32 protein-coding genes and 1 pseudogene (2 of these 33 cut by a window edge) are annotated in these 57,671 nt (G+C 70.4%); 26 read left to right on the top strand and 7 right to left on the bottom strand.

Features of this window, described 5'->3' with window-relative positions; translation table 11 throughout:
- Positions 1-911, top strand: partial view of an RICIN domain-containing protein gene (locus OQ02_RS46325; protein WP_081916174.1) — the final stretch only. 1,474 nt of this gene lie to the left of the window's left edge; 911 of the gene's 2,385 nt are visible here — the last part of the coding sequence; its start codon lies beyond the left edge, outside the window; it ends in the stop codon at positions 909-911.
- 148 nt (positions 912-1,059) lie between these two features.
- Entirely contained in the window at positions 1,060-2,496 is a 1,437-nt protein-coding gene (locus OQ02_RS35640; RefSeq protein ID WP_081916183.1) for an arabinofuranosidase catalytic domain-containing protein, read from the top strand.
- A gap of 97 nt (positions 2,497-2,593) precedes the next feature.
- On the opposite strand, the gene OQ02_RS35645 is transcribed toward OQ02_RS35640, so the two are convergent.
- A complete protein-coding gene (locus tag OQ02_RS35645) occupies positions 2,594-3,778 on the bottom strand; it encodes an endo-1,4-beta-xylanase (protein ID WP_442973727.1) in 1,185 nt (394 codons plus the stop codon).
- Positions 3,779-4,665: 887 nt separating this feature from the next.
- Between OQ02_RS35645 and OQ02_RS35650 the strand changes: the two genes are divergently transcribed.
- The 3 genes from OQ02_RS35650 (at position 4,666) to OQ02_RS35660 (ending at position 11,151) form a co-directional block, all read left to right on the top strand.
- The gene (locus tag OQ02_RS35650) at positions 4,666-6,444 is read left to right on the top strand and encodes a glycoside hydrolase family 6 protein (RefSeq protein ID WP_033443070.1); all 1,779 of its coding nucleotides are present in this window, start codon (positions 4,666-4,668) and stop codon (positions 6,442-6,444) included.
- 14 nt (positions 6,445-6,458) lie between these two features.
- On the top strand, positions 6,459-7,796 hold the full coding sequence (locus tag OQ02_RS35655) for a glycoside hydrolase family 6 protein (protein ID WP_033443071.1): 1,338 nt from the start codon (positions 6,459-6,461) through the stop codon (positions 7,794-7,796).
- A 661-nt stretch (positions 7,797-8,457) separates the two neighbouring features.
- Positions 8,458-11,151: an RICIN domain-containing protein gene (locus tag OQ02_RS35660; protein ID WP_033443072.1), complete on the top strand. Its 2,694-nt coding sequence runs from the start codon at positions 8,458-8,460 to the stop codon at positions 11,149-11,151.
- 248 nt (positions 11,152-11,399) lie between these two features.
- Here OQ02_RS35660 and OQ02_RS35665 read toward each other — a convergent pair whose 3' ends face one another.
- The 3 genes from OQ02_RS35665 to OQ02_RS35675 all read right to left on the bottom strand — a co-directional run bounded on the left by OQ02_RS35665 (position 11,400) and on the right by OQ02_RS35675 (position 13,871).
- Complete coding sequence (locus tag OQ02_RS35665) at positions 11,400-12,740, bottom strand: extracellular catalytic domain type 1 short-chain-length polyhydroxyalkanoate depolymerase (protein WP_033443073.1); 1,341 nt, start codon at positions 12,738-12,740, stop codon at positions 11,400-11,402.
- 98 nt (positions 12,741-12,838) lie between these two features.
- The gene (locus OQ02_RS35670) at positions 12,839-13,402 is read right to left on the bottom strand and encodes a DJ-1/PfpI family protein (RefSeq protein WP_033443074.1); all 564 of its coding nucleotides are present in this window, start codon (positions 13,400-13,402) and stop codon (positions 12,839-12,841) included.
- 226 nt (positions 13,403-13,628) lie between these two features.
- Positions 13,629-13,871 carry a helix-turn-helix domain-containing protein gene (locus tag OQ02_RS35675; RefSeq protein ID WP_033443075.1) on the bottom strand — a complete coding sequence of 81 codons (243 nt, stop codon included), beginning with the start codon at positions 13,869-13,871 and terminating at the stop codon, positions 13,629-13,631.
- Positions 13,872-14,851: 980 nt separating this feature from the next.
- On the opposite strand from OQ02_RS35675, the gene OQ02_RS42025 reads away from it, so the two are divergent.
- The 7 genes from OQ02_RS42025 to OQ02_RS35710 all read left to right on the top strand — a co-directional run bounded on the left by OQ02_RS42025 (position 14,852) and on the right by OQ02_RS35710 (position 27,471).
- On the top strand, positions 14,852-20,284 hold the full coding sequence (locus tag OQ02_RS42025) for a ThuA domain-containing protein (protein ID WP_197043645.1): 5,433 nt from the start codon (positions 14,852-14,854) through the stop codon (positions 20,282-20,284).
- 101 nt (positions 20,285-20,385) lie between these two features.
- On the top strand, positions 20,386-21,672 hold the full coding sequence (locus tag OQ02_RS35685) for an ROK family transcriptional regulator (protein ID WP_033443076.1): 1,287 nt from the start codon (positions 20,386-20,388) through the stop codon (positions 21,670-21,672).
- On the top strand, positions 21,669-23,183 hold the full coding sequence (locus OQ02_RS35690; RefSeq protein ID WP_033443077.1) for a sugar ABC transporter ATP-binding protein: 1,515 nt from the start codon (positions 21,669-21,671) through the stop codon (positions 23,181-23,183). The genes OQ02_RS35685 and OQ02_RS35690 overlap by 4 nt, the downstream gene beginning before the upstream one ends.
- The gene (locus OQ02_RS35695; protein WP_033443078.1) at positions 23,180-24,199 is read left to right on the top strand and encodes an ABC transporter permease; all 1,020 of its coding nucleotides are present in this window, start codon (positions 23,180-23,182) and stop codon (positions 24,197-24,199) included. The genes OQ02_RS35690 and OQ02_RS35695 overlap by 4 nt, the downstream gene beginning before the upstream one ends.
- 38 nt (positions 24,200-24,237) lie before the next feature.
- Positions 24,238-25,272 carry a substrate-binding domain-containing protein gene (locus tag OQ02_RS35700; RefSeq protein ID WP_033443079.1) on the top strand — a complete coding sequence of 345 codons (1,035 nt, stop codon included), beginning with the start codon at positions 24,238-24,240 and terminating at the stop codon, positions 25,270-25,272.
- Between the two features lie 39 nt (positions 25,273-25,311).
- Positions 25,312-26,451 carry a Gfo/Idh/MocA family protein gene (locus tag OQ02_RS35705; protein ID WP_033443123.1) on the top strand — a complete coding sequence of 380 codons (1,140 nt, stop codon included), beginning with the start codon at positions 25,312-25,314 and terminating at the stop codon, positions 26,449-26,451.
- Positions 26,452-26,463: 12 nt separating this feature from the next.
- The gene (locus OQ02_RS35710) at positions 26,464-27,471 is read left to right on the top strand and encodes a sugar phosphate isomerase/epimerase family protein (protein WP_033443080.1); all 1,008 of its coding nucleotides are present in this window, start codon (positions 26,464-26,466) and stop codon (positions 27,469-27,471) included.
- Between the two features lie 284 nt (positions 27,472-27,755).
- Here the strand turns inward: OQ02_RS35710 and OQ02_RS35715 are convergent, their stop codons facing one another.
- Positions 27,756-28,766 carry a LacI family DNA-binding transcriptional regulator gene (locus OQ02_RS35715; RefSeq protein WP_033443081.1) on the bottom strand — a complete coding sequence of 337 codons (1,011 nt, stop codon included), beginning with the start codon at positions 28,764-28,766 and terminating at the stop codon, positions 27,756-27,758.
- Between the two features lie 161 nt (positions 28,767-28,927).
- On the opposite strand from OQ02_RS35715, the gene OQ02_RS35720 reads away from it, so the two are divergent.
- The 6 genes from OQ02_RS35720 to OQ02_RS35745 all read left to right on the top strand — a co-directional run bounded on the left by OQ02_RS35720 (position 28,928) and on the right by OQ02_RS35745 (position 38,697).
- Positions 28,928-30,166, top strand: coding sequence for a sugar ABC transporter substrate-binding protein (locus tag OQ02_RS35720; protein ID WP_033443082.1), 1,239 nt, complete (start codon positions 28,928-28,930; stop codon positions 30,164-30,166).
- Between the two features lie 4 nt (positions 30,167-30,170).
- Positions 30,171-31,052, top strand: coding sequence for a carbohydrate ABC transporter permease (locus OQ02_RS35725; RefSeq protein ID WP_051773200.1), 882 nt, complete (start codon positions 30,171-30,173; stop codon positions 31,050-31,052).
- Positions 31,053-31,099: 47 nt separating this feature from the next.
- A complete protein-coding gene (locus OQ02_RS35730; RefSeq protein WP_051773214.1) occupies positions 31,100-31,861 on the top strand; it encodes a carbohydrate ABC transporter permease in 762 nt (253 codons plus the stop codon).
- 13 nt (positions 31,862-31,874) lie between these two features.
- Positions 31,875-33,620, top strand: a complete 1,746-nt coding sequence (locus OQ02_RS35735; protein ID WP_051773201.1) for an amylo-alpha-1,6-glucosidase — start codon at positions 31,875-31,877, stop codon at positions 33,618-33,620.
- 62 nt (positions 33,621-33,682) lie between these two features.
- Positions 33,683-35,515 (top strand): RICIN domain-containing protein, encoded by a 1,833-nt coding sequence (locus OQ02_RS35740; protein WP_033443084.1) that lies wholly within the window; start codon positions 33,683-33,685, stop codon positions 35,513-35,515.
- 446 nt (positions 35,516-35,961) lie between these two features.
- The gene (locus OQ02_RS35745) at positions 35,962-38,697 is read left to right on the top strand and encodes a beta-L-arabinofuranosidase domain-containing protein (protein ID WP_033443085.1); all 2,736 of its coding nucleotides are present in this window, start codon (positions 35,962-35,964) and stop codon (positions 38,695-38,697) included.
- Here OQ02_RS35745 and OQ02_RS35750 read toward each other — a convergent pair.
- Complete coding sequence (locus OQ02_RS35750) at positions 38,690-39,262, bottom strand: winged helix-turn-helix transcriptional regulator (protein WP_081916176.1); 573 nt, start codon at positions 39,260-39,262, stop codon at positions 38,690-38,692. The two genes, OQ02_RS35745 and OQ02_RS35750, sit on opposite strands and share 8 nt — an antisense overlap.
- 150 nt (positions 39,263-39,412) lie before the next feature.
- Here OQ02_RS35750 and OQ02_RS35755 point away from each other — a divergent pair, with 150 nt between their 5' ends.
- Positions 39,413-40,624, top strand: coding sequence for an MFS transporter (locus OQ02_RS35755; RefSeq protein ID WP_033443086.1), 1,212 nt, complete (start codon positions 39,413-39,415; stop codon positions 40,622-40,624).
- A 34-nt stretch (positions 40,625-40,658) separates the two neighbouring features.
- Here the strand turns inward: OQ02_RS35755 and OQ02_RS35760 are convergent, their stop codons facing one another.
- The gene (locus OQ02_RS35760) at positions 40,659-41,798 is read right to left on the bottom strand and encodes a Vgb family protein (RefSeq protein WP_033443087.1); all 1,140 of its coding nucleotides are present in this window, start codon (positions 41,796-41,798) and stop codon (positions 40,659-40,661) included.
- Between the two features lie 392 nt (positions 41,799-42,190).
- Between OQ02_RS35760 and OQ02_RS41660 the strand changes: the two genes are divergently transcribed.
- From OQ02_RS41660 to OQ02_RS35785, 7 genes and pseudogenes are all read left to right on the top strand, one after another.
- Complete coding sequence (locus tag OQ02_RS41660) at positions 42,191-43,657, top strand: ribonuclease domain-containing protein (protein WP_051773202.1); 1,467 nt, start codon at positions 42,191-42,193, stop codon at positions 43,655-43,657.
- Positions 43,654-44,130, top strand: a complete 477-nt coding sequence (locus OQ02_RS41665; RefSeq protein ID WP_051773203.1) for a barstar family protein — start codon at positions 43,654-43,656, stop codon at positions 44,128-44,130. Before OQ02_RS41660 ends, OQ02_RS41665 begins: the two co-directional genes overlap by 4 nt.
- Positions 44,131-44,807: 677 nt before the next feature.
- Entirely contained in the window at positions 44,808-50,150 is a 5,343-nt protein-coding gene (locus OQ02_RS40430) for an RHS repeat-associated core domain-containing protein (protein WP_442973728.1), read from the top strand.
- A pseudogene (locus OQ02_RS47320) lies at positions 50,045-50,311 on the top strand (Hint domain-containing protein); the annotation flags it as partial. The gene OQ02_RS40430 and the pseudogene OQ02_RS47320, both read left to right, overlap by 106 nt.
- A 51-nt stretch (positions 50,312-50,362) precedes the next feature.
- Positions 50,363-50,752, top strand: a complete 390-nt coding sequence (locus OQ02_RS47325) for a hypothetical protein (protein WP_442973729.1) — start codon at positions 50,363-50,365, stop codon at positions 50,750-50,752.
- Between the two features lie 81 nt (positions 50,753-50,833).
- Positions 50,834-51,595 carry a tetratricopeptide repeat protein gene (locus tag OQ02_RS35780; RefSeq protein ID WP_081916178.1) on the top strand — a complete coding sequence of 254 codons (762 nt, stop codon included), beginning with the start codon at positions 50,834-50,836 and terminating at the stop codon, positions 51,593-51,595.
- Positions 51,596-51,781: 186 nt separating this feature from the next.
- On the top strand, positions 51,782-57,671 hold the 5' portion of the coding sequence (locus OQ02_RS35785) for a SpvB/TcaC N-terminal domain-containing protein (RefSeq protein ID WP_081916179.1). It continues 3,035 nt past the right edge of the window; 5,890 of the gene's 8,925 nt are visible here — the first part of the coding sequence; its start codon is at positions 51,782-51,784; the stop codon falls past the right edge of the window.

Consider the following 57,671-nt stretch of genomic DNA (forward strand, 5'->3'; position numbering starts at 1 on the left):
TGTCGATCGGGTACGGCTGGGGCGCCAACGACGCCGGCGGCAACACCAACTACGCCAACCGCGGCCTGTACAACTACCAGCCGCGCTACACGACGCCCACCACCGCGTCCAACAACCGGCTCCTCAACAACTACGTCCACGACGTCATGCAGCAGATGAACGACGGCGGGTGCATCTACACGCTGTCGTGGAACCCGAACTCGTCGATCAGCGGCAACCACTGCCTGCGGACCAACGGCTACTTCGGCGTCTACTTCGACGAGGGTTCGAAGTACTACTCGGTCACGGGCAACGTCTTCTCCAACACCGGCACGTGGGCCACCGCGAACTACTGGGGTGGCGAGAACATGGGCAACTGGACCGTCACCAACAACTGGTCGACCAACGGCAGCACCAACGTCACCAACGGCGACCGGGGCAACGTGGTGTCCGGCAACACGGTCGTCACCAACGGCAACTGGCCGGCCGGCGCCCAGGCCGTGATGGCCAACGCCGGGCCTGGCGGCGGCGGCACCACCGGGCCGCAGAACGCCATGCTCGTCGGAACACAGTCGGGACGTTGCGCCGAGGTCGCCAACGGGAGCGCCAACGGCGCACAGGCCCGGCTCTGGGACTGCACGGGCGGCGCCAACCAGCGGTGGACCCACACCTCCGGCAAGCAGCTGGTGGTGAACGGCAACAAGTGCCTGGACGCCAGCGGCGCCGGGACCGCGAACGGCACCGCGGCGATCATCTGGGACTGCCACGGCGGCACGAACCAGCAGTGGAACGTGAACGCCAACGGCACCATCACCGGGGTGCAGTCCGGGCTGTGCCTGGACGCCAGCGGGAACGGGACCGCGAACGGCACCCTGCTCCACCTCTGGGCGTGCCACGGCGGCACGAACCAGCAGTGGAGCGTGCGCAACTGAACGCGGGTGGCGGCCAGGGTTCACCGCCCTGGCCGCCACCGATCAGTCCGTCCTCCTAGGAGCGAAGATGCAGCCCTTACCCAATTCCCCGAAAGGCTCAGCGAAGCGTTGGTGGCGCACGCGGACGGCGGTGCGCGCGCGTGCCGTGATGGCACTGGCCCTGTTGCCCGCGGCGTTGACGACGTGGTCCGCACCGGTGACCGCGTTGGCGGCCGGCACGGGGCCGTGTGACATCTACGCCTCGGGCGGCACGCCCTGCGTGGCCGCGCACAGCACGACGCGGGCGCTCTACGGCGCGTACGCCGGAAACCTCTACCAGGTCAGGCGTTCTTCGGACAACACGACGAGGGACGTCGGCCTGCTCGCCGCGGGCGGCACCGCGAACGCGGCGACCCAGGACTCGTTCTGCGCCGGCACCACCTGCGTCGTCACCGTGGTCTACGACCAGTCCGGTCGGGGCAACGACCTGTGGTACCAGGGATCGGACGTCGTCCCCGGGTCACCCCAGAGCAGGCCCGCGCTCGCCACGTCCGAGTCGCTGGCGGTCGGCGGCAGCAAGGCCTACTCGCTCTACATCAACCCCGGCAACAGCTACTGGCGCGACGGCCACCTGACGGGCGTGCCGACCGGCGCCGCGCCGGAAGGCATGTACATGGTGACCAGCGGCACGCACGTCAACAGCGGCTGCTGCTTCGACTACGGCAACAGCGAGACGACCCGGAAAGCCGACGCGGCCGGCGCGATGGACGCGATCAACTTCAGCACGCAGTGCTGGTTCGGCGGGTGCTCCGGCACCGGCCCCTGGGTGCAGGCGGATCTCGAATGGGGCCTGTTCCCCGGCGGCAGCCAGTCGTGGAACCCGAACCAGCGCGCCTTCACCAGCAAATTCGTCACGGCGATGCTGAAGAACAACGGGACCACGCGGTTCGCGCTCAAGGGCAGCGACGCGCAGGTCGGCAGCCTGACCACGCTGTGGGACGGCCCGCTGCCCAACGGGTACAGCCCGATGAAGAAGCAGGGCGCCATCATCCTGGGCAGCGGCGGCGACTGCTGCAAGCCCGACGGCGGCGCGAACCTCAGCGCGGGCACGTTCTACGAAGGGGCGATGGTCGCGGGCTACCCGTCCGACGCGACCGAGAACGCCGTGCAGGCCAACGTCATCGCGGCCGGGTACACCACCGGCGGCGGGATCACCCCGGGCGGTGCGGTGCGCGCGGTGGGCGCGGGCAAGTGCCTCGACGTGCCGAACGGGACGGCGGGCGCGCAGGCCCGGATCTGGGACTGCAACGGCGGTGCCGGCCAGACGTGGACCCGGACGTCCTCGGGCCAGTTGGCCGTGTACGCGGGTGCCGCCCAGATGTGCCTCGACGCCTACGGCCAGGGGACGAGCGCGGGCACGCGGGCGGTCATCTGGTCCTGCAACGGCCAGGCCAACCAGCGCTGGAACGTCAACGCCAACGGCACGATCACCGGCGCGCAGTCCGGCTTGTGCCTGGACGTGTCCGGGGCGTCCACGGCCAACGGCGCGCAGGTGCAGCTGTGGACCTGCAACGGCGGCTCGAACCAGCGGTGGAGCCTCACCTGATCCCGTCGCGCCGCCCGACCTGAGGATCGCGGCACGGAGTTCGGCAGCAGGAAGGCGGGGGACCGACCGTCCCCCGCCTTCGCACTGCGGTGCTGGATCAGCCGATGCGGACCAGTTGCCATTGCTGGTTGTTCCCGCCGGTGTCGCCGTACTGGACGACGTTCGCGCCGTCCGCCGTGGACGAGCCCTGGACTTCGACGGCCTTGTTGCTGTTGCGGTTGACCAACTTGTGGTACCCGCCCGATTCGACCGCACGGAACTGCTGGTTCGTGCCGCCGTGGTCGGTCCACTGCTGGATCGCGGCGCCGTCCGCGGTCGACGAGTTCGGCACGTCGAGGACCTTGCCCGAGTGCCCGTCGAAGAGCAGCGGTGTGCCGTACGAGCGCCAGGAGTCGGTGTCGCGGATGCCCCAGACGGTGATGCCGGCGCAGCGGGTGACGGCCAGGCAGGCCTTCACCACGCGCTCGTAGTTCGACGCCTGCGCGGAGCCGGACCCCTCGATGTCCAGCTCGGTGATCTGGACGTCGACGCCGAGGTTGGCGAAGTTCTGCAGCGTGGTCTGGTAGTTGGACGGCACCGGGCTCTGGGCGTTGAAGTGCGACTGGAGGCCGACGCAGTCGATGGGCACGCCGCGCTGCTTGAAGTCCTGGACCAGCCGGTAGACGGCCTGGGTCTTGGCGTGGGTCCAGTCGTCGGTGTTGTAGTCGTTGTAGCAGAGCTTGGCGTTCGGGTCGGCGGCGCGGGCGGCGCGGAACGCGGCCTCGATCCAGTCGTTGCCGGTGCGCTGGAGGTTGGAGTCGCGCCGCGCGCCGGAGCTGCCGTCCTGGAACGCCTCGTTCACCACGTCCCAGGCGTAGATCTTGCCGGCGTAGTAGGAGGCGACCTTGGTGACGTGGTTGAGCATCGCGGACCGGAGGGCGCTGCCCGACATGTTCTGCATCCAGCCGGGTTGCTGGGAGTGCCAGGCCAGGGTGTGGCCGCGCACCCGCTTGCCCTGGGAACGGGCGAGGTTGACGATGCGGTCGGCGTTGCCGTAGGTGAACTGGTTCTGGTTCGGCTCGGTCGCGTCGATCTTCATCTCGTTCTCGGCCGTGACCATGTCGAACTCGCGCTGGAGGAGCCCGGCGTAGGTCGAGTCGCCGAGCCTGCCACCGGCCACGGCGGTGCCGAAGTACCGGCCCTTCTCCGCCGCCGCGGTGGCCAGCGTCGTGCCCGCCGCCCTGGCGGAGCCGTGGAACGCCACCGCGAGCATGGTGGCGATCAGTCCTACGACGAGCAGCAACGCCGTTGTTCTCGGCCGACTCGCGAACGTCGGCCGAATGACCGCTCGTGTCGAATGTTCCATCACATGCCCTTCGGATCGGCCACCGCGGGCTCGGGTGCCGACGGTGGGCAGGGAAGGTGAGCGCTAACAAATCGCCTCATTTTCCGCAGGGCGGAGGGAGGCGAATGGGGTGCGGCGATTACGGCCGCGGGTGACGGTCGTGCTCTTCCGACTGTGAACGATTGCACACGCTCGGTCAAGGCGTCACGCAACTGTTTCGTGCAGGGTGCCACGGATGATGCGATCGTTTTGGCACTTGTGCTGCGTCCGGTCAGCCATCGGGCGGAGGTCTTCGGTGGTGTTCGCAGGCCAGGTGGGTGTCGCGCGTCGGTCGGACTCACCCTCGGCGGACTGCTCAAAGTGAGCGCTAACATTTAGCATTGACGCGTCTTGGTTGGCCGTGGTGTCATGTGATCCGGTCCGAACGAGCGTCGCTGCGAGGCGTCAAATGGTGTGCCACTCGTTGTGTGCGCTAACAGGATCGCCTGCCGGTAATCGCGACGTTGGTTCATCTGGGTGAATGCGAAGAGGGGATTGGGGTTAAAAGCCCACTTGACAGGGTTGACGGGCTGTGGCGCGAAAGGCTTTCGTAAGCAGCGAAGCTAAAGTTAACGCTAACAAGTTTTAGCACCTTGGCAATTGACCGCCTGCTCGGCGGTGGTTACATTCGCCTCGAAGTGAATCATGTGCGGCGGGAGATTCGGCCCGCTGCAAGGCCTTGCCGTGACCACCCCGTCCCCGAGACCGCAACAGTGGACGGGCAGTTCGCAGAGCCCACGTCTGGGAGCGCTCCCGGAAGCTTCACCTCTACTCACACCACAGCACCGACGCTGCGAGGACCCTGAATGAGTGCAACGAAACTGGCACGCGGCGGCGCCGCTGCCGCCGCCCTGGCCCTGTGCGCGGGGCTGCTGACCCTGGCGAGCACGTCCGCCAGCGCGGCACCCGGGTGTTCGGTCGACTACCGGGTCAACCAGTGGGACAGCGGCTTCACGGCCAACGTCACGCTCAAGAACCTCGGCGACGCGATCTCGGGCGGGTGGACCCTGGAATGGGACTTCCCTGGCACCCAGAAGATCACCAACGGCTGGAGCGCGACGTACGCCCAGTCCGGTCAGCACGTGAGCGCGAAGAGCCCCGAGTGGGCGTCGTCGCTGCCCACGGGTGGAAGCGCGACCATCGGTTTCAACGCCTCGTACTCGGGCTCGAACCCCCTGCCCACGTCGTTCAAGGTCAACGGCACCACGTGCGGCGGCAGCCCGACCTCGACCTCGACCTCGACCTCGACGTCCACGTCGACCACGACCACGACCACGACGACCACGACCTCGACCACGCCGGACAACCCCGGTGACCACGTGGCAAACCCGTACGTGGGCGCCAAGGGCTACCTGAACCCCGACTACGTCGCGAACGTGAACACGCTGGCCAGCGCGACCGGCGGCGCCCTGGGCACGTCCATGCGCAAGGTCGCCGAGAACTCCACCGCCGTGTGGATGGACCGCATCGGCGCCATCACCGCCGGGCGCGGCTTGACCGGACACCTCGACGAGGCGGTGCGGCAGTCCGCCGGCGGCACGCCCGTGGTGATCCAGGTCGTCGTCTACGACCTGCCCAACCGCGACTGCGCCGCGCTCGCGTCCAACGGCGAGCTCAAGGTCAGCGAGAACGGCCTGGCCCGCTACAAGGCCGAGTACATCGACCCGATCGCCGCGATCATGGCCGACCCGAAGTACCGCGGCCTGCGGATCGTCGCGATCGTCGAGCCCGACTCGCTGCCCAACCTGGTGACGAACCTCAGCAAGCCCAAGTGCGCCGAGGCCAGCTCCAGCGGCGCCTACGTCCAGGGCATCCAGTACGCCCTGAGCAAGCTCAGCGCGATCTCGAACGTCTACAACTACGTGGACATCGGGCACGCGGGGTGGCTGGGCTGGGACACGAACATGGGTCCCTCGGTGACGATGATCGCCAACACCATCAAGGGCGCCGCCAAGGGCGTCAACAGCGTCGACGGCTTCGTGTCGAACATGGCCAACACCTCGCCGACCGACGAGGTCAACCTGCCCGACCCGAACCTCACCGTCGGCAGCCAGCAGCTGCGGTCCGCGACCTTCTACCAGTGGAACCCGTTCTTCGACGAGGCCGACTTCGGCACCGAGATGCGGAACCGCTTCATCTCCGCCGGCTTCCCCAGCGGCATCGGCATGTTGATCGACACCTCCCGCAACGGCTGGGGCGGCGCGAACCGGCCCAGCGGCGCGAGCGGGTCGACGGTGGACGCGTACGTGAACTCCGGCCGCATCGACCGCAAGCTCCACCGGGGCAACTGGTGCAACCAGGCCGGCGCGGGCATCGGCGCACGGCCCACCGCCGCGCCGCGCGCGGGCTTCGATGCCTACGTGTGGATCAAGCCTCCGGGTGAGTCCGACGGCATCGCGACCAAGACCGACGGCCCCAACGAGGAAGGCAAGCAGCACGACCCGATGTGCGACCCGACCTTCCGCGGCGACGACCAGGCCAACGGCGGCAACCTGACCGGTGCCATGGCCGGCGCCCCGCACGCGGGCTCGTGGTTCCCGGCGGGGTTCACCTCGCTGGTCCAGAACGCATACCCCGCACTCTGAACAGGGGGAACACCATGACGAGCAGCAAACGGACCGCAGCCGCATGCCTCTTCTCGAGCGCGCTCCTGACCGGAGCGGTGGCCCTGGCCGTCGGCGGCGGCGCGACCGCGCAGGCAGCTGAGTCGGCGTTCTACGTCGACCCGTCGAGTTCCAGCGCGAAGTGGGTCGCCGCCAACTCCGGTGACTCGCGTGCCGGGGTGATCCGCGACCGGATCGCCTCGGTGCCGCAGGCGCGGTGGTACACCACCACCAACACCTCGACGGTGCGCTCGGAGATCAGCTCCTTCGTCGGCGCGGCGGCCTCGGCCGGGAAGATCCCGATCCTGGTGGTCTACAACATCCCCAACCGCGACTGCGGCGGGGCCAGCGGTGGCGGCGCGCCCTCCCACTCCGCCTACCGGGCGTGGGTGGACGAGGTCGCGGCGGGCCTGGCCGGCCGGCCGGCGTCGATCGTGCTCGAACCCGACGTGCTCCCGATCATGAGCAACTGCCAGAACGCCGACCAGCAGGCGCAGACCAGGGCGTCCATGGCCTACGCGGGCAAGAAGCTCAAGTCCGGTTCCGGGCAGGCCAAGGTGTACTACGACATCGGCAACTCGGCGTGGCTGAGCCCGACGGAGGCCGCCAACAGGCTCCGCGCGGCCGACATCTCCAACAGCGCCGACGGCATCGCGTCGAACGTGTCGAACTACCGCAGCACGTCCGACGAGGTGGCTTACACCAAGAACATCCTCAACGCCCTCGGCGACGGCAGGCTCACGGCCGTGATCGACACCAGTCGCAACGGCAACGGCCCGTTGGGCACCGAGTGGTGCGACCCGGCCGGGCGCGCGATCGGCACGCCCAGCACGACCAACACGGGCGATTCCCGGATCGCCGCGTTCCTGTGGGTCAAGCTGCCGGGTGAGGCGGACGGCTGCATCGCACCGGCCGGCCAGTTCGTGCCGCAGCGCGCGTACGACCTGGCGATCGCGGCCGGTCCGACGTCGACCACATCGACGAGCACCACCACAACCACGACTACGACAAGCAACAACCCAGGCGGTGGCTGCACGGTGACCCATCGCGTGGTCAGCCAGTGGTCGGGCGGGTACACCGGCGAGATCGTGATCACGAACAGGGGACAGCTGCTCAACGGCTGGACCCTGACGTTCTCGGCTCCCGGTGTGTCCGTCGCGCAGGGTTGGAACGGGACGTGGACGGACACGGGCGATGTCGTCCGGGTCTCCAACGCGTCTTGGAACGGGTCGCTCCCGACCGGTGGAACGACGACCATCGGTTACAACGCGAGCTACAGCGGAACTACACCGCCATTCAGTTCACCCGCCCTGAACGGCACCGCGTGTTCCTGACACCGTAACCAGCCCTGAAAAGCGGTTCCCCGTCCCGGTCATCGCCTCCACGGGACGGGGAACCGCTGTACGTCGCTATGCGGGCACGAGCACTACCGGCTTGTTCCCCGGGTGTCACGCGGTCGAACAGCGTGAGCTCCATCAGCCAGTCGGCACCGCCTGTCCAGCCGCGAGCGTTCGTACATCGCGGTGTGCCGGGTGGGCAGCGCCGAGAAGTCCGCGCCGAGAACCTTGTCGCGCACCGCTTCCAGCCGCCGGCGATCACGGGCGGGTGCCGTTCGGCAGTGCTGGCCGCGTACTCCCGCGGCTGCCTGTGAGGAATCCGCCGTCTGCGGCCCGTCCCCTCGGCTACCTCTGACAGCCTGACATGGGATGAATCTACAGGTCCATCCTGAGGTTGGTGTGCAGCTTGTGCGGCCACATGGAGCGATGGGTGCGGCATTTGGCCTGGTTAAAGGTTTTCTGGTCGCCCGGTGGCGGTAGACCTCCGCGATCCGAGCCCTTCCCGAGTGATGGGATGTATTGCTAGCCTTGTATCTGCCCTGACCTCGCCGTGCTCGTAGTGCGGGTCCACAGGAGCGTTCAGTCCACAGTGGACGCGCTCGCGGCGGTGCCGGAACGGCGGCACGTCTGATCGGGACCAAGCGAAAGGGAGAACAAGGTGAAATCAGCCAACGCCGCCGCAAGGTCGTTGGTGGCGCTCGCGGTGTTCGCATCCGCTGCGCTGCTGCCGGCCTTCGCGGATCACTTCCGGGCCTCGGCCGCCACCCAGGCGACCTACTACGTAGCCCCCGACGGCGACGACGCCAACGCAGGGACGATCACGGCGCCGTTCAGAACGGTGCAGCGCGCGCGGGACGTCGTCCGCACGACCAAGGGGAACATGTCGGGCGACATCCACGTCCGCCTTCGCGGGGGCAACTACCCGGTGAGCAGCACCATCGAGTTCACGCCGAGCGACTCGGGCACGAACGGGTACCGGGTCGTCTACTCCGCGTACCAGGGCGAGACGCCGGTGCTGAGCGGTGGCGTGCAGGTGACCGGCTGGACGCAGCACGGCGGCAACATCTGGAAGGCCCCGCTCAACCGCGCCAACAAGCTGCGGGCGCTCTACGTCAACGACAAGCGGGCCTTCATGGCCACCAAGACCATCAGCTCGCAGGGGTGCTACGGCACGTACAACGTCACCGCGGGCCAGGCTTCCTGGGCGCGGGAATCAGGCTCGCAGTGCGACGGCGCCAAGTACGGCCTGGGCGATCTTCCGGCCATCTCCCGGAACCCGGACGACATCGAGATCGAGACCGCGACGACCTGGACGACGGCGATCGCGGGAGTCCGCCAGGTCACCACGAGCAGTGACGGCGCCAACCGCGTAGCGCTGTTCCAGCAACCGGGCGCGGCCATCGCCCAGGGCGCGTTCAACGGCAACCACCAGGTCGGTGGGACCCACAAGTTCTCGAACGCCTACGAGTTCCTGGACTCGCCGGGCGAGTTCTACTTCGACAAGACGAGCAAGACGCTCTACTACTACAAGGCCGACTCCGAGAACATGGCGACGGCGACGGTCCACGCGCCGAACAACGTGTCGACCCTGCTGCGGGTCGCCGGGACGTCCACGACCAACCACGCCCGGAACATCACGTTCTCCGGCCTCACGGTGCAGCACTCCGACTGGAACCTCTTCAGCGTGGCCGGCTCCGCGTTCAAGCAGGCGCAGCAGGGCAACCTGGGCAACTCCCTGTACGTCAAGGGGAACTTCCACGTCTACTACTACCGCAACGTCGACGTCGCGCCGGGCATCATCCAGATCGAGAACGCCGACGGCATCCACCTTGACCGCAACCGGGTCCAGCACACCGGTGTCGACGGGATCACCATGGTCAACGACGTGCAGAACACGCAGTTGACCGGGAACTACACCAACGACATCGCCGGGTCGGCCATCACCGTGGGCCATCCCCAGCACGTCTACATCGGAGACCACACGGCGACCAACGGCGAGAAGTACTCCGCCCAGGTCGAGGGTCTGCCCAAGAACATCGAGATCAAGAACAACTACCTCCACGACAGCGCCGTGCTGTTCAACGGGCACAGCCCCATCTCGGCGTACTTCGTCGACACCCTCACGATCCAGCACAACCGGATCGAGAAGAGCCCGTGGTCGGGCATCACGCTCGGCTGGGGGTGGTGGAACTTCGACGGGTCGTCGGGCTCGATCGCACCCAACCGGCCGACCACCACGGCGAAGAACAACAACATCAGCTACAACCACATCATCGACACGGTGCAGCGCCTCAGCGACACGGCGCCCATCTACACGCTGGGCAGCCAGCCGGGAACCGTCATCAGCAACAACTACCTCCAAGGCGTACCGGCCGGCCACAAGTACGGTCTTCACCCGGACGAGGGCTCGGCGTACATCACCTTCCGCGACAACGTCCTGAGCGTGGACAAGAACATCACGTGGCTCATCAACTCCGACGACTTCGGGCGCAAGCACGACCTGAGCATCACGCAGACCTACGGGCCGATCAACAAGGTCTCCCAGAAGAACCTGCCGAACAGCACCATCCAGGACATCCTCGTGTCCTCCGACTACGTGTGGCCCGCGGCGGCCCACAGCATCGCCGTGAACGCCGGGTTGGAGGATTCCTACCGGGACATCGTCCCGCCGGGCAACGTCTCCACGCCGGACCACGTCCTGCCGTCCAGCACGTTCGTCGGCACCGGGAGCTCGTCGATTCCGATCCGGAGCGCCGGCGATGCGACCAAGACGGTCTGGCTGGCTCCTTCCGGCACGACCACCTTCGCCGTCGGCCCGACGATGACCAAGGCGGGCGGCACCGCGACGACCATCGACGTACCGACCACGTCCGGTGACTACCGGCTCTACGTCCTGGACGCGCAGGGGAACCGGTCGCCCGAGTCGAAGTCGCTCGCCCGGCGGCAGGGCGGCGGTCAGCCGGGGGCGGTGACGATCGTCGGCGGCCAGTCCGGCCGGTGCGTCGACATTCCCGGCACGGCGACGACCAACGGCACCCAGGCACAGCTGTGGGACTGCCACGGCGGCACCAACCAGCGCTTCACCCACACCGCGGGCAAGCAGTTGCAGGTGGCCGGGACGAAGTGCCTGGACGCCAACAACCAGGGCACCAGCAACGGCACCACCGTGGTGATCTGGGACTGCAACGGGCAGACGAACCAGCAGTGGAACGTCAACACCAACGGCACCATCACCGGCGTGCAGTCCGGGCTGTGCCTGGACGCCAACGCCGCCGGCACCGCGAACGGGACCAAGGTCATCCTCTGGGCTTGCAACGGCGGCGCCAACCAGCAGTGGAACCTGCGTAGCTGATCGGGCTCAGGCTCCGGACCACCCTTTGGCCGGTCATCCACCTGTCGCCAGATGGATGACCGGCCAAAGGGGCAGCGAGACCGGCGTAAGAGCTGCCGGGAGGGCCGTGCGGTCGTGGGCCGACAGGTGTCGCGATTGCGCGGCCTTCGGGGCGGTTACGGGACCGGACTACCTTGGCGGCTCGCGCCGCCGCACCACTTCATCACCGTCACCGGCCGCCCTCGGGGCTGTCGTCGCACTCACCCGGCTCACCCGAGCACCCAGCGCTGGTTGCTCTGGCCGTTGCACGTCCACAGCCGCGCGGGGGAGCCGTTGGCGGTCCCTGCGTTGGCGACCTCCAAGCACAGCCCGGACTGCGTCCCGGTCACCGAGCCGTCCGCGTTGAGCCGCCACCGCTGGTTGGCCCCACCGTGGCACGACCAGATGATCACCGCCGTCCCCGCCGCCGCACCCCCGCCCTCCGCGTCCAGGCACCGCGTCGTACTCCCCGAGTACACAGTGAGCTCACCCGCCGCGGTGGAGGTCCACTGCTGGTTCGGGCCTCCCCAGCAGTCCCAGATCTGCAACCGGGTGCCGAGGGTCGTGGTCTGGCCGGGCACGTCGAGGCACTTCCCGGCGTTCACCGCCCGCAATGCACCGGTCTTGGCGCCACCGCTCCCCGCGTCGAGACCCAGGAACGAGATCGCGTACGCCAACATCCCGCCCTGCGGCAGGGTGTGGCCCGTGCCCGAGATGCTGATGCCCTCGACCGTGGCCCGGGTGCTCGTGTCGCCGTAGCGGGTGCGCGTCCAGCTCGATTGCGGGTGGTCGGTGAACGCGGGCGTCTGGCTGAGCCCGTTCAGGTTGGTCCACTGCTTGATCTCCTCGCCGAAGTTGGGGTAGGCGAGGGTCGTGTCCGTGGTCCCGTGCCACAGCTGCATCCGCGGGTAGCGCCCGGTGTAGCCGGGGTACATGGCACGCGCCAGGTCGCCCCACTCCTGCGCCGACTTGACGACCCTCCCGCCGGAGCACTGGCTGTTCCACAGCGAGCCGTTGTCGGTGGCGAAGCACCCGGCCGGCACACCGGAGTACGCCGCACCGGCCGCGAAGACGTCCGGGTACTGGGCGGCCAGGACGTTGGTCATCATCGCGCCGGAGGAGAAGCCGGCGACCACGATGCGGGCCGGGTCGACGTTGTAGCGCTGCCGCATCCACGACACCATCGCCATGATGCCGGTGGAATCGCTGCCGCCGTTGCGGGTGAGACCCGCCCGTGTGGACACGTCGAAGCAGCGCCCTTCGCGGGTCGCCTCCGGGACGACGACGGCGTACCCGTACCGGTCGGCCGCCGTCGCGAAGTCGCGGCCGTTGCCGTTGAAGATCGCGCCGGCCGATCCGCCGCAGTAGTGGACGAGGACCAGCAGCGCGGGTTGCGGCGCGACGTTGTCGGGCACGTAGGCGTACATGTCGAGGTTGGTGGGGTTCGTGCCGAAGTTCGTGACCCTGGTCAACGTGGCGGCCGACGCCGGGCCGGCGGTCACGAGCGCCGTGCCGACGATCAACGGCAACAGCAGCACCGCGGCAGCCAAGGCGCGCAGGATCAATCTCATCGGTGTCTCCCCGATGGGCGTGGGCATTGGTGCACCTCGTGGTTTCGAAGCGACCGGCCCCAATGCCGGGTTCCCGGAAGGCGGCATCGAGGCCGCTGTCAGGCGGGAAAGTGCGACTTCTCCAGCACGCTCATGAACGCGCGTGACCAGAGCGGGAGGTCGGGCCAGCCGCGGCAGGAGACCATCGCTCCGTCCACGACGTCCGGTTCGTCCACGAACGTCGCGCCGGCCAGCTCCATGTCCGTCTTCAGCGGCGGGTAGGCGGCCGTGGTGCGCCCGCGCAGGAGACCGAGGGCGGCGGGCACCTGCGGACCGTGGCAGATCGTGCCGACGGGAAGCCCGCGGTCGAAGAAGTGGCGGACGATGCGCGCGACGTCGGGGCTCGTTCGGATGTACTCCGGCGCCCGGCCGCCCGGGATCACCAGCCCTTCGTACTCCGCGGGATCGACGTCGCCGAACGCCAGGTCCACAGGCAGCAGGTGCCCGGGTTTCTCGGTGTAGGCGTCGCAATCGGGCTCGAAGTCGTGCACCACCAGTTTCACTGCGCGCGTGGTGGGAGCGGTCACGACCGCTTCGTGACCACCCTCGCGCAAACGGAAGACCGGGTACATCGAGTCGAGTTCCTCGGCGGCGTCCGCCGTCAGGATCAACACCCGAGCCATGCTCGCTCCTCGTCCCCGCCCGACGCGCCGCCGTGTCCTCCGAGGCTTGCGGACGGCATCGGGACGCTTGAGCGGACTGGTTGTCGAACCGGTTCGATCACCAACATCGGACCGTACGCCGTCGGCGGCGGCCCGCACAATCGGCCGGACAGGTGTCCGGCTGGTTCCACCGGGACGGGAGGTGTCCCGGGCAAGTCCGGAGTGGACAGTCGGGCGCAGGGCCGGCTCACACCCAACCGCGCTCGCACACGATCACTCCTAGTTGGAAACGGGATCGCACGCCCAGCAGGTCCTGCAGGCGCGTGATCCGGCGGTGCACGGTGCGGGGGCTGACCCCCAGCTCCCGCGCGATGGCCTCGTCGATCGCTCCCGTGCGCATGAGCAGCAGCAGCCGTCGTGTCGCATCCGTCGGTTCGAGGCCGGCCTCGTCCGCGTCCTCCTCGACGGCCGTGGTCGTCGATCGGCGCATGTCGGATACACCTCACATGGTGGTCGGGGTGATCGGCGGGGCGGGGCCGGTGCGGATGAGGGTCAAAGTTCTGTCGCGCAAGGGTTGACGGCGGCGACGCTGGTGGTCTCACCTTGCCGTCGGCCGGGACCGGCGGCGTGTGGGGAGGCAGTGTGCCGGTAGGCGGCGTGACGGTGGTCGGGTTCGCGTGGGGGACGGGGTCCAGGCGCGCACAGCGGCCGGGTGGCGGTTGCGCGGGACCTGCGGCGCGATCACTCGGGTCTTGGCTGTCATGGACTGCTCCACTGCGTCGTGGCACCTGCCGGTGACGTCCGAGGACGGACCTGGGTCGATGATGCGTCCTACTCTTGGCGGTCGGCGATCGGCCTGCCCGCCGTGACTGTCTCCGGCACACAATGACAGCGGTCACATGCCGTCCAAGTCAAGGGAAGAGCCAGGGGACTTGAAGATGTCCGGCCTCGACCGGCTCGGTCGACGTGGCCTTGAAGCTGCCGATCGGCCAGTTCGGGTTCCCCGATCACCGTCGATGGGTCCGACTCATCGACAGGCGTCCAGGTGATCGGCCGGCCCGACCCGGGAGCCCGGTGCATGCCCGCACGCGCGGCGCCGGTCCACCGGTGGGGCCCGCCGGTCGGCCCACCGCGATCGCGGCAGTCGGGTGTGTTCGACCGTCCACTCGCGACCCGAGTTGATCTCAAGCGGGTCGTGCGGCGACCGCTGCCGCCTCCCGTTCGACCCGCCCGCACATGAGGATTCCCGCGCGGGCGGCGAGCGCGTGCGCGCGGAGTGTTCAGCGGCGAAGCGGCTCGGTAAAGCCGCCGAACGAGCTAATCGCGGCCATCGGGCAGGTCGACGATTGGCGAGTTGTGGACAGGCCGGCGACCTTGACCCCCCGGAAAACGCCTCATTAATTTGTTTACCCGACAGACTAATTCCGTGATCAGCCGCGCAGCGCGCTTATCGGGTTGGAGGCCTCAATGGTGAGCTCGTCCAGACGCGGCAGGAGACGGTGGTCGGTCGCCGCGGTCGTGGCGGCGTTGCTCGGGTCGCTGGTCTCCTTGGCCACACCGACCCAAGCGCACCCGGGCCACGGCGACGAGACGTTCAAGGCCCTCGTCTTCAGCAAGACCGCCGGCTTCCACCACCCGTCGATCGACGCGGGCGTCGCCGCGATCCGCCAACTCGGCGTCGACCACGGCTTCACCGTGGACGCGACCGCCGACGCCGCCGCGTTCACCGACACCAACCTCGCCGAGTACGAGGTCGTGCTCTTCCTCTCCACCACCGGCGACGTCCTCGACGCCACCCAGCAGGCCGCCTTCGAGCGCTACATCCGGGCCGGCGGCGGGTACGCGGGCGTGCACGCCGCATCCGACACCGAGTACGACTGGGCCTGGTACGGCGACCTCGTGGGCGCCTACTTCTCCGGCCACCCCGCACCGCAGGACGCGACCGTCAAGGTCACCGACCCGGCGCACCCGTCGACGGCGACCCTGCCGCAGACCTGGCGGCGCTTCGACGAGTGGTACAACTACCGCTCCGACCCCTCCGCCGACGTGCACGTGCTGGCCGAGCTGGACGAGACGAGCTACAGCGGCGGCACGATGGGGTCGAGCCACCCGATCGCCTGGTGCCAGGACTACGACGGCGGGCGCTCCTGGTACACGGGCCTGGGCCACGACGACGAGTCCTTCGCCGAGCCGGCCTTCCTGGACCACCTGCTCAAGGGCATCCAGACCGCGGCCGGTGCCGTGGAGGCCGACTGCTCGGCCACCCGGACCAACGCCTTCGAGAAGGTCACCCTCGACGACACCACCGCGAACCCGATGGAACTCACGATCGCCGACGACGGCCGCGTGTTCTACATCGACCGCAACGGCGCCGTGCGCATCGTCCGGCGTGACGGCGCGGTCGTCACCGCGGGCACGCTGAACGTCTACACCGGACAGGAGTTCGGTCTCCTCGGCATCGCGCTTGACCCGGACTTCGCCACCAACAACCACTTCTACCTGTACTACTCGCCCGCGGGCACCGAGTCCGTCGACCGGGTCTCCCGCTTCACGCTGCAAGGCGACGCGATCGTGGCCGGCAGCGAGAAGGTCGTACTGACGGTCACGACCCAGCGCGATCAGTGCTGCCACGCCGGCGGCGCGCTGGAGTTCGACAACGACGGCAACCTCTACATCACGACCGGCGACAACACGAACCCGTTCGCCTCCGACGGCTTCGCGCCGCTCGACGAGACCGCCGGCCGCTCGGCCTGGGACTCGCAGCGCTCCTCGGCCAACAGCAACAACCTCAACGGCAAGATCCTGCGCATCACCCCGCAGGCCGACGGCACCTACACCGTCCCGGCGGGCAACATGTTCCCCGCCGGCACGGCCAAGACCCGGCCCGAGATCTACGCCATGGGCTTCCGCAACCCGTTCCGCATCGGGCTGGACCCGCTGACCAACAAGCTCCAGGTCGCCGACTACGGCCCCGACGCGGGCCAGGGCAACGCCCGGCGCGGTCCGGACGGCCGCGTCGAGTGGATGGTCGTGGACCGACCCGGGTTCTACGGCTGGCCGTACTGCGTGGGTGACAACACCCCCTACATCGACTACGACTTCGCCACCGGCGCCTCGGGCGAGGCGTTCGACTGCGCCAACCCCGTGAACAACTCGCCGAACAACACCGGGATCACCGAGCTGCCTGCCGCGATCGGCACCAAGATCTGGCAGGGCAAGAGCAGCACGGGCAACCCCGAGATCGGCGGCAGCGGTGCGCCGCTGGCGGGCGGCACCTACCGGTACGACCCGCAGCTCGCGTCCGAGCACAAGTGGCCCGCCTACTGGGACGGCAAGGCGATCTGGGGCGACTGGAACGACAACCGGCTGTTCTCGTTCCAGCTCGACGCGGAGGGCACGAACGTCGTCGACATCAGCCGGATGCTGAGGGGGATGGCGTTCAACCGGCCGCACGCCATGCAGTTCGGCCCGGACGGCTCGCTGTACCTGATCGAGTGGGGCTCCGGTTTCGGCGGCAACAACGCCGACAGCGGCGTCTACCGCATCGACTACGTGCGGGGCGACCGGGCTCCGGTCGCGGTGGCGAAGTCCGACAAGACCTCCGGGCACGCGCCGCTGACCGTGGTGTTCGACTCGGCCGGGTCGCGCGACCCGGACGGCGACCCGTTGACGTTCGAGTGGGACTTCGACGGCAACGGCACCACCGACAGCACCGAGGCCGCGCCCAGCCACGTCTACACCGCCAACGGCAACTACACCGCGCGGCTCACCGTCACCGACCAGGGTGGCAGGTCCGCGGTCGCCAACGTGGGCATCGTCGTCGGCAACACCCCGCCGGTGGTCACGTTGACCGCCCCGGCCGACGGCGGCTTCATCGACTTCGGCGACCAGGTCTCCTACCGCGTCACGGTCACCGACGCCGAGGACGGCACGGTCGACTGCCAGGACGTCGTCGTGCAGCCCGCCCTGGGCCACGACGAGCACTCCCACGGCTACGAGCAGTACCGGGGCTGCGAGGGTTTGGCGCTGATGTCCGGCGACGAGGGCCACGTGGGCGCGAACATCTTCGGCGTGCTCACCGCGAAGTACACCGACAAGGGCGGTGACGGCGCGTCGCCGCTGACCGGCGAGTCGATCCTGGTGCTCCAGCCCAAGCACAAGGAGGCCGAGTTCTACACCGGCACCGGCCGCACCGCGGACGGCGTCGGCGACGACACGGCCGGCGTGGAGAAGGAGAGCACCACCGACACCGGCGGCGGCCAGAACATCGGGTTCATCACCGACGGCGACTGGTTCTCGCTGAGCCCGGCCACGCTCGAAGGCGTCGACCAGGTGCGGTTCCGCGTGGCCTCCGGGTCCGAGGGCGCCCGGATCGAGGTCCGCGTCGGCGCTCCGGACGGCCCGCTCGCGGGCACGGCGACCTTCGCCGCCACCGGCGGCTGGCAGAACTGGACCACCGCCACCGCCGACATCGCCGACGACGTGCCGGCCGGGTCCGAGCTGTACTTCGTCACCCGCAGGCCGGAGGGCAGCACGACGACCAGCTACCTGGTCAACGTGAACTGGGTGGAGTTCGCCGGTCGCGGCGTGACGCACAACCAGCGGCCCGCGGTCGAGGTCACGACCGGCACGACGTCGGGCACCACGCCCTTCAAGGTCGACTTCACCGCGTCGGCCACCGACCCGGACGGCGACACCCCGATCGGCTACACCTGGGTGTTCGGCGACGGCGGCACCGCCACGGGCGCGTCGGTCAGCCACACCTACACCGCCGCGGGCACGTTCAACGCCAAGGTCACCGCGACCGACGCGCGGGGCGCGAGCGGCACGAAGACCGTCCAGATCAGCGTCCGCGCGCCCGACGTCACCTGCTTCTCCGGCCGCTCGGACGACTTCCTCGGCGGCGCGCTCGACCGGAGCCGGTGGACCACCGTGGTGCGGGAGAACCAGGACCTCGCGGTGCGCGACGGCCACCTGGTGCTGCCGACCGCCAACTCGGACATCTACGGCACCACCAACACCACGCCGAACATCGTGCTCCAGGACCTGCCGTCCGGGCCGTTCCAGGCCACGGCCAAGGTGCGCGTGCCCGTGCGGCGCGCCTACCAGCAGGCCGGTCTGGTGATCTACGGGGACGACGACAACTACGCCAAGATGGTGCTCCAGGGCCGTTCGGACACCGACGACGCGGCGAGCCGGATCTTCCAGTTCATCCGCGAGGAGGCCGGGCAGCCCAACGAGGTCGGCGACTCGAACACCGCGTCGCTCGGCGCCGGGTTCCCCGACACCGCGTGGGTCCGGTTCACCAGCGACGGCACGAACCTGACCGCGTCCTACAGCGCGGACGGGCAGGCGTTCACCGACATGCCGGAGACGAAGGCGCTGGCGGGCCTGGTGAACCCGAAGATCGGCCTGCTCTCGCTCGTGGGTGGCGGCGGTGACCGCCCGGTGGTGGACGCCGAGTTCGACTGGTTCACCCTCACCCCCGACGAGTCCGCGTCGGTGGCACCGGACGACGACTTCGCCGGCACGGCGCTGGACGGGTGCCGCTGGAACGCCGTGGTCCGGCCCGACCCGACCCGGTACGGCGTGGCCGACGGCAGCCTGCGCATCGACACCAGCGACGGCGACATCTACGGCGAGTCGGCCGACGCCCCGGCCAACTTCGTCCTCCAGCGCGCCCCCGAGGGCGACTGGGTGATCGAGACGGAGGTCGACGCGTCGGCGCTCGACGAGCGCTACCAGCAGGCCGGGTTGATCGCGTACGCGGACGACGCGAACTACGTGAAGCTCGACCACATCGCCACCAACGAGGCGGGCACTCCCGTGCAGCGCGGCGTGGAGCTGCGGACGGAGAGCGGTGACGTGGTGGGTCAACCGCAACCGGGGGTCAACGGCCTCACCGGGGGCGTGTGGCACCTGCGGTTGGCCAAGTCCGGCTCCACCTACACCGGCTCGTACAGCGCGGACGGGCAGGAGTGGACGTCACTGGAACCGGTGGTCAACGAGAACCTCGCCGGGGCGCGGATCGGCCTGTTCGCCCTCGGCGGCGGTCAGACCGCGTCGAAGCCCGCCGAGTTCGGCCACTTCCGGGTGAGCACCGACCGGACGGCTCCGGTGCTGTCGGTCGTCACCGACCCGGCGGCGCCCGGAGCGGGCGGCTGGTGGACGGCCCCGGTGACCCTGACCGCCTCCGCGACCGACGACGGGAACGGGCCGGTGCGGGTCGAGTACCGGGTGGGCGAGGGCGACTGGGCGGAGTACACGACGCCCCTCTCGTTCAGCGACGACGGTGAGCGGGTGGTCGCGTTCCGCGCGTCCGACGCCGCCGGCAACGTCTCCGCGGAGCAGACGGCGACCGTCAAGGTCGACCGCACCGCACCGCAGCTCACCGTGAAGACGGACAACGCCGCAGGTCCCGCGGGGTGGTGGACGCAGCAGGCGCTGGTGTCCGCGACCGCCACCGATGGCACCTCCGGCAGCCCGGTGCTGGAGCACCGGCTGGACGGCGGCCCGTGGCTGCCCTACACCGGCGCCGTGCCCGTGGGCGACGGCAACCACCGGGTCGCGGTGCGGGCGACCGACGCGGCGGGCAACACCTCCGCGGAGCAGGCGGTCGACGTGAAGGTGGACACCGCGCCACCGGTCACGAAGGCCAAGCGCGGCTCGTCCGCGTCCAGGGTCGGGCTCACCGCCTCCGACGCCACCTCGGGCGTGGCCCGCACCGAGTACCGGCTCTCCGGTGGCGAGTGGCGGGTCCACCGGGGCGAGGAGATCCGCATCCGGCCCAACGGCAAGGAATTCCTGGAGTACCGGTCGATCGATGTCGCGGGCAACGTCGAGGCCACCGGCCGGTACACGCCCCGGCCGGGGCACGACGACGGCTGCTTGCAGCACGTCTGACGGTCACGGGTGAGGCCCCACCCCCGGGGCCTCACCCGCTCGACCGACCACGCCCGAGGGCGATCAGCCGACCTCGTCCTGCCCGAAATCTGAGGAGTGCCATGAAGAACAGGCCGACTCGCCCGCGCACGGGCGGATCGACCGCGGACCAGGCCACGGTCCGCCGGCACAACCTCTCCGTCGTGCTGTCGCACCTGCGCGACCACGGGCCGCGGTCGCGGGCGCGGCTCGCCGAGGAGACGGGGCTCAACAAGGCCACCGTGTCCAGCCTGGTCGCCGAGCTCGTCGACCGAGGCCTGGTGGGGGAGGGTGAGACCGAGCGGGCCACCGTCGGGCGGCCGGGCCAGATCATCCGGCTCGACGGCGAGCACGTCGTCGCGGTCGGGGCCGAGGTCAACATCGGCTACCTGTCGGTGCTCGTGCTCAACCTGCGCGGCCAGGTCGTGGCGCGGCAGCGGATCGCGCTGGACACCGCCGCGATGGAACCGGCGCTGGTGCTCGCCCGGCTGGGTCGGCTGCTGGTCTCCGCGCTGGTCGGCGTGGGGGTCCGACCGGTCGGCGTCGCCATCGCCGTGCCCGGCCTGGTCGAGGCCGACACCGGGGTGGTGCGCGCGGCGCCGAACCTCGGGTGGACCGACGTCCCGGTGGTCGCCGAGATCAGCAGGTTGCTGGGCGAACCGCCGTACCCCGTGCTGCTGGACAACGAGGCCAACCTCGCGGCGCTGGCCGAGGTGGAGGCGCAGGGCCTGGACCGCGGGGGCGACCTCATCCTGCTCACCGGCGCGGCCGGCGTCGGCAGCGGCGTCGTGGTGGGCGGACGACTGCTGCGCGGCGCGCACGGGTTCGCGGGCGAGGTCGGGCACATGCGCGTCCGCGCGGACGGACCGCTGTGCGGGTGCGGTCGCAGGGGTTGCTGGGAGGCCGCCGTCGGCCTCAACGCGCTGCTCGCCGCAGCACCTGAGCAAGACCCGGTGCACGGATCAGGAGACCAGTCGGAGGACGACCCGCTGCCGGACCTGGAACGCCGGCTCGCCGGGATCGGCGACCTGGCCGCCGCCGGCGACGCGCGGGTGCTGGCCGCCATCGCCGACATCGACCGGTGGCTCACCATCGGCGCGGGCATCCTGGTCAACGCCTTCAACCCGCACCTGCTGGTCCTCGGCGGCTACTTCGCCGCCCTGCGACCGTGGATCGCCGGTTCCCTGCGCGAGGAGTTGCGCGGCCACGTCTTCGCCCGGGACGTCGGCGGCACGCGGGTGGCGTTCTCGCCGCTGGGCTTCTCCGGCTCCGTGCGCGGCGGGGCGTCGCAGATCCTCGACCGCGTCTTCCGCGACCCCGTTCTCGTCGAGCCGGTCGACAAGCCCTTGGCACAGGAGGAAATCGTATGACGACCACGACGGCGCCGCTGCTGTCCGTCCGGGGCGTGGTGAAGCGCTTCCCCGGCGTGACGGCCCTGGGCGGGGTCGACTTCGACGTGCGCGCCGGTGAGGTGCACTGCCTGCTCGGCCAGAACGGCGCCGGCAAGTCGACGCTGATCAAGGTGCTGGCCGGCGCGCACCGCCCGGACGAGGGCGAGATCCGGTGGCGGGGCGAGGTCGTGTCGTTCGACAACCCGACCGCCGCGATGCGCAGCGGCGTGGCCGCCATCTACCAGGAACTGGACCTGGTGGCCGGGTTGTCCGTTGCCGACAACGTCTTCCTCGGCCACGAGCTGGCGACCGCCGGCTTCACCCGCCGCGCCGAGGCGCACCGCCGGACGAAGGCCCTGCTCGACCGGCTCGGCCACCCGGACATCCCGCCGGACCGCGACGTGGGCCGGCTGTCCGCGGCGAACCAGCAGATCGTGAGCATGGCGCGGGCGCTGTCCCGCGACGGGCAGCTGCTGATCATGGACGAGCCGTCGGCGGTGCTGGACCAGGACGAGGTTCGGACGCTGTTCCGGGTCATCCGGGAGCTGACCGCCCAGGGCGTGGCGATCGTCTACATCTCGCACCGGATGGAGGAGATCCGCGAGATCGGCGACCGGGTGACCGTGCTCAAGGACGGCCGCACGGTGGCCACCGGCCTGCCCGCCCGCGAGACCCGCACCGCCGACCTGATCAGGCTCATGACCGGTCGCGACGTGGAGTACGCCTTCCCGCCGCGCGAACCGGTCGACCCGGGCGCGCCCGAGGTGCTGGTGGTGCGCGGCCTGGCCGCGGGGGAGCGGTTCTCCGGTGTCGACTTCACCGTCCGCGCGGGCGAAGTGGTCGGCCTCGCCGGTCTCGTGGGGTCGGGACGGTCGGAGATCCTGGAAGCCGTCTACGGAGCGCGCAAGCCGACGGCGGGCACTGTCGAGGTGGATGGCAGGCGGCTGCGGCGGGGGAACGTCGGCGCGGCCGTGCGCGCGGGCGTCGGGCTGTGCCCGGAGGAGCGCAAGAGCCAGGGCCTGCTGCTGGACCAGGCCGTTTATCGCAACGTCACGGTGTCCACGCTGTCGGCGTTCTCCCGCTTCGGTTTCCTCGACAGCGGCGCGGAGCGTGCGCGCTCGCAGGAGTTGACCACGGCGCTGGACGTCCGCCCGCCGGGCGTGGACCGGGCGGTGCGCACCCTGTCGGGCGGCAACCAGCAGAAGGTCGTGCTCGCGCGGTGGCTGCTGCGCGAGTGCCGCGTGCTGCTGCTCGACGAGCCGACCCGGGGCGTGGACGTCGGGGCGCGCAGCGAGATCTACGAGCTGATCCGCGACCTCGCCGGTCGTGGCGTGGCCGTGGTGGTCGTGTCCAGCGAGGTGGAAGAGGTCCTCGGCCTCGCCGACCGGGTGCTGGTGGTGCGCGAAGGCCGGGTCGTCCACGAGGGACCGGCCCGCGAGATCGATGAATCCCGGGTCCTGGACCTGGTCATGGAAGGAACCGCCGCATGAGCGAGAACACCACCGCGGTGAGGCCGCCGACCGCGAACCACGAGAAGCGCGGCGTCACCGCGCTGCTCGGGTCCGCGGCCGGCCGCAACACCGGCCTCGTCGTCGCCCTGGTGCTGCTGTGCCTGGTCGGTGTGGCGACCGCCGGCGACCGGTTCGCCGACGTCGACAACGTGCTCACCATCCTGCGCCTGGCGTCGGTGATCGGCGTGGTCAGCGTCGGCATGACGTTCGTGATCACCGGCGGCGGCATCGACCTGTCCGTCGGCGCGATCGTGGCGCTGTCGTCGGTCTGGGCCACGACCCTGGCCACGCAGGCCATGGCGAACGACGCCCACTGGCTGGTCCTCGTGTTCGCCGCGCTCGCCGTGGGCGCCGGCTGCGGGGTCGTCAACGGCCTGCTCATCGCCTACGGGCGGATCGTGGCGTTCATCGCGACACTGGCCATGCTCGCCGCCGCCCGCGGCCTGGCCGAGATCCTGTCCAACCGCAAGACCCAGATCGTGGACGTGCCCGGCTTCTCCGCGTTCTTCGACGCGTCGGTGCTCGGCGTGCCGGTGCTGGTAGTGATCTTCGCGCTGGTGGCGGTCGCGGGGTGGGTGCTGCTCAACCGCACCACGTTCGGGCGGCGGACGTTCGCCGTCGGCGGCAACCCCGAGGCCGCCCGGCTGGCGGGCATCGACGTGCGGCGGCACACCGTGCTGCTCTACACGTTGCTGGGTGTGTGCTGCGGGATCGCCGCGGTCATGCTCATCGCCCGCACCACCACCGGCAGTTCCACCCACGGCGGGCTCTACGAGCTCGACGCCATCGCGGCGGTGGTGATCGGCGGCACGCTGTTGTCCGGCGGTCGCGGCACCATCGCGGGCACCGTGTTCGGCGTCCTGATCTTCACGACGCTGTCGAACGTGTTCACCCTCAACAACCTCTCCATCTCCGCCCAGGCCGTCGCCAAGGGCGCGATCATCGTGGCCGCCGTCCTGCTCCAGCAGCGGCTGGCCCGCCGCAGCGGCGCCTGACGCCGACACACCCGCCGCCACTCCGAGGAGCACAACCCATGTCACCCAAGGCAACAACCCGTCTCGTCGCCGCCCTGTCGGTCGGCCTCGCCCTCACCGCCTGCACCGGCAACACCCCCGAACCCGCCGCCGGCACCGGCAACCAGGGCGGCGCCCGGGTCGCCAACGACGAACCCGGCGAGAAGGTCGTCATCGGCTTCTCCGCGCCCGCCGCCGACCACGGCTGGATGGCCGCGATCACCAACGCCGCCAAGGCGGAGGCGGCGAAGTACTCCGACGTGGAGCTGAAGGTGGTGGAGGGCACCAACGACGTCAACCTCCAGATCAGCCAGGTCGAGACGTTCATCAACGACAAGGTCGACGCGATCGTGCTGCTGCCGTTCGACGGCGCGGCGCTGACGCCGGTGGCGCTCAAGGCGATGAAGGCCGGCATCACGGTGATCAACGTCGACCGCGAGTTCGGCAGCCCGTTCGCCGCGCGCTCGACCGTGCTGGGCGACAACTACGGCATGGGCGTCTCCGCGGGTACCTACGTCTGCGAGAAGCTCTCCGGCAAGCCCGACGCCGTGGTGGCCGAGATCGCCGGCATCGACTCCCTGCCCCTGACGCAGGAGCGCAGCAAGGGCTTCGCCGACGCCCTGGGCGACTGCGGGCTGGAGGTCGACAACCGGGTCGCCGCCGAGTTCACCGTGGAGAGCGGCGAGCGGGCCGCCGCGAACCTGCTCCAAGCCGCGCCGCGCATCGACGCCCTGTGGAACCACGACGACGACCAGGGTGTCGGCGTCACGGCGGCGATCAAGAACTCCGGCCGCAGCGAGTTCTTCATGGTCGGCGGGGCCGGGTCGGCGAACGTGATGCGCGAGATCAAGGCGGACAACGGCCTGCACAAGGCGACCGTGGTCTACCCGTCCACGCAGGGTGCGGACGGCATCCGGCTGGCGCGCCTGGCCGTGCAGGGCAAGAGCCTCGGCGACCTGGTCGAGGTCGAGGTCCCGCGCCAGGTCGAGCTGTTCGCACCGGTCGTCACCAAGGACAACGTCGACCGCTACCTGCCCACCGCGTTCGAGTCCTAGGAGGTTCCTGCCTTGACGACATCGGCGTTGGGCGTCGCGATGGTCGGCCACGCGTTCATGGGAGCCGCGCACTCCCAGGCGTGGCGGGTCGCGCCCCGTTTCTTCGACCTGCCGCTTCGCCCGGTGATGGCCGTGGTGTGCGGCCGGGACCGGGTCCGCACCGAGGCCGCCGCCGGGCGGCTGGGGTGGGCGGAGGCCGTGACCGACTGGAGGACCGTGCTGGACCGGGACGACGTGCAGGTGGTGGACATCTGCACGCCCGGTGACACGCATGCCGAGATCGCCGTCGCGGCGCTGGACGCGGGCAAGCACGTGCTGTGCGAGAAACCGCTGGCCAACACCGTCGCCGAAGCCGAGGTGATGGCGGAGGCGGCGGCCCGTGCCGCGGCGAGCGGCGTGCGCTCCGCGGTCGGGTTCACCTACCGGCGCGTGCCCGCGCTCTCCCTCGCCCGCGACCTCGTGGCGCAGGGGCGACTCGGGCGCGTCCACCACGTGCGCGCGCAGTACCTCCAGGACTGGATCGTCGACCCGTCCGCTCCGCTGTCGTGGCGGTTGCAGAAGGAGCGGGCCGGTTCCGGCGCGCTGGGCGACATCGGCGCGCACATCGTCGACGCCGCGCAGTTCATCCTCGGCGACACGATCCGCGAGGTGTCCGGGACGTTGGAGACGTTCGTGTCGGAGCGCCCCTTGGCCGCCGAGCACGCGGGCCTTTCCGGTACCGCCGCGTCGGCCGGGACGGGGCCGGTCACCGTGGACGACGCCGCGCTGTTCCTGGCCCGGTTCGCCGGTGGAGCGCTCGGCTCGTTCGAGGCGACCCGGTTCGCCAACGGCCGCAAGAACGCCATCCGCATCGAGATCAACGGTTCGGCCGGGAGCCTGGCGTTCGACTTCGAGGACATGAACGTCCTGCACTACTACGACGGCACCGACGACGCGGCGGTGGCAGGCTTCCGCCGCATCGTCGTCACCGAGCCGCAGCACCCCTACGTCGACGCCTGGTGGCCCGCCGGCCACGGCCTGGGCTACGAGCACGCGTTCACCCACCAGGCCGTCGACTTCGTCCGCGCCGTGGCCGCCGGCACCGATCCCACCCCGTCGTTCGCCGACGGGCTCCAGTTGCAGCGCGTCCTGGCCGCCGTCGAGGCGAGCGCGGCGTCCCGCACCTGGCGAGACGTCTGAGAGGAGAACGAGATGGCGCGTCCGATCACGTTGTTCACCGGCCAGTGGGCCGACCTGCCGTTCGAGGAGGTCGCCCGGCTGGCGGCCGAGTGGGGTTACGACGGGCTGGAGATCGCCTGCTGGGGCGACCACCTCGACCCGTGGCGGGCGGCGGAGGACGACGACTACGTGCGCGATCGGCTCGACGTGCTGGCCAAGCACGACCTGAAGGTGTGGACGATCTCCAACCACCTCACCGGTCAGGCCGTGTGCGACGACCCGATCGACGAGCGGCACAAGGGCATCCTGTCCTCCCGCATCTGGGGTGACGGCGACCCCGAGGGTGTGCGGCGGCGTGCGGCCGAGGAGATGAAGGTGACCGCGCGGGCCGCCGCGAAGCTCGGGGCGTCGACCGTCGTCGGGTTCACCGGTTCGTCCATCTGGAAGACGGTGGCGATGTTCCCGCCCGTACCGCCGTCGATGGTCGACGCCGGGTACGCCGACTTCGCCGACCGCTGGAACCCGATCCTGGACGTGTTCGACGAGGTGGGTGTCCGGTTCGCGCACGAGGTGCACCCGTCCGAGATCGCGTACGACTACTGGACCACGGTGCGGACGCTGGAGGCGATCGGGCACCGGCCCGCGTTCGGCCTCAACTGGGACCCGTCGCACTTCGTGTGGCAGGACCTCGACCCGGTCAGCTTCCTGTGGGACTTCCGCGACCGGATCTACCACGTCGACTGCAAGGACGCGCGGCGGCAGGTCGGGGACGGGCGCAACGGGAGGCTCGGCTCCCACCTGCCGTGGGCCGACCCGCGGCGCGGCTGGGACTTCGTGTCGACCGGGCGCGGCGACGTGCCGTGGGAGCGGTCGTTCCGGATGCTCAACACCATCGGCTACGCGGGTCCGATCAGCGTCGAGTGGGAGGACGCCGGGATGGACCGCCTGGTCGGCGCGCCCGAAGCCCTGGAGTTCGTGCGCCGGAACCTGTTCGACGCGCCGTCATCGTCCTTCGACGCCGCGTTCTCCACCGGCGGGTGAGAGGGCCGCACCAACCGCCCGCGCGGGGCTGACCACCCGCGCGGGCGACCGCGGCAGCGGCCTGTTCTGCCCGGGGCCGCTGCGCCGGGTCTGTTCTGCCCCGCCGCACCGCACCGCCGCGCACCCGCCGCACCGCCGCGCACCCGCCGCACCGCCGCGCACCCGCCGCACCGCCGCGCACCCGCCGCACCGCCGCGCACCACCGCCCTGCCCCGCCCCACACGCCCCATCCAGCTGCGGCGGCCGGGTTGGGTGGGGGCGAAGTGCGGCATCGGCCGCCCTTCTCAGTGGCGGCGGGCTCCGGTGCTCGACCGCAGTGCGATGGCCGGTTGGAGCAGTGCGTTCCGGGGTGCGGCGCCCGGGTTCGCGATCTGCTCCACGAGGAAGTCCACGGCGAGTTGCGCCATGTCCCCCGCGGGCACGTCGGCGGCGGTCAGTGGGGGGTGGAAGCCTTCCGCCAGGCGGCTCGCGATCACACCGGTGATCGAGAAGTCGCGCGGCACGTCCAGGCCGGCGTGGCGCAGGGCCCGTTGCAGTCCGGGCAGCGCCGCTTCGTTGATCGTCACCGCCGCCGTCACCTCCGGCCACCGGCGGCGGATCTCCTCGAAGCACGCCAGACCCGCCGCCGGCTCGTCCGCGCAGCACACGGTGTGCGCCGTCAGCCCGCGCTGCTCGGCGGCGGTGAGGAAGCCGGACGACGAGCGCAGGGCGGGCCCGTACCCGGCGGCGACCAGCTCGTCGGACCGGTTGATCAGCACCACGTCGCGGTGGCCGAGGTCGGCGAGGTGGTGCACGCAGCGGGTGATCAGTTCCGCGTAGTCCACGTCCACCCACGGCGCGGTGCCCGGGCGCTCGACGTGGCCGATGGTCACGAACGGCAGCGACTCCTGCTCCAGGCGGGCCACGCGCGGGTCGTCGAGGAGGATCTCCATCAGGATCACGCCGTCCACCCGGCGGCCTGTGACGACGCGCTCGAACGACCGGTCGTGATCGCCGCCGCTGGGTGACAGCAGCACGTCGAGGTCGTGCGTGGCCGCCGCCTCCACGACACCGGCGACGAAGCTCAACTGCACGTCGGTCAGCCGCCGGCTCGCGGGCGGTATCACCAGGCTCAACGTGCGGGTGCGCCCCTCGGCCAGCGCCCGCGCGCTGGCGTTCGGCCGGTAGCCCAGCTCGGCGATCACGTCGTTGATGCGCTGCGCGGTCGTGGCCGACACCGGGCGCTTCCCGCTGAGCGCGTACGACACCGTGCTCCGGGACACGCCGGCCCGCCTCGCGATCTCACCGATGTTCATGCGCTCTCCGTCCAACCGGTTCGACAGGCCACTGATGGTAGGGCAACCAAGCCTTGCGCCGATTATCGCGTGCCGCTACGTTGGCGCAACATCGCACCACTCGAACCGGTTCGATGATGGTTCGACGGTCGTCGGCGCAGTCGCCTGGAAGGACCTCGCCCATGAAGCGCTCCACGTTCGGCCGACGCGTGACCGTCGCCCTGGTCACCGCGGGACTGTCCCTGACCGCGTGCTCCTCCGCCGGGGACACGGCAGGCGGAACGGCCGCCCCCTTCGCGGTGTGGGACCCGTACCCGCAGTTCGACGCGAGCTCGGAGTGGGTGAAGGTGATCGAGAAGTGCGGCACGGAGGCCGGGGTGGCGGTCGAGCGCCAGGCGTACGACACCTCCGACCTGACCAACAAGGTGCTGCTCGCCGCACAGCAGGGCACCGCGCCGAACGTGCTGGTCGTGGACAACCCCGTGGTCTCCACGCTCGCCGAGGGCGGCGTGCTGAAGGCCAACCAGGACACCGGCCTGGACGCCTCGCAGGCGTCGCCCAACCTGGTTGCCGCAGGAGAGGTGGACGGCAAGGCGTACGGGGTTCCGATCGGGGCGAACACCCTGGCGCTCTACTACAACAAGGCGGTGCTGGCGCAGGCCGGCGTCGACCCGGCGTCGCTGACGGACTGGGCGTCGCTCGACGCGGCCCTGGCCAAGGTCGTGGGTGCGGGCAAGAAGGGCATCACGTTCTCCGCCATCGGCACCGAGGAGGGCTCGTTCCAGTTCCTGCCGTGGTTCTGGGGCGCGGGCGCGCAGCTCACGGACCTGTCCTCGACGCAGGCCGTCGCGGCGGTGGAGCTGTGGAAGTCCTGGCTGGACAAGCGGTACGCGCCGAACTCGGTCGTGGGCAACACCCAGACCACCAGTTGGCAGGAGTTCGCCACCGGCGAGTACGCGTTCGCCGAGAACGGCACGTGGCAGCTGGGCAACGCCGCGAAGCTGGGCTTCGAGCACGGCGTCATCCCGATCCCCTCCCGTGACGGCGGCGTCGCGCCCGGACCGACGGGCGGCGAGTTCGTCACCGTGCCGGTGCAGGGCGCGGCGGACCGCGAGGCGACCGCGGCGAAGATCGCCGGCTGCCTGACCGACGCCGACACGGTGGCGGCCACCGACTCGGCGCTGACCTACGTCTCCGCCATCCCCTCGGTGCAGGAGCAGCAGGTCGCTGAACGGCCGGAGCTGAAGGTCTGGGTCGACGCCGTGCAGGCCGCTAAGGGGCGCACCGGTGACGGCCGCGGCACCCGCTACCCGAGGATCTCCCAACCGCTGTGGACCGCGGTCCAGGCGGTGCTGACCGGGTCGAAGCCGGCCGCGGAAGCGCTCAAGGACGCCCAGACCGCCGCGGCGTCGGCGAAGTAAGGCCGTGTTCCGCAAGAACCTCGTCGGCTGGGCGTTCCTCGTCCCGCTCGTCGCCTACCTGCTGCTGTGCTACGGCTATCCGCTGCTGACCACCGTCGACCTGAGCATCCGCGACTACACCGTCCGCACCTTCGTCCACGGTGGCGCGCAGGTGATCGGACTGGCCAACTACGGCGACGTGTTCGCCGATCCCGTCTTCCGCACCGCGCTGCTCAACACGGTCGTGTTCACCGTGGCGTCGCTGGTGTTCCAGTACGGCATCGGGTTGGCGCTGGCGCTCTTCTTCTCCCGCAGGTTCCGGCTGTCGGCGACGCTGCGAGCGCTGTTCCTGGTGCCATGGCTGCTTCCGCTGATCGTGTCGGCGTCGACGTGGGCGTGGATGTTCAACAGCGAGGCCGGTGTGGTGAACGCGGCGCTCGCGTGGTTCGGGCTCGACGGGGTGAACTGGTTGACCTCGCCGGACTGGTCGCTGGTGTCGGTGATCGTCGCCAACACCTGGATCGGCATCCCGTTCAACCTCGTCGTGCTCTACAGCGGGTTGCGGAACATCCCCGCCGAGGTGCACGAGGCGGCGGCCCTGGACGGCGCGAGCTCCTGGCAGGCGTTCCGGCACGTCACCTTCCCGATGCTGCGGCCCGTCTCCGCGGTCACGCTGCTGCTCGGCCTGGTCTACACGCTGAAGGTCTTCGACATCATCTGGATCATGACGCGCGGCGGCCCCGGCGGGTCGTCCACCACCCTGGCCACCTGGTCCTACGAGCTGGGGTTCGGCAGCATGCTGCCCCGTTTCGGACCCAGCTCGGCGGTGGGCAACGTGCTCATCCTGATGGCCGTGGTCGCGGGCCTGGTGTACGTGCGCAGCCAACGCCACCGGGAGGCGTCGTGACCCGGTCGTGGTGGCACACCGCGGTGGGCCTGCTGCTCACCGCCGTGATGCTCTTCCCGGTCTACTGGATGGTCAACGTCTCGCTCACCCCTCCGGGTGACATGCGCAAGTCGCCGCCGGACCTCTTCCCGGGCAACCCCACGTTCGAGGGGTACGCGCGGGTGCTGGACGAGCAGCTGCCCTACTTCGGGACCAGCCTGCTCGTCGCGCTCGGGACCGTGGTGCTGACGCTGGCACTGGCCGCACCCGCGGCCTACTCGCTGGCGAAGCTGCGCCCGCGTGGCCGAGGACCGCTGACGTTCGTGCTGCTGGTCGCGCAGATGATCCCCGGCATCATCATGGCGCTGGGGCTGTACGGGATCTACGTCAAGCTCGGCATCACCAACACGGTGTGGGGCCTGGTCTTCGCCGACTCCACGATCGCCGTGCCGTTCGCCGTGCTGATCCTGACCTCGTTCATGGCGTCCGTGCCCGACGAGGTGGTGCAGGCGGCGCGGATCGACGGCGCGGGCGCGTTCCGCACGTTCTGGTCGGTGGTGCTGCCCGCGAGCTGCAACGGGGTGGTCACCGCCGGGCTGTTCGCGTTCCTGTGGGCGTGGTCGGACTTCGTGTTCGCCGCGACGCTGGACAGCGGGGGATCGATGCAACCGCTGACCCTGGGCATCTACCGCTACATCGGCAACAACAACCAGGAGTGGAACGCGATCATGGCCACCGCCGTGGTCGCCTCCGTGCCCGCCACCGCGCTGCTCGTGCTGGCCCAGCGCTTCGTCGCCGCGGGTATCACCTCGGGCGCCGTCAAAGACTGACCAAGGGGGACTTGTGGACGACTTCTCGGTGCGGGAGATCCCGTTCAGCCACTCGGGGGCGTGGTTCGGCATCTCTCCGGTGGTGGGGCTCGCCGCCTACGCCGAAGACCTGCACCTCGTGTCCCACCGCAACGGCATGCACGCCGTGCTGTCGCTGGTGCCGGTGGTGGCCGGCGCCAAGGTGCCCGCGGAGGTCAACGCGGACCCCGCGCTGCTCACCTGGACCGCGGACCGGGCGAGGGTCGCGGCGGCGTTCGAATCGCCCTCGGCGCTCAGGATCACCGGCGACGGCCTCGGCCTGCGCATCGCCGCGGCGGACCCGACCCTCACGCCCTTCACCGGAACCCACTTCTTCCACGACCCCGTCACCTCGTCGTACGTCTTCACCTCCTACGAGACGGGTCACCGCTACCGGGTGACCGTGTTGGCCGGGCACGTGGAGGTGCGAGGCGCTTCCGCGCTCGGCACGGCGGAACGGGCGGTCGTCGCCGGCGGGGACGGCGGCGAGTGGGAGCTCGTGGTGGAGGAGCTGACGACCGCGCGCGAGCGGTTCTCGACCACCGTGACGTTCGCCGAGGTGGTGGCCGCCTCGCGGCATTCCTTCGCGCGGTTCGCGGACGCCGTGGCGCCCTGGCGCTCCGAGCGCACCCCTGCCGCCGAAGTGGCCTGCTACGTGCTGTGGTCGGCCACGGTGAGCCCGGCGGGTTTCGTCCGCCGCCCCGCGGTGCTCATGTCGAAGAACTGGATGGACAAGGTCTGGAGCTGGGACCACTGCTTCAACGCCCTCGCCCTCGCACCGGGGGCGCCCGACCTGGCGTGGGACCAGTTCCAGGTGGTGTTCGACCACCAGACCGGGGAAGGCGCGCTGCCGGACTCGGTCACGCACGCCGAGGTCCTGCACAACTTCGTCAAACCACCCATCCACGGCTGGGCCGCGAGCAGGTTGCGGTCGACGCTGCCCGGCGGTGTCCCGGCAGCCGAACTGCCGCTGCTGTACCGGCAGTTGGAGGCGTGGACGACCTTCTGGCTCGACCACCGCCGCGCGCCGGGCGAGCCGTTCGCGCACTACGAGCACGGCAACGACAGCGGCTGGGACAACTCGACGGTCTTCGACGAGCGGCGGCTCGTGCAGTCCGCCGACCTCGCGGCCTTCCTCGTGGTGCAGATGAGGGAACTGGCCTTGCTGGCGCGGGAGCTCGGTGACCGGACGGCGGCGGAGCGCTGGGAGCGGGAGGCCGACACGATGCTGAACTCGATGCTGACGACGCTGTGGGACGGGACGGCGTTCACGAGCCGCGCCCTCGACGGCACCTCGCGCACCACGGCGAGCCTGCTCGACCTCATGCCCGTCGTCCTGGGCGCCGACCTGCCTCCCGACGTGCACGCGAAGCTCGCCGAGGGCGTCGCCCGGCACCTGACCGCGGTCGGCCCCGCCACCGAACGGCCCGACTCACCCCACTACGAAGCCGACGGCTACTGGCGCGGCCCGGTGTGGGCGCCTTCGACGGTCCTCGTCGAGGACGGCTTGCGCCGAGGGGGCGCGGTCGACCTCGCCGACCAGGTCAGCGCCCGCTTCCGCGCGGTGTGCGAGAAGAGCGGCTTCGCCGAGAACTTCGACGCCCTCACCGGCGAGGGCCTGCGCGACCGCGCCTACACCTGGACCGCGAGTGCCTACCTGCTGCTCGCCGCGGACGCCGAGGCCCGACTGGCCGAAGCGGGCGGCAGCGCTCCGGATCGCCCCGCCACGTCGGCGGGGTAGCCGAACCGGTCCGATCGCGAACCCCCGCTGTGCAAACCCTTTCTACGACAAAGGAGTCACGCGTGGCCCACACACCCGCACGACGGCGAGGCCGTGGTCTCGCCGCGGTCACCGCGCTGGTCGCGTCCGCGTTAGCGTCCGTGGTCGCACCAGGCCCGTCCGCCCTGGCCGGGGACGAGTCGATCTCCGTCGACTTCTCCACCGCCGGCGGTTCACCGACCTACCGGGCCTCCGGCTGGATCTACGGCATGACCGAGGACGCGGCCGGTCCCGCCGACCACTTCTACCGCGACGTGAAGTTCCGGTACATGCGCGCCGGAGGCGCTCAGCTCGACAGCCCCGGCGGCTGGGTGACGGGCAAGTACGACCGCCGGTGGAACGCCACGCGCGCGCAACTGCTGCGCACCCGGTCGCTGGGCGGCGAGTTCATCCTGCTGCCGCACGACCTGTGGGGCGCCGACGGCTACCCGATCTCCCGCTTCCCCGGTGACAACGGCAACTGGACCGACTACGACAACTTCCTCACCCGCCTGATCGCCGACGTGCGGGCCACGGGCGTCCCGGTCCAGTGGGACCTGTGGAACGAACCCAACATCACCCTGTTCTGGAACCGCCCGCAGGCGCAGTACTTCGAGCTGTGGCGGCGCACCTACCAACGCGTCCGCGCCGCGTTCCCCGAGCAGCTGATCGTCGGGCCGAGCTTCGCGGGCGTGCCGACGACCAACGGGGCGTGGTGGAACCAGTACCTCGACTTCGTCCGCGGCTCGAACACGGTGCCCGACATCATCAGCTGGCACTCGCTGCCCGGCGACCCGGTGGCGAACGTGGCGGCGGCGAACACCACGCTGGACGCGCGCGGCATCCCGCACCCGCGCCCGTACCAGATCAACGAGTACGGCGCGGGCAACGAGCAGAACCCCGGTGACGGCGCCTGGTACGTCGCGCGCCTGGAGCGGGCCGGCGCGGACGGCCTGCGCGCCAACTGGGCCAGCGCGGGCAACCTGCACAACGACCTCGGCAACCTGCTCGTCCGCAACCAGTCGGGGCAGCACCTGCCGAAGGGCGAGTGGTGGGTCTACCGCTTCTACGGCTCGCAGACGGGGCAGATCGCCTCCGTCACGCCCAGCCCGGCCTACGACGCGTTCGCCACGAAGGCGAACGGTGTCGTGAAGGTCCTGGTCGGCGGCGGCGGCACCACCGGCAACATCGCCGTCGACCTGCGGCGGTTGGACGCGACGAGCGGCGTCGTGCAGGACAACCAGGTGCGGGTGGTCGCCCAGCGCATCCCGCACAACAACGGCGGTGCCGTCCAGGGGCCGATCACCATCCAGAACTCCGTGGTGACGTTGTCCGGCAACGGCACCACGGTCAACCTCCCGCACACCAACGCCGACGACGCCTTCACCATCACGCTGCTCCCGCCGTCGAGCCGCGGTGTCGCGTCCGTGGCCGTCGCCCAGCACTCGCAGCAGTGCCTGGACAACGCGAACCGGGGCACCGCGGACGGCAACCGGCAGCAGCAGTTCCACTGCGACGGCGGAGACCAGCAGCTGTGGGACTTCCGGCCGGTGGCCGATGCCGCCGACACCTACACCGTCGTCAACCAGCAGACCGGCAAGTGCCTCGACGTGAACGGCGTGTCGTCGGCCGATGGCGCCGCAGTGCAGCAGTGGACGTGCATCGCCGGGGCGCGGAACCAGCAGTTCACCTTGCGGAAGGTCACCTACTCGGGCAACGACCGCCACGACTACCAGCTCGTCGCCCGGCACAGCGGCAAGTGCGTCGACGTCAGCACGATCTCCACGGCGGCACGCGCCCTGGTCCACCAGTGGACGTGCAACCCCGCCGGGCAGGGCAGCCCGCTCAACCAGACCTGGCGGCTCTGGGGCTTCTGATGTTCACGCTCACACAAGGCGGCCGGTGGGCTGGGCGGCCTGCCGGTTGCAGCTCAACGGACGACGGCATTCTTCGTGCAGGGAGGTAGCTACGGCTGACTTGTGACGGTCGAGATACGTTGCAGCCGCTAAAGTGAGCGTGAACATTTTAGCGGCTCGCAGCGTTGACGCCCCGGTCCGGCGGTGGTTACTGTGCTGACAGCCGCCACGACCGCCCGTCAACGACGACGATGGGGACTCCGATGCGACGAACACGGCGAACCGCTCACGTTCCGACACGGTGTGGATCGTTGCCGCCGCAGTGCGTTCCCCGTCGCGGTCGGATGTCCTGAAGACCCGACGTCCAGACTTCCTGCGGTCGTCGTCGCATCACCGCGCTCCTCCTGCGCGACTCGCCGCACCGGCTCTGCCACGTCATCGGCGTTCCCCAACCCACAGGAGAGCTCATGTCGTCACCCCTGAGCCGCCGCACGCTGCTGCAAGCCGTCGGTGTCGCGGCCGTCGCGACGACCGTGCCCGGCCTGACGCCGGGTTCCGCGGTCGCGGCGACGGTTCCGCCGGTCCGCGGTGACATCGGTGTGTCCGCCCAGGCGTTCGACCTCGGCGAGGTGCGGCTGAGCCCCGGCCGCTGGATGGACAACCAGAACCGGACGCTGTCGTACCTGCGATTCGTCGACGTGAACCGGTTGCTGTACAACTTCCGCGCCAACCACCGGCTGTCCACCAACGGCGCGGCGGCGCTGGGCGGCTGGGAAGCGCCGAACTTCCCGTTCCGCACCCACAGCCAGGGGCACTTCCTCAGCGCGTGGGCGCAGGCGTGGGCGGTGCTCGGCGACACCACGTCCCGGGACCGGGCCAACTACATGGTCGCCGAGTTGGCCAAGTGCCAGGCGAACAACGCGGCGGCCGGGTTCAACACCGGTTACCTGTCAGGATTCCCGGAGTCGGACTTCGACGCGATGGAGGCGGGCTCGCCCAAGTCGGTGTCCTACTACTCGCTGCACAAGACGTTGGCGGGTCTGCTGGACGTGTGGCGGTACATCGGCAACGTGCAGGCGCGTGACGTGCTGCTGCGGTTCGCGGGCTGGGTGGACTGGCGCACGGCCCGGTTGTCCTACAGCCAGATGCAGCGGGTGCTGGGCACGGAGTTCGGCGGCATGAACGCGGTGCTGACCGACCTGTACCAGCAGACGGGGGACAGCCGGTGGCTCGCCGCGGCGCAGCGGTTCGACCACGCCGCCGTGTTCGACCCGTTGGCGGCCAACCAGGACCGGCTCAGCGGGCTGCACGCCAACACTCAGGTGCCGAAGTGGATCGGCGCCGCGCGTGAGTACAAGGCCACGGGCACGACCCGCTACCGCGACATCGCGTCGAACGCGTGGAACATCACGGTGGGCGCGCACACCTACGTCATCGGCGGCAACAGCCAGGCCGAGCACTTCCGCGGGCCGAACGCCATCGCCGCCTACCTCAGCACCGACACGGCCGAGGCGTGCAACACCTACAACATGCTCAAGCTGACCCGCGAGCTGTGGCTGCTGGACCCGAACCGGGCGGCCTACTTCGACTTCTACGAGCGCGCCCTGCTCAACCACCTCCTCGGCCAGCAGAACACGGCCGACTCGCACGGCCACATCTGCTACTTCACCGGCCTCAACCCGGGCCACCGGCGCGGCAACACCGGACCTGCCTGGGGCGGCGGCAACTGGAGCACCGACTACGGCACGTTCTGGTGCTGCCAGGGGACCGCGCTGGAGGTCAACACGTCGCTGGCGGGCTCCGTGTACTTCCACAACGGCACCACGCTCACGGTGAACCTGTACACGCCGTCGGTGCTGACGTGGGCGCAGCGGGGGATCACCGTCACCCAGACCACGACCTACCCCGCCTCCGACACCACCACGCTGACCGTGACGGGCAGCGTGAGCGGGTCGTGGACGATGCGCCTGCGCATCCCCGCCTGGACCACCGGCGCGACGGTCAGCGTCAACGGCGCGGTGCAGGACATCACGACGACCCCCGGCACTTACGCCGCACTGACCCGGTCGTGGGCTTCCGGTGACACGGTGACGGTCCGCCTGCCGATGCGCGTCGTGATGCAGCCCTCGAACGACAACCCCGCCGTCGTCGCGATCACGTACGGACCGGTCGTGCTGTCGGGCAACTACGGCAACACCACCCTGAGCAGGCTCCCCGTGCTCGACACGACCTCGATCACCCGCACCGGTACCTCGGGCTTGGCGTTCACCGCGCGGGCCGACGGCGCGACGGTCAACCTCGGGCCGTTCTACGACGCGCACGGCCACAACTACACCGTCTACTGGAGCACCAGCGGCGGTGGTGGCGGCTCGGCGGGCGGCTACCGGCTGGTCAACGCGGCCACCGGCCTGGTGCTGGGCGTGCAGGACATGTCGACCTCCGACGGCGGCCTCGCCGTGCAGTGGAACGACACGGGAACCGCCGACCACAACTGGGAACTGGTCGCCGACGGCAGCGCCGTGCGGCTGCGCAACCTGAACAGCGGCAAGGTGCTCGGCGTCGAGAACATGTCCACCGCGGACAACGCCCGCGTCCTGCAGTGGAGCAACACCGGCAGCGCCGACCACAAGTGGACCGTCCTCGACAACGGCGACGGCACCCACAAGGTGCGCAACGGCAACAGCGGCAAGCTGCTCGCCATCCTCGACGGCTCCACCGCCGCGGGCGCCCAAGCCGTGCAGGACCAGGACAACGGGTCCGCCGACAACCGCTGGCGCTTCGTGCCGACCGGTGCCCGCCGCGTCCAGAACCTCGCGAGCGGCCTGGTCCTGGGCGTGCAGAACATGTCGACCGCCGACGGTGGCCTGGCCGTGCAGTGGGACGACAACGGCACCGCCGACCACCTCTGGACCGCCGTCGTGGACCCCGACGGGTACTTCCGGCTGCGCAACTCGCACAGCGGCAAGGTGTTGGGCGTCGAGAACGCCGCCAACGCCAACGGCGCCCGGGTGCTCCAGTGGTCCGACAACGGCACCAACGACCACAAGTGGCGGCTGCGCCACGGCGCCAACGGCTACTTCCGCATCCAGTGCGGCAACGGCGGGCGCGTCCTCGGCGTCAACGGTGCCTCCACCGCACGCGGCGCGCAGATCGTCATCTGGGACGACAACGGCACCAACGACCACCTGTGGCGGTTCATCTGAGCCGTCGTCGGACTCTCGGGACCGGCTCGCCCGTGTAATCCGGGCGAGCCGGTGAGGTCTGGCCTGCGCTGTCCGATGCGGCTGCGCAGGCGGCCTGCATCTGCGCCGCGACGGTGGGGCCGCTCGGCGCCGGCCTTAGGCGGGCTCGTGGTCCGAGGTGGGCTTCGCGGAGTTCGTCCATGAAGGCTTCCCACAGCGGTGGGCCGCCCACGGCGAGCACTTCCGCGCGGGCGGCGTGCACGTCGGTCACCGGGAGGTGCCGTGCTCCCCAGACGTTGAGCTGGGCGAAGACGGGCACCAGCTGGATCGCCTGCTCGGTCAGGTTGTAGGTGACCTTCTGCTTGTGCGAGGGGTCGTCGGCCTTGGTGAGCAACCCGTGCTCGACGAGCACGGCGAGCCGGTCGGCGAGGATGTTCGAGGAGATCCGCTCGGGACCGGCGAGCAGTTCGCGGAAGTGCCGCGCGCCGCCGAAGATCACGTCGCGGAGGACCAGCAGGGTCCAGCGGTCGCCGAATATCTCCAGCGACAGGTTGATCGGGCAGTTCGACCGCGTGTCCTTCCGCATCGCACCCACACCTCCGGACCGGTTGCCTACCCGCGCCATTGTGCCCTAGTGTGCAACTGGTTGCGAAATGAGAGCAGTTTGCCCGGACGCGGTGCGCTGACGGCTGCTCGCCTCGCGACGTCCAACGAGCATCCACAAAGGACGGTCTGCATGAGTGCGCGGCAAACGACGTCGAGTCGGGGGAGTGCGACCCTCGTCCTGGTCACGCTGTTCTTCGGTGTGTTCGTGATGGGCTGCGCGGAATTGCTCGTGGTCGGTGTGCTGGATCTGATAGCGGCGGACCTGGGCGTATCCGTGTCCGCTGCCGGCGCTCTGGTGACCTCGTTCGCGCTGGGCATCGCGATCGGCGGCCCGGCCCTGACCATGCTGACGATGGAGGTGGACAAGCGGACCGTCCTGATCGGCGCGCTCGTCGTGTTCCTCCTTGCCAACGTGGTCCTGGTGTCGACCTCCGCTTACGGCTTGGCCATCGCGGTCCGCTTCATCGCCGGCGCGGTCGAGGGCCTGTTCATCGGTGTCGCGTTCGTGGCGGGCCTGTCGATCGTCCCGCCGGAGCGCGCGGGCAGGGCGATCTCCGTGATCATCTCCGGTGTCACGGTGTCGGCCGCGGTGGGTGTGCCGCTGGGGACGTTGGCCGGCCAGGGGTTCGGCTGGCGCGGCTCGTTCACCGCGGTCATCGCGCTCTGCGTGCTCGCGCTGATCGCGACAGCGGTGCTGGTCCCCCCGGTGGCCGGCACCGGTCGCGGCGGCACCGGCCAGGCGAAGTACGCGTTCGCACCCCGGGTGCTCGCCATGCTGACCCTGAACGTCGCGGTGTTCGCGTCGCTGTACACGGCCCTGACCTACGTCGTGCCGTTCCTGCAGGACGTCACGGGCGTCACCGGTGCGGTGGTCAGCGCGTTCCTGTTCGCCTACGGCCTGGCCACCGCGGTGGGCTCCTTCGGGGGCGGCCGGTTCGCCGACAAGAACGCCACGGCCACCTTGATCGTCGCGACCGTCGGCACTGCGGTCGCCCTGCTGGCGCTCCACTTCGTCGGTTCCAGCCCGCTCCTCGTGGCGCTCGTGCTGCCGGTGTGGGGTGTGCTCGCCATGAGCATGGCACCGGCGCTCCAGCTCCGCGTGGTGACCCTGGCCGGCCCCGGCGCCGGGTTGGCGTCCTCGCTGCCCGCCTCCGCGGTCAACGTGGGCATCGCGGTGGGCTCGGCTGCCGGCGGTGCGGCGATCAGCGGATTCGGCCCCTCCGCCCCCATCCTGACCGGTGCGGCCATTGCCGGGATCGGCATCGTGCTCGCCTGGGCCACCAGCCACCTCAAGCCGCCGGTGGTCGAGCAGGCGGCGGAGCCTGCTGCCCGACCGTCCTGACGGACCGTTCGGTCGACGGCCTCCTCGTCTCCCGTCAGGTGGCGGCGATGTCCAACTTCCCGATCTTGTTCGTGGTCAGGAGGCCGAACCAGACGGCGCCGGGTTGGTGGACGTTGATGTCGCAGGGGTAGGAGGCCGACGACGGCGTGCTCCACATGCGGACCTCGTGGGTGACGGGGTCGAACCGGGCGATCTGGTTGCCCAGCCCGAACAGCGCCGGGAAGCTGACCGCGAAGTAGATGTTGCCGTCGCTCGCCTCGGCGATGGGGCCGGGCATCGGCAGCGGGTTGCCGATGCTGCCGACGCCCAGCCCGTCGAGGATGCCGGTGAGCAGGCCGTCGACGCCCAGCAGCGGGTACTCGGTGATCTGCCCGCTGCCGGCGTCGATGCGGGCGATCTTCATGCCGAGGGCTTCGCCGACCCAGATGCTGCCGTCCGAGGCGGTGCGCACGCCGACCGGGAACGAGGCCGGTGTCGGCATCGTGTACTGGGTGAACTGGTGGGTGTCCACGTCGAGGGTGGCGACCTTGTTCAGCTGCGGCAGGTCGAACACCACGGTGCGACCGGGCCCCGGCTTGATGATGCCGAACAGCGCGCCGACCTGGCCGAGGATCTCACCCGGCACGGCGTACTTGCTCCAGTCACCGGTCGCCGGGTCGTACCGGCCGATGGAGTTCAGCCCGCCGAGCGTGAACCACAGGGCGTCGTCCGGTCCGCGGGCGAGGTCGTTGGCCAACCCGAGGCCGCTGTGCAGCGGGATGCCCAGCGGTCGGGTGGCGAAGGCGTTCGCCCACGGCAGCGGGAACTCGGTCATGCCGCCGTCGGCGGTGTCGACGCGGAGCAGGCTGTTGCCCGTCACCTGGGGCATCCACAGGTCGCCCGCCGGGTCCAGGTCCATGCCGCCGGGCACCGACAGCGGCATCGGCGTGGAGAAGTTGGTGAACTGCCCGGAGGCCGGGTCGAACCGGGCGACCTGGCTGCTCAGGTACTGCTCGACCCACAGCGCCCCGCTGCGGTCGAACTCCACCTCGCACACGCCCCCGACCGGCAGGGACGAGGGAACCGGGCCGTACTCCGTGATCGGCGTCGTCGCGCAGGCGGTGACCGGCGCGAGCACCGACGCGAGGAGCGCCCCGACGACCACCAGTGATCGTCTCTGCCGTTCTGGTCCCATGGTCCGCTCCGGGGATCGGCTGTCCGGTCGTGCCGGGTTTCCCGTCGAGTAAAGCGGTTCCGCCACCGGACCACCGGAACGGACACCTGAACGGGCTACCGGTACCGTCCATGCGCCCGACCGCGATCAATCATTGCGCGGTCGTCCGCGGTCGTCCGCGTTCGCCCGGACGCCCGGACGCACACGGCCATCCGGTCCAAATACTTCGCAGGGCGTAGCGGTGGGTCCGGGTGCAGCGATGTCGGCTTCGGGGGCGGGGTCGCTGTGCGTCGTGACCAGTCCTCGCCGATGTGCGAGGGGCGCTCGGGTCTGCTCGCCGGCGGCCCACCCGGCCCTCGGCCTGGTGCCGGTTCACCGGGCCGCAGCGGCCTGACGACGAAGGGGGACCAGCGATGCCGCCGAAGAGGCGCAAGCAGCCGACGACGAAGCCCGACGAGGGCAAGCAGAAGAACACGTCCACCAACACCCCCAAGGCTCAGGGCAAGCCGGGGCCGGCCAAGAAGGCGCAGCCGAAGCAGGCGCAGCCGCCGACGCCCAAGGCCAGGATCACCAGGATGAGGGAGGATGCCGAGGCCGTGCTGAACGCGGTGTTCGGCGAGAGCGTCGAGCGCGACGACGCGGACGTGATCACCAACGAGGTGGTCGACGAGGTCGTGTTCGACCGCGACGAGGTGCACCGGCTGGCCACGGTGCTCGACGACGAGGTCGTCGAGATCAAGGACAGCCTCAAGGACAACCTGATCAGGCTGGCGGAGCGGGAAGTCCGCGTGCAGCGGGCGGTGAAGGACCTCCAAGACGCGCTGGCGGCTTCGCGGCAGGTGGCGAACCAGCTCGTGCCCCTGGAGTCGCTGGCCGCGAAGGTCGGTGGCGGGATCACCCTGGACACCCACCCCCTGACCGGGATCGCCTGGTTGCGGCTGCAAAGCGCGATCGCCGAGCCGAAGCCGGTGCCGCCGGTCGGTGGCCACCACGTCACGGACCCCCGGCGGGTGAACATCGACGCGATCGTCGCCGAGATCACGGGCCGGCTCCGGGACATCTCCGCCATCCTCGACGTCCTCAACGGGCGTCCCGGTGCCCTGCCGGTGGACGAGATCCCGAACGACCTCCTCGCGGCCGTCGACCGGGGAGATCCGGGCATCACGAAGTTCCTGCGCGCCTTGCGGAGCGGTCTGGAGCAGTTACCGGACGCCAACGCGCTCAAGACCCTCCTGAACGCCGCCGACCTGCCCGCCGAGGTGCCGCAGCTGATGTCGAGCGCCACGACCGCGGGCGCCGTGCTGCTCGACGTGCTCAACGCGTGCCGCGCGACGGCACCGCAGGGCCAGCCCGCCCCGCAGGGCCAAGCCGCTCTGCAGGGCAACACCGAACTGGCGGGCAAGCTGCTCAAGACGGTCGCCGATTCGGGGCAGGGCATCGACTTCTTCCTCACCGGAGCCGGTGGGCAGTCCCTGGTGAACCTCAGGTACGCGGCCGTGCACGGCGATCCGGTCTGGGGTGGGGCAACCGTGGCGCTGACCGACTTGCATTTCGGCCCCGTCGGCCAACCGGTGCCCTTCGGGCAGATCCAAGTGCTCGCCGAGCCGCTGCCGCCGTTGGGCGAGCATTCGCTCCCACCACTGCCCGGTGGTCTCGTCCGCGATCGCTACGTCGGAGGGATGCCGTTCGGCAACACCGGCGGCGCCATGATCCTCCCGTTCGTGGACAACACCACCCACGTGGTGATCCAGTACTCGGAGTACGACGTCCGGCCGTTCACCTTCACGTACGAGCGGGGTGGCGAGCGGGTGGTGGTCGGCTCCGACGGCAACACGTACTACACCGACGACCACTACCAGACCTTCAGGAGAATCACATGAGCGGGCTCGCCGATCTCCTCCGCCCCGGACCGCCGAGCTTCCACCTGACCGACGCGAGCCACGCCGTCCTCGGCAGGACCACCGCCGAGCTGACCATCGAGCGGCGGACGGCGGCGGTGCGCCGGATTCGGGGCTCCCGGTGCCGGACCGCGAAGGGGATGTTCGACGAGCTGGCGGCAGCGCTGCAGTTCCCCGCGCACTTCGGCGGCAACTGGAACGCGCTGCGCGACGTGCTGTCGGACCTGAGCTGGGTGCCGGCCGAGGCCTATCTGCTCGTGATCGAGGATGCCGACGAAATGCTCGCCGAGGAGGCGGACGAGGTCCTGGCGACGGGCCTCGGCGTGCTGGCCACGTCGGCGGCGTCGGCGGCACCCGTGCCGTTCCAGTTCGTCGTGCAGGCCCCGTCCACCGGTCGGGTCGCCCGGACCCTGACCGCCAACGGCACCGCGTTCACCACCGCCTTCAGCGCGTAGTCGACCGGGCGACGTCCGCCACGGGCCAGCGCCGCCGTCGTTCACCGACGGCGGCACGTTGATCGGGTTGCCACCACCGCAGCCCGCGGCCGTGACCTCCGCCCACGTGGTCCCGGATTCACCCACCCGAACCGGTGTCCTTTCTTGTGATCGTGCCCGGTCGGGGTGATCGTGGCTGTGTCAGATCCGTGCGAACCGCGGATCGTCGACGGCGATCGGAGGGCTCGGGTCATGACAACTCGGCCGACGTCCCCGGTCGCCACCAGGGCCGACGCGGGATCGGTGATCCGCGGCAGTGGGGGCACCGCATCGGCAGTCCACGAGGAGTCGCACGTTGCCGCCGGGGTTGTCGATAACCGCCGTGAGGGAATGTCCGTGCAGGCCACGGGCCTTCTGAACCGATTTCGGCCGTTATTCCTGATCATTCCGGCCAATAGTGCGAATTCACCCGGTCGGATGTGTCTCCGGTTGCCGTTTTTCCGCTTCAATGGCACAGCGCCGCTGTATCGGTGACCTGATCGATCATCATCGGATTCGGGGGAAGTCCTTCCTGCGTTCACGTCCTGGCATGCGCCGGCTGAATCGACGTGTCGTGCCCGTTTCGATCAGTCGCGCCGTGCCCGGTTTTGTGCTGCACGCGATTTGCGTACCGATCCGGTGCGGGATTCGGGGGAGTGATGGCGGAACGAAGCGTTGTCCGGAGGGGCCGGATCCGTTGGCTGGCATCGGTCTGCGTGGCCCTGGTGGCGGCGAGCCTGCTGCAACCGGTGACGTGGGCGCGCGCGGTCGCGGCCGACGTGCCGGGGGTGACTGCGGGGGCGGGGCCGGTGGACAGGGCGGCGCCCGCGTCCGCGCGCCCCGATGAGGCGGTTCCGCCGGACAAGTGGCCGCCGGTCGTGCCCGTGGGCGTCAAGGCGGGTGGCGGGTCGGAGCGGCTCTCGTCCCAGGACTGGGAGCGGGTGCGCAAGCCGGGACAAGCGGCGGCCGAGACGGAGGCCGCGGCGGAGGAGGTCTTCGCCGGAGTCCTGACGCGGTCCGGTTTCGCGCTGGGCGACACCTCGCTGGTGGCCTACTTCGACGTGCGGGAAGGCGGCCGGGCCTGGTCGTCCTGGCGTGCGCGGGTTTACGAGACGTCGACGGGGACCGAGCAGGTCTCGACGGTGCTGCCGCGCTCGGAGTTGCAGACCCCGTGTGGTGCCGTGCGGCAGTTCTGCCGCACGTTCGGCGCAGCCGAGGGCTGGGCTCTCGACGCGGGCAAGGAGTACTTCGTCACGCTGGCGGCCATCCTGGACGAGGGCGGAGAGGTCGTGTCCGCGCCGGGGCCGAACACGCGTCCGCGCACGACGGTCGTGCCGCCGGAGATCCCGGTCGAGCAGACGTCCGGCTGCGGCTGCGGGTCGGCGTTGAGCACGACCGCCGCGCGGCAGGCGTTCCGCGGCGACGGCGTGAACACGGCGACCGGCGCGTTCACCCGCATCGAGCCGGACCTGGCGATGGCCTCGTTCGGCGTCCCGTTCTCCTCCACCCGGGTCTACTCCTCCACGCTGACCCAGACCGGGTTGTTCGGTCCGGGGTGGGCGTGGTCCTACGGGATGCGCGTGACGCAGACCGGCGACGGCGCGATCGTGCTGGCGGACGACGGCGCGAGCGTGCTGTACCGGCTGGTCGACGGCGCCTACAAGCGTCCGCCGGGTGTGCGCTCGACGTTGCGGAAGACCGACGCGGGCTGGGAACTGGTCACGGTGAACCAGCTGGTCTACGGCTTCGACGCCGAGGGCCGCCTGGTGTCCGTCCGCTCGCCGCGCGGCGTGGGTGTGTCGCTCGCGTACGGGGAGCGGGAGATCACGGTCACCGACCCGTCCGGTCGGGTGGCGCGTGCCCGGGTCGAAGGCGGGCTGATCCGTTCGATCACGCTGCCCGACCACCGCAAGGTGCACTACGACTACGACGAAGCCGGACGGCTCGCGGTCTACAAGGACCCCCGTGGCGGCCAGTGGCGCTACGCCTACTCGGCCGAGGGTCGGCTGACCGAGGTGCAGGACCCGCAACCGCACCGCACCACGTTGGTCCGCAACGAGTACGACGCGGCCGGCCGCATGTCGCGGCAGCTCGACGCGATGGGCAACGCCACCGCGTTCGCCTGGAACGCGGCCGGGCAGGAGGCGACCACGACCGACGCGGACGGCGTCGTGACCCGCGACGGGTACCGCGGCAACGTGCTGCTCTACAGCAGGCGCGGTGCCGGCGACACCGACAACCACCGCTACGACGGCTCGCTCAACCGCAACCTGCTGGTCAACGGCAACCACAACCAGCACGAGTCGCAGCACGACGTGAACGGCAACCCGACCCGGGGCGTCGCTCCGCAGGGGTTCGACGAGAAGACCAAGTACGACGAGCGGAACAACCCGATCGAGTTCACCGACGCCAGGGGCAACGTCTGGAAGAACACCTACAACGAGTTCGACGAGCTCGTCCGCAGCACCGACGCCGAGAACCACTCGATCAGCCACACCTACGACGAGCGCGGCCTGCGCACCACGACGACCGACCAGCGCGGCAAGGTCACCCGGTACGAGTACATCCCGGCCGGCCAGGCCAACTCCGGGCTGCCCTCGGCCGTCGTCTCGCCCGAAGGGCGGCGCACGGAGGTCGAGTACGACGCCACCGGCCGCCGGATCGCCTCGACCGACCCGCGCGGGACGGTGGCGGGAGCCGACCGCCGGGCGTTCACCACCCACTTCCGCTTCGACGCGCAGGACCGCGTGGTCGAGGTGTCCGAGCCGGGCAAGCGGCACCCGTGGCGAACGCACTACGACGAGGTCGGCCGGACCAGCAGCACCGTGAACCCCGAGCAGGTGAAGGTCGAGTACCACTACCTCGACAACGGGCGGCTGGAGAAGGTCACCGATCCGCGCAAGACCAAGTCGATCACCTACACCAACGCTGGCCGCCGGGCGTCGGTCCGGATCGAGATGGGCCACCACGAGGCCGACATCATCACCTCGTACCGCTACAACGCCAAGGGCCTGCTGCACCAGACGATCTCGCCGCGCGGCAACGTGCCGGGCGCGGTCGAAGCGGACTTCACCACCACCTACCGCTACGACGCCAACGACAACCTCGTGCGCATCTCGCGCCCGTACCCGGGCGGCAAGGTCGTCCACAAGGACATCAAGGTCGACGAGCTGGACCGCACCACGTCCACGGTGGACGAGTTCAACAAGCCCTCGACGTTCCAGCGGGACAACGGCGGCCACGTCACCGCGACCACCGACACCCTCGGCCGCAACCTGTCCATGGGGTACGACCGGAACGGCAGGCAGACGTCGAAGACCGACGCCGGCCGCAACACCACGAAGTCGACCTACGACGAGGCGGGCAACAAGATCCGCCAGGAGAACGCCACCGGCGGCGTCACCACGTGGGCCTACAGCGACGACGGCCTGCTGCTCAGCACCACCGAACCGCGCGGCAACGTCGCGGGCGCCGACCGGGAGCGGTTCACCACCCACTTCGAGTACGACCTCGCGGGCAACCGCACCAAGGTGATCGACCCCCTCGACCACACCACCGTCTCCACCTACGACGCCAACAACCGGCTCACCTCGGTCACCGACGCCAACAACCACACCACGAACTACCTGTACCGGGAGGACAACCAGATCCAGAGCGTCCACGCGCCGGACGCCAAGTTCGCCCCGCACACGCCGGGCCTCGAGTCCACCATCTACCGCTACTACGCGGACGGGATGCTCGAGGCGATCCGCGACCCGAACAACCACGTGCGGCGCATCGAGTACGACCGGGCCGGGCGACCCACCACGACCACCGACCCGAACGGCCGCCAGGTCGAGGCGACCTACGACGTGGAGAACAACCTCGTCTCCGCCATCACCAAGGGCGGGCACGAACGGCTCAGCGACGCCGAACGGGCCAAGCGGACCATCGTCGACACCTACGACATCGTCGGCCGCCGGGTCAGCCGCGCCCTCGGCGACAGCGGACCGAAGTACACGTGGGCCTACGACGCCAAGGACCGCATCACCGCCTACGGCGACCCGCTCGGCGTGCGGAAGGTCTCCTACGACGACGAGGACCAGATCACCCGCGTCACCCGTGAGGAGGCGGGCGGGCGGACCGAGACGTTCGACTACGACTACGACCAGCGCGGCAACATCACCACCCGCGCGTACCCCGACGGGACCCGCGTCACCGGGGGCTACGACGCCGACAGCAGGATGTCCGAGCTGACCGTGAGCGGTGGCAGCGCGGGGGCCGCCGCGGCCACGTGGCGGTTCGGCTACGACGTCGCCGGCCGCCGCACCAGCACCACCCTGCCCGTCGCCACCGGCGTGGTCGAACGCCGCACCTACGACGACGCGGGCCGCCTCACCGCCATCGGCACCGACCGCACGCCCGGTACCGGCCCGCGGGTGGACGTCCAGGACCCGATCTCGGCCTTCAAGCTCGACCTCGACCCCGTGGGCAACCCGATCAAGGTCACCACGACCCGCGGTGGCGTGTCCGAGGCCGTCGCCTACGCCTACGACCCGGCCGACCGCGTCACCTCCGCCTGCTACGCCGCGGCCGACTGCGGGGTCGACGCCCCGGCCGCCGGGCGCATCGACTACAGCTACGACCTGGTCGGCAACCGCCTCACCCAGAAGCGCACGGGCAACGCCGGCAGCGACACGACGTTCTACAAGTACGACGCCGCCGACCAGCTCATCAAGCGCATCGTCACCCCGCACCGCGCCGGCAGCGCGCCGGACGGCGAGGCGAGCGGGTGGCCCGGCACGGTCACCGAGTACGGCTACGACATCAACGGCAACCAGACCAGGGCCGGCCGCGACACCTTCACCTACAACCTCGACAACACCCTGGCCACCGCCACCACCGGTGGCCGCACCACCGCGTTCTCCTACGACGCCACCGGCCTGCGCCTGGCCGCCACCTCCGGCAAGGAGCAAGCCGCCACCACCCAGCGCTGGACCTGGGACGTCAACGGCACCCTGCCCCAGATCGTCCTCGACACCACGACCAACGCCACGGGCGCCACCACCGAACGCCGTGGCTTCACCTACGGTCCCGACGACGAACCGATGGCGCTGCTCGACCCCGCCACCGGCGCCCACCCGTACACGCACGACTGGCTGGGCGGCACGGCCAACATGCTCAGCCCGTCCGGCGTCCCGGAAGCGGGCTACGACTACGACCCGTTCGGCAACCCGCGCGAGGGCGACACCCTCAAGCCGCAGGAACCGGCAGGTCCGGCCAACCCGCTGCGGTACACCGGCGCCTACCAGGACCCGACTTCGGGTGAGGGCAACTACTACCTCCGTGCCCGCAACTACAACCCCGACACCGGGCGCTTCACCAGCACCGACCCCATGCCCCAACCGGGGCCCGCCATCTCCTCCTACGCCTACGCCGAGAACAACCCGCTGTCCTACACCGATCCCACCGGCGCGGTGGTCGACGCGGGTGGTGGCGGCGGCTCGTCGTCCGAGACAGGCGCCACCGAGCCGGCCGGCCCCAGCCCGGAGGACGTCGCCAAGGCGCAGCAGATCCAGAGCAAGAGCCTTCTCGACGTCATCCTGGAGGCGGGCGGCCAGATCCTCATGGAGTTCCTGGGGATCAACGACATCGTCAACTGCCTCAAGGGCGACATCGGCGCCTGCGTCTCCGTGGTCATCGGCGCCCTGCGGCCAAGAAGGCCGCGGCGAAGGCGGCGGAACGCGCCAAGCAACTCGCCGCGAAGGCCAAAGCGGCTACGAAGAAGAAGCCTGACCGGGGTTGCAAGAAGCACAGCTTCGTCGCCGGCACCCGAGTGCTGCTCGCGGGTGGCGAGACCAAGCCGATCGAGCGGGTCGTGCCGGGCGACGCCGTGGCGACGACCGATCCGGCGACCGGGCGTACCGGGGCTCAGCAGGTCGTCCGCACGATTCGCACCGACGACGACGAGAACTACGTCGATCTGGTTGTGCGGGACGCGAACGGCGCACCGAGCACCGTGACGGCGACGGGCAACCACCCGTTCTGGTCGGTGACCGCGGGCCGCTGGGTCGACGCGGGTCGGTTGACGCCCGGTGACCTGCTCCGCACGTCCGCCGGCACGCACGTCCAGCTCGATGCCGTCCGACCGCACCGTGCCGTCCGGCGCACCCACGACCTGACGGTCGACCACGTCCACACGTACTTCGTGGTGGCGGGTGGCGTCGCCCTCCTGGTGCACAACGAGGACGTCGTCGTCGGCGACGTCTGCTTCATCGAATTCGACAAGAGCAAGACCGCGGCCCACGCGGGCGGCGACTTCACCCTCAGCGGCTACGCCAGCAAGGTGCCGGCGGGGTTCGTCCGGGCGAGTCTCGACGATGTCCTCAAGGTGCAGGAGTCGATCGGCAAGGAACGCGTGCCCCACTTGATGGACAACAACGCGGGTCCTGGTGCGTACTTCCTGTCGCACGCCGAGAAGCAGGCCCACGTGCTGAGGCCCGGCGAGCCGATCACCGTCACCAGGCCGATGTGCGACGACTGCTTCGACTTCTTCACGGCATTGGGCCGGGCCGGTCACCCGACCCGCGTGACCGATCCCAGCGGCACTTACACGTTCCCCTGACGGGTGGCGTGGCGGGCACCTCCCGGGGCCGGCCACCTCGTAAGCTCGGGCAGATCGACGGCGGGGCGTTGGAGGAAGCGGATGGGTGATCGGCGAACGGATGTCGTGGCGCGCTGTGAGGAGTTGTTCGCGCTCGTGACGTCCGGGAGGTCCGAGTCCTGGGACGACTTGCGGAAGCTGCTACCTGAACTGAACGAGGTGTGCGCCGCGGGGAGGCACGACGCGCAGGCGTTGCTCGGCGGCATCTGCCTGGAGCTGCTCGGCGACACCGCGAACGCGCTCCGCTTGTTCGAGGCGTCCGCCGCAGGTGACTGGCCGGCGGGGCAGCGCGGACTGGGGCACATGCTGGCCTCGGGTGCCGGTGTCGAGCGGGACCCGGCGCGCGCACGCTCGCTGTTCGAACGGGCCGCGGCGGCGGGGGACGCCTTCGCGGCGTTCAACCTGGCCTCGATCCTGCGGCGGGAAGGCGGCGACGACGAGCGGGTGATCGAACTGCTGGGCCGGGCATCGTCGGGCGGTGTGGCGGAAGCGTCCGTCGCGCTGGCATCGCGGGCTGAGGGCAAGGAGGAGGCGCGACGGCTCTACGCCCTCGCAGCAGAGCATGGCTCGGCGGAGGCGATGCCGGTGCTGGCCGCCTGGTGCAGGGACGGCGTCGGCGGTCCGGTCGATCCCGTGCAGGCGGTGCGCTGGTTCCTCTCGATGCTCGACCACGGCGACGGAGACGGCGTGCACGAGGCGATCGCGCTGGCCCGGACCATGGAGGTCGAGGACATCCGGCTCGCGGCGAACCTCGCCGGGCGGCCCGCCGACGGGGACGCGCTGATCCACGCGGCGAAGAAGTAGGGCGACGCCCATCGACCTCCTGGAGCAGCCGGCTCGCGGCGCCGGTCTACGCCCCCGTGACGTTCGGACGAGCGACGCGGTGTGTCGCTAGACCAGGTGAGTGACAGACGGGTGCCGACGTAACGAGCGGGATGCCGTTCCCCGAACAGGCTAGGGAAGACCGCCGCCTGATGAGGGGGACACCGCATGTTCGCTCGCGCCGGGTTACGCCGCAGACCGAGACCCAGGGGACGCGCCGGGGTAGCCCTCCTCGCCGTCCTCGCCCTGATCGGCATCGGGTTGACGCCACCCGAGCTGTTCAGGCCGGTCCGCCCGACCTCGGCGGGCGACGGCTCGGTGACCGCGCCGGACCACCCCGAAGGTGCCGCGTTCAACCCCAACCAGCTCAAGGGCATCAAGGCCGCCGACCCGACGAGCGGGGTCAACCTCGTCTCCGCGCCCAGCCCGAACAACATGGGCGACGCCCGGCTGTCGTACCCGCTGGAGGTGCCGCCGGGCCGGGCGGGGATGCAGCCGCAGCTCGGCGTCCAGTACAACTCCGCCGGCGGCAACGGCTGGACCGGTGTCGGCTGGGACCTCGCCCAGGCCGCGATCACCCTCGACACCCGCTGGGGCGTGCCGCGCTACCACGCCGGCCTGGAAACCGAGACCTACCTGCTCAACGGCGAGCAGCTCACCCCCGTCGCGCACCGCGGCGAGCTCCAGGCGCGCACCGCCGAGAAGGTGTTCCACACCCGCGTCGAGGGACGGTTCGACAAGATCGTCCGGCACGGCGACCACCCCACCAACTACTGGTGGGAGGTCGTGGACCGGGAGGGCACGCGGTCGGTCTTCGGCGGCGACCAGACGTCCACGCTGGCCGACGCGTCCGGCAACATCGCCACCTGGGCGCTGCGCGAGACCCGTGACACCAACGACAACTTCGTGCGCTACCACAGCGTCCGCGTCGAGGACGCCGGTGTCGCGGGCGGATCGGTGCCGGGCGCCAACCTGTACCCCGCGAAGATTACCTACACCGGGCACGGCGACACCGAGGGCCGCTACTCGGTCACCTTCACCCGTGACCGCGACCGGGGCGAACCGCGCCGCGGCGACGTGCAGATCGAGGCCCGCTCCGGGTTCAAGCGGGTCACCGCCGACCTGTTGCGGCGGGTCGAGGTGAAGGTGGACGACACCCTGGTCCGCGCCTACGAGCTGGAGTACCGCCAGGGCGCGTTCGCGAAGACGCTGCTCGGCTCGGTCAGCCAGTTCGACGCGAACAACACCCGCTTCAACACCCACACGTTCGACTACTTCGACGACATCCGCGACGCCTCCGGCGGGTACGACGCGTTCGACGCGGCGGGCAACTGGGCCGTCGCCGACGACGACCTGGGCGTGAACGTCCGCGACGGCGAGGCCAGTGCGCTCTCGGCGACCACGTCGACGAGCGCGGGCGGTCACCTGTACGTCGGCTACAACCCGACCTCGGTGAGCAAGTCGAACTCCGCGGGCGTCAAGGTCGGCTACAACTCCGGCTCCTCCGACGGCCTGCTCGCGCTCGCCGACGTCAACGGCGACAACCTGCCCGACAAGGTGTTCCGCTCCGGCGGTGGCGTGTTCTACCGCCCCAACGAGTCGGGCCCGGACGGGCAGACCAGGTTCGGTGACACCCCGATCCGCCTGACGAACCTGCCGGGCATCTCCACCGAGAAGACCCGGTCCGGCACCGTCGGCATCGAGTCCTACTTCGGCGTGGCGGCACAGCTGGACTACGTCTCCACGACCACCACGTCCGACCGCTACTTCACCGACGTCAACGGCGACGGCATCACCGACCTGGTGAACAACGGCGGCGTCCTGTTCGGCCACCTCGACGCCGACGGCCGGCCCGCCTACAGCGCAGACAGCGGCGACACCGGCGTCCCCGTGGGCGACGGCACCGCGTCCGGCACGATCGTCGGCGACCAGACCGCCGAGTTCGAGCGCCAGGTCGACGCGTTCCCGCTGCTGGACGGCGTGCGCCGCTGGGTGGCGCCGTTCGACGGCACGGTCCGCGTGGACGGCCGCGTGAAGCTGGTGCAGGACACGAGCCCTGAACGGCAGGCGTACCGCTCGGCGGACGGCGTCCGGGTGGCCGTCCAGCACCAGGACACCGAGCTGTGGTCGCAGCGCATCGGCCCGGACGACTACATCGAGTTCGCGCCGACGGGCACCGAAGACATCGCCGTGCGCAAGGGCGAGGCGCTGTTCTTCCGCGTGCAGTCCGTGCTCGACGGCCGCTACGACACGGTCGCGTGGGACCCGAAGGTCACCTACACCGGCGTCCCGGCGAGCACCGACGTCAACGGCCTGGCCAACGACACCTACCTCGCGTCCCGCGACTTCACGCTCGGCGGTCGTCCGTCGGTCGTCGTCGCGCCGCTGACCGGCACGCTGCACCTGTCCGGTGACGTCACCAAGTCCGGTCCCACGACGGACGACGTGACGGTCGTGGTTACCCGCAACGGGTCCGACGTCTACAGCCACACGCTGGCACGCGGCAGTGCCGGCACCGCATCGATCGACCTGGACATCCCGGTCACCGCGGAGGACACCCTGTCCTGGCGGCTGAAGGTCGACTCGCCGGTCGACGCCGGGACGCTGCGCTGGGTGCCGCGCGCCCATTACACGGCGGCGCAGGGCGTCGACTCGGTGGTGGACGGCGACGGCAACCCGACGCTGGTCATCCACCCGCCGTACGACCTGGACATGTACCCGGTGTCCACGCTGACCGCACCGCAGGCGTCGTACACGGCGACGCAGGGCGGCACCGTCACCGTCGAACCGGCGCTGACCTTCGACTTCGCAGGTCAGGCCACGGACACCCGGGTCGTCTTCACGGTCAAGAAGCGCGGCGAGCTGCTGGCCAAGCGGGTGATCGACGTGGTGGACGGACAGGTGCCCGACCCGGCGTCGCTGCGCATCACCGCCGAGGTCGCCCAGGGCGACGAGCTGTTCTTCGACTTCGCCACCCTCGACACCGCCCTGCCGGCGCGGTTGACGGGCCAGTCGGCGTCCCTCTCCTACGACGGCACGAACTTCACCGCCGTGCCCAGCGCCCTGCACGCCTCCGCCGAGCAGGGTGCGTTCGCGCAGCCGTACCGGGGCTGGGGCACCGTGGGCTACCAGGGCAACCGCGACCGGGCGACCAGGCCGATCAGCCGCGGAGACCTCGTCCTGGACGAGAGCTACCGCGACGAGCTGCCCGACGGCCCGACCGAGGACGACGTACCGGGCTTCACGGAGAACCCGCAGGTCAAGCAGCCGAGGGTGGTGGTGTTCGCACCGCTTCCCGCGCAGGACCGCTGGGCCGGCGCGGACGACAACACCTGGGTGTCGCGTGACGCCGCGGCCGGTTCGCGCCTCGGTCTGGACACCATCGACGTGGTCACCGACGGCGACGTCGCGGGTGCCGCGGCCGTGTCCCGGCGCGGGCGCACGCAGCAGATCTCGACCACCTTCGGTGCGAGCATCCCCGGCGTCCCGATCGGCGGCGGCGCGAGCGTCGCGAAGGGCCGCACCACCGGGCAGCTCGACTTCCTCGACCTCAACGGCGACCGGTTCCCCGACGTCGTCGGCTCGGCGGGCGTGCAGTACTCCGACATGACCGGCGGCCTCGGCGACACCAGGGGCAGCGTCGGCGACGCGGTGCGCGAGTCCGACTCGCTGGCCTACGGCGTGAACGCCAACGCGGGCAGCCCGGCCCGGACCAGCGGCAACGGTCGCGGCGAGGCGGCGCCCTCGGGCAACCGCAACGCCAACAGCGCCAAGTCCGGCCCGGAGATGCCCGCGCTCGGCATCGGCGGCAACGTCGGCGGCGGCGAGTCCGACACCGGCCACGACCTGATCGACATCAACGGCGACGGCCTGCCGGACAAGGTGTTCGACAACGGCGACGCCGCGCTGAACCTCGGCTACTCGTTCGCGGCGCGCGAGCCGTGGCCGGGCGGCCCGGTCAACGACGGCAAGACCACCAGCGCCGGCGTGAACCTGGGCTTCAACACCAACTACTACGGCTTCGCGGGCGGTGTGTCGGCGGCGGTCGGCTCGTCGGTCACCAGCGCCACGCTCCTGGACGTCAACGGCGACGGCCTGGCCGATCGCGTGTTCGCCAACGGCGACAACCCCGTCGGCGTCGCGGTCAACACCGGCAACGGGTTCGGCCCGCCGACCCCGTTCCGCGGCAGCGCGGGCGACATCGGCAAGGACGAGAACGCCACCCTCGGCGGCGGCGTGTACTTCACGTTCGGGTTCTGCTTCTTCTTCGGCTGCCTGGTCTTCAACCCCGGCGCCGACGTCTCCACCGGCATCGGCCGCGCCGAGGTGGCGCTGCGCGACGTCAACGGCGACGGGTACGCCGACCACGTCCGCTCCACCCGTGACGACGAGCTCGTGGTGGCGGCCAACAAGACCGGGCGCACGAACCTGCTGCGCACCGTGTCCCGGCCGCTGGGCGCGCGGATCGACCTGGACTACACCCGGTCCGGCAACACGCAGGACCAGCCCGACTCGAAGTGGGTGCTCTCCCGGTCCTCCGTGCACGACGGGCACCCCGGCGACGGCCAGGACGTGCAGCTGTCCACGTTCCGCTACGAGGCGGGCAAGTACGACCGGCTGGAGCGCGAGTTCCTCGGCTACGGCAAGGTCGTCGCCGAGCAGCGCGACGCGGGCGCGGGTGACGCCCTGCTCCGGGCGCTGACCAGCGAGTACCGCACGGACACGTACTACCTGCGCGGGCTGATGACCCGGTCCGCGACCGCGGACCCGTCGGGCGGTCTGTTCCAGGAGACGGTCAACACCTACCGGTTGCGCGACGTGGCCACCGGCGGCGACGCGAACCCGAAGGCGACGGCGGCGAGGGTCTTCCCGCTGCTGGCCCGCGTGGACAAGCACTACCACGAGGGCCAGGCGAACCCGGGCAAGTCCACCTACACCGAGATGTCGTACGACGAGCACGGCAACCTCGTGCGGTCGTTCGACGCCGCCGACACCGGCCCGGGTGACGACGTGGAGGCCGAGTTCGGCTACACGTCCTCGACCCAGGCGTGCCGCGACCGCAACATCGTCGGCGTCGCGAACCTCGTCCGGGAGCACGGCACCAGCCCGCGCACCCTGATGCGCCATCGTGAGTCCACAGTGGACTGCGCGACCGGTGACGTGCTGTCGGTGCGCGAGGTCCTGCCCGACGGCACGGCCGCGGTCAGCGACCTGACCTACCACGACAACGGCAACCTGCGCACCATCACCGGACCGGCCAACAAGAACGGGCAGCGCTACCGGCAGGAGTACGGCTACGACACGGTCGTCGGCGTGCACGTCGAGTCCATCAAGGACAGCTTCGGCTACGAGTCGTCGGCCACGCACGACCTGCGGTTCGGCCTGCCCGACCTCACCGTCGACGAGAACCACCAGTCGCTGCGCATGTCCTACGACAGCGTCGGTCGCGTGGACGAGGTGGTCGGGCCGTACGAGATCGGCTCCGGGCGGGCCACGATCGACTTCGAGTACCACCCGGAGGCGGTCGTCCCGTACGCGGTCACCCGGCACCTCGACTGCACCGCGACCGGCGTGCGCGACGACACGATCGACACCGTCCAGTTCGCCGACGGGCTCGCCCGACCGGTGCAGAGCAAGCAGGACGGGTCCGTCGCCGACGTCGCGGGCAGCGCGCCCGCGGACGTGATGGTGGTGTCCGGTCGGGTCACGTTCGACCCGCTGGGCCGGGTCGTCGAGCAGTACTACCCGGTGACCGAGCCGAAGGGCGCGGGCGCCACGGCGTTCAACGCGGCCTACGACGCGGTGGCCCCCACCAGGCTGAGCTACGACGTGGTGGACCGCAGCGTCAAGTCCGTGCTGCCGGACGGCACGTCCAACCAGCTGGCCTACGGCTTCGGCGCCGACCGCTCCGGCGAGACCCGGTTCCGGACCACGGCCACCGACGCCAACGGCAAGGAGCGCCGCACCTACACCGACGTGCGGGTGCTGACCACCGCCGTGCAGGAGTTCAACGCCGGCACGGCGATCTGGACCAGCTACGGCTACGACCCGATGGGCC

The sequence above is a fragment of the Saccharothrix sp. NRRL B-16314 genome (assembly GCF_000716595.1).
Taxonomy (GTDB): Bacteria; Actinomycetota; Actinomycetes; order Mycobacteriales; family Pseudonocardiaceae; genus Actinosynnema.

Bases quoted from the DNA above. Each gene is read 5' to 3' on its own strand.
- OQ02_RS35700 (WP_033443079.1), top strand. From the start codon at position 24,238: ATGTCACCCAAGGCAACAACCCGTCTCGTCGCCGCCCTGTCGGTCGGC.
- OQ02_RS40430 (WP_442973728.1), top strand. From the start codon at position 44,808: ATGGCGGAACGAAGCGTTGTCCGGAGGGGCCGGATCCGTTGGCTGGCA.
- OQ02_RS35720 (WP_033443082.1), top strand. From the start codon at position 28,928: ATGAAGCGCTCCACGTTCGGCCGACGCGTGACCGTCGCCCTGGTCACC.
- OQ02_RS35650 (WP_033443070.1), top strand. From the start codon at position 4,666: ATGAGTGCAACGAAACTGGCACGCGGCGGCGCCGCTGCCGCCGCCCTG.
- OQ02_RS35685 (WP_033443076.1), top strand. From the start codon at position 20,386: ATGAAGAACAGGCCGACTCGCCCGCGCACGGGCGGATCGACCGCGGAC.
- OQ02_RS41660 (WP_051773202.1), top strand. From the start codon at position 42,191: ATGCCGCCGAAGAGGCGCAAGCAGCCGACGACGAAGCCCGACGAGGGC.
- OQ02_RS35715 (WP_033443081.1), bottom strand. From the start codon at position 28,766: ATGAACATCGGTGAGATCGCGAGGCGGGCCGGCGTGTCCCGGAGCACG.
- OQ02_RS35655 (WP_033443071.1), top strand. From the start codon at position 6,459: ATGACGAGCAGCAAACGGACCGCAGCCGCATGCCTCTTCTCGAGCGCG.
- OQ02_RS35690 (WP_033443077.1), top strand. From the start codon at position 21,669: ATGACGACCACGACGGCGCCGCTGCTGTCCGTCCGGGGCGTGGTGAAG.
- OQ02_RS35670 (WP_033443074.1), bottom strand. From the start codon at position 13,402: ATGGCTCGGGTGTTGATCCTGACGGCGGACGCCGCCGAGGAACTCGAC.
- OQ02_RS35675 (WP_033443075.1), bottom strand. From the start codon at position 13,871: ATGCGCCGATCGACGACCACGGCCGTCGAGGAGGACGCGGACGAGGCC.
- OQ02_RS35730 (WP_051773214.1), top strand. From the start codon at position 31,100: ATGCTCTTCCCGGTCTACTGGATGGTCAACGTCTCGCTCACCCCTCCG.
- OQ02_RS35665 (WP_033443073.1), bottom strand. From the start codon at position 12,740: ATGAGATTGATCCTGCGCGCCTTGGCTGCCGCGGTGCTGCTGTTGCCG.
- OQ02_RS35760 (WP_033443087.1), bottom strand. From the start codon at position 41,798: ATGGGACCAGAACGGCAGAGACGATCACTGGTGGTCGTCGGGGCGCTC.
- OQ02_RS35640 (WP_081916183.1), top strand. From the start codon at position 1,060: ATGGCACTGGCCCTGTTGCCCGCGGCGTTGACGACGTGGTCCGCACCG.
- OQ02_RS35750 (WP_081916176.1), bottom strand. From the start codon at position 39,262: ATGCGGAAGGACACGCGGTCGAACTGCCCGATCAACCTGTCGCTGGAG.
- OQ02_RS35710 (WP_033443080.1), top strand. From the start codon at position 26,464: ATGGCGCGTCCGATCACGTTGTTCACCGGCCAGTGGGCCGACCTGCCG.
- OQ02_RS35705 (WP_033443123.1), top strand. From the start codon at position 25,312: ATGGTCGGCCACGCGTTCATGGGAGCCGCGCACTCCCAGGCGTGGCGG.
- OQ02_RS41665 (WP_051773203.1), top strand. From the start codon at position 43,654: ATGAGCGGGCTCGCCGATCTCCTCCGCCCCGGACCGCCGAGCTTCCAC.
- OQ02_RS35745 (WP_033443085.1), top strand. From the start codon at position 35,962: ATGTCGTCACCCCTGAGCCGCCGCACGCTGCTGCAAGCCGTCGGTGTC.
- OQ02_RS35695 (WP_033443078.1), top strand. From the start codon at position 23,180: ATGAGCGAGAACACCACCGCGGTGAGGCCGCCGACCGCGAACCACGAG.
- OQ02_RS35755 (WP_033443086.1), top strand. From the start codon at position 39,413: ATGAGTGCGCGGCAAACGACGTCGAGTCGGGGGAGTGCGACCCTCGTC.
- OQ02_RS35780 (WP_081916178.1), top strand. From the start codon at position 50,834: ATGGGTGATCGGCGAACGGATGTCGTGGCGCGCTGTGAGGAGTTGTTC.